The sequence below is a fragment of the Paraburkholderia sp. BL27I4N3 genome (assembly GCF_003386115.1).
In the GTDB taxonomy this organism is placed as follows: Bacteria; Pseudomonadota; Gammaproteobacteria; order Burkholderiales; family Burkholderiaceae; genus Paraburkholderia.
In genome coordinates this window covers 7,815,040-7,870,956 of sequence record NZ_QREJ01000001.1, presented here as the reverse complement: position 1 = coordinate 7,870,956, position 55,917 = coordinate 7,815,040, and the positions used below count along the sequence as shown (strand labels likewise).

General features: G+C 63.3%; 56 protein-coding genes (1 of these 56 only partly in view). 27 read left to right on the top strand and 29 right to left on the bottom strand.

What is annotated here, in order from left to right; all coding sequences use genetic code 11:
- The first annotated feature begins 301 nt into the window (after positions 1–301).
- A complete protein-coding gene (locus B0G71_RS35690; RefSeq protein ID WP_106282423.1) occupies positions 302–691 on the top strand; it encodes a DUF6232 family protein in 390 nt (129 codons plus the stop codon).
- 324 nt (positions 692–1,015) lie between these two features.
- Positions 1,016–2,104 (top strand): hypothetical protein, encoded by a 1,089-nt coding sequence (locus B0G71_RS35685; protein ID WP_116147868.1) that lies wholly within the window; start codon positions 1,016–1,018, stop codon positions 2,102–2,104.
- A 111-nt stretch (positions 2,105–2,215) separates the two neighbouring features.
- On the opposite strand, the gene B0G71_RS35680 is transcribed toward B0G71_RS35685, so the two are convergent.
- Positions 2,216–4,669: a glycogen/starch/alpha-glucan phosphorylase gene (locus B0G71_RS35680; RefSeq protein WP_106282425.1), complete on the bottom strand. Its 2,454-nt coding sequence runs from the start codon at positions 4,667–4,669 to the stop codon at positions 2,216–2,218.
- Between the two features lie 150 nt (positions 4,670–4,819).
- On the opposite strand from B0G71_RS35680, the gene B0G71_RS35675 reads away from it, so the two are divergent.
- Positions 4,820–5,116 (top strand): hypothetical protein, encoded by a 297-nt coding sequence (locus tag B0G71_RS35675; protein WP_116147867.1) that lies wholly within the window; start codon positions 4,820–4,822, stop codon positions 5,114–5,116.
- 289 nt (positions 5,117–5,405) lie between these two features.
- Complete coding sequence (locus B0G71_RS35670; RefSeq protein ID WP_116147865.1) at positions 5,406–6,773, top strand: MFS transporter; 1,368 nt, start codon at positions 5,406–5,408, stop codon at positions 6,771–6,773.
- A 115-nt stretch (positions 6,774–6,888) separates the two neighbouring features.
- Here B0G71_RS35670 and ltaE read toward each other — a convergent pair whose 3' ends face one another.
- The 3 genes from ltaE to B0G71_RS35655 form a co-directional block, all read right to left on the bottom strand.
- The gene (gene ltaE, locus B0G71_RS35665; RefSeq protein WP_116147864.1) at positions 6,889–7,896 is read right to left on the bottom strand and encodes a low-specificity L-threonine aldolase; all 1,008 of its coding nucleotides are present in this window, start codon (positions 7,894–7,896) and stop codon (positions 6,889–6,891) included.
- A 147-nt stretch (positions 7,897–8,043) separates the two neighbouring features.
- Positions 8,044–8,811 (bottom strand): peptidoglycan DD-metalloendopeptidase family protein, encoded by a 768-nt coding sequence (locus B0G71_RS35660; protein ID WP_116149170.1) that lies wholly within the window; start codon positions 8,809–8,811, stop codon positions 8,044–8,046.
- A 154-nt stretch (positions 8,812–8,965) separates the two neighbouring features.
- On the bottom strand, positions 8,966–9,277 hold the full coding sequence (locus B0G71_RS35655) for a cupin domain-containing protein (RefSeq protein WP_181916886.1): 312 nt from the start codon (positions 9,275–9,277) through the stop codon (positions 8,966–8,968).
- Between the two features lie 249 nt (positions 9,278–9,526).
- On the opposite strand from B0G71_RS35655, the gene B0G71_RS35650 reads away from it, so the two are divergent.
- Together B0G71_RS35650 and B0G71_RS35645 are read left to right on the top strand one after the other, a co-directional pair.
- Positions 9,527–9,847, top strand: coding sequence for a hypothetical protein (locus B0G71_RS35650; protein ID WP_106282429.1), 321 nt, complete (start codon positions 9,527–9,529; stop codon positions 9,845–9,847).
- A 176-nt stretch (positions 9,848–10,023) separates the two neighbouring features.
- Entirely contained in the window at positions 10,024–10,770 is a 747-nt protein-coding gene (locus B0G71_RS35645) for a DUF2968 domain-containing protein (RefSeq protein WP_116147861.1), read from the top strand.
- A 154-nt stretch (positions 10,771–10,924) separates the two neighbouring features.
- On the opposite strand, the gene B0G71_RS35640 is transcribed toward B0G71_RS35645, so the two are convergent.
- The 6 genes from B0G71_RS35640 to B0G71_RS35615 all read right to left on the bottom strand — a co-directional run bounded on the left by B0G71_RS35640 (position 10,925) and on the right by B0G71_RS35615 (position 15,790).
- Complete coding sequence (locus B0G71_RS35640) at positions 10,925–11,242, bottom strand: DUF4148 domain-containing protein (RefSeq protein ID WP_116121994.1); 318 nt, start codon at positions 11,240–11,242, stop codon at positions 10,925–10,927.
- Between the two features lie 264 nt (positions 11,243–11,506).
- Positions 11,507–12,916, bottom strand: a complete 1,410-nt coding sequence (gene gndA, locus B0G71_RS35635; protein ID WP_106282432.1) for an NADP-dependent phosphogluconate dehydrogenase — start codon at positions 12,914–12,916, stop codon at positions 11,507–11,509.
- Positions 12,917–13,104: 188 nt separating this feature from the next.
- Positions 13,105–13,737 (bottom strand): DUF938 domain-containing protein, encoded by a 633-nt coding sequence (locus tag B0G71_RS35630; RefSeq protein WP_116147859.1) that lies wholly within the window; start codon positions 13,735–13,737, stop codon positions 13,105–13,107.
- A 77-nt stretch (positions 13,738–13,814) separates the two neighbouring features.
- Entirely contained in the window at positions 13,815–14,681 is an 867-nt protein-coding gene (locus B0G71_RS35625; protein WP_116147857.1) for an NAD-dependent protein deacetylase, read from the bottom strand.
- A gap of 54 nt (positions 14,682–14,735) precedes the next feature.
- Positions 14,736–14,948 (bottom strand): oxidoreductase-like domain-containing protein, encoded by a 213-nt coding sequence (locus tag B0G71_RS35620; protein WP_116147856.1) that lies wholly within the window; start codon positions 14,946–14,948, stop codon positions 14,736–14,738.
- 77 nt (positions 14,949–15,025) lie between these two features.
- Positions 15,026–15,790 (bottom strand): SDR family oxidoreductase, encoded by a 765-nt coding sequence (locus tag B0G71_RS35615; protein WP_116147854.1) that lies wholly within the window; start codon positions 15,788–15,790, stop codon positions 15,026–15,028.
- 218 nt (positions 15,791–16,008) lie between these two features.
- Here B0G71_RS35615 and B0G71_RS35610 point away from each other — a divergent pair, with 218 nt between their 5' ends.
- A complete protein-coding gene (locus B0G71_RS35610; protein ID WP_116121999.1) occupies positions 16,009–16,866 on the top strand; it encodes a polysaccharide deacetylase family protein in 858 nt (285 codons plus the stop codon).
- Positions 16,867–16,967: 101 nt separating this feature from the next.
- Here B0G71_RS35610 and B0G71_RS35605 read toward each other — a convergent pair whose 3' ends face one another.
- Together B0G71_RS35605 and B0G71_RS35600 are read right to left on the bottom strand one after the other, a co-directional pair.
- Positions 16,968–18,380 carry a DUF2252 domain-containing protein gene (locus B0G71_RS35605; protein ID WP_116147853.1) on the bottom strand — a complete coding sequence of 471 codons (1,413 nt, stop codon included), beginning with the start codon at positions 18,378–18,380 and terminating at the stop codon, positions 16,968–16,970.
- Between the two features lie 89 nt (positions 18,381–18,469).
- Positions 18,470–19,483 carry a hypothetical protein gene (locus tag B0G71_RS35600; RefSeq protein WP_404935441.1) on the bottom strand — a complete coding sequence of 338 codons (1,014 nt, stop codon included), beginning with the start codon at positions 19,481–19,483 and terminating at the stop codon, positions 18,470–18,472.
- Positions 19,484–19,908: 425 nt separating this feature from the next.
- Between B0G71_RS35600 and motA the strand changes: the two genes are divergently transcribed.
- The 4 genes from motA (at position 19,909) to B0G71_RS35580 (ending at position 23,008) form a co-directional block, all read left to right on the top strand.
- Positions 19,909–20,778 (top strand): flagellar motor stator protein MotA, encoded by an 870-nt coding sequence (gene motA, locus B0G71_RS35595; RefSeq protein ID WP_116147851.1) that lies wholly within the window; start codon positions 19,909–19,911, stop codon positions 20,776–20,778.
- 14 nt (positions 20,779–20,792) lie between these two features.
- Positions 20,793–21,782 carry a flagellar motor protein MotB gene (gene motB / locus B0G71_RS35590; RefSeq protein ID WP_116147850.1) on the top strand — a complete coding sequence of 330 codons (990 nt, stop codon included), beginning with the start codon at positions 20,793–20,795 and terminating at the stop codon, positions 21,780–21,782.
- Between the two features lie 86 nt (positions 21,783–21,868).
- Positions 21,869–22,552, top strand: coding sequence for a Pr6Pr family membrane protein (locus B0G71_RS35585; RefSeq protein WP_116147848.1), 684 nt, complete (start codon positions 21,869–21,871; stop codon positions 22,550–22,552).
- A gap of 168 nt (positions 22,553–22,720) precedes the next feature.
- Positions 22,721–23,008 (top strand): CsbD family protein, encoded by a 288-nt coding sequence (locus B0G71_RS35580; RefSeq protein ID WP_106282441.1) that lies wholly within the window; start codon positions 22,721–22,723, stop codon positions 23,006–23,008.
- A 97-nt stretch (positions 23,009–23,105) separates the two neighbouring features.
- Here the strand turns inward: B0G71_RS35580 and B0G71_RS35575 are convergent, their stop codons facing one another.
- The 3 genes from B0G71_RS35575 to B0G71_RS35565 all read right to left on the bottom strand — a co-directional run bounded on the left by B0G71_RS35575 (position 23,106) and on the right by B0G71_RS35565 (position 26,370).
- Positions 23,106–23,918 carry an exodeoxyribonuclease III gene (locus tag B0G71_RS35575; protein ID WP_116147840.1) on the bottom strand — a complete coding sequence of 271 codons (813 nt, stop codon included), beginning with the start codon at positions 23,916–23,918 and terminating at the stop codon, positions 23,106–23,108.
- A gap of 24 nt (positions 23,919–23,942) precedes the next feature.
- Positions 23,943–24,161, bottom strand: a complete 219-nt coding sequence (locus B0G71_RS35570; RefSeq protein WP_116122004.1) for a hypothetical protein — start codon at positions 24,159–24,161, stop codon at positions 23,943–23,945.
- Positions 24,162–24,309: 148 nt separating this feature from the next.
- Positions 24,310–26,370 carry a D-(-)-3-hydroxybutyrate oligomer hydrolase gene (locus B0G71_RS35565; protein ID WP_116149166.1) on the bottom strand — a complete coding sequence of 687 codons (2,061 nt, stop codon included), beginning with the start codon at positions 26,368–26,370 and terminating at the stop codon, positions 24,310–24,312.
- Between the two features lie 208 nt (positions 26,371–26,578).
- Between B0G71_RS35565 and B0G71_RS35560 the strand changes: the two genes are divergently transcribed.
- From B0G71_RS35560 to B0G71_RS35540, 5 genes are all read left to right on the top strand, one after another.
- Positions 26,579–27,304, top strand: coding sequence for a 2Fe-2S iron-sulfur cluster-binding protein (locus B0G71_RS35560; protein ID WP_116147838.1), 726 nt, complete (start codon positions 26,579–26,581; stop codon positions 27,302–27,304).
- 12 nt (positions 27,305–27,316) lie between these two features.
- Entirely contained in the window at positions 27,317–28,318 is a 1,002-nt protein-coding gene (locus tag B0G71_RS35555) for a xanthine dehydrogenase family protein subunit M (protein WP_116147836.1), read from the top strand.
- A complete protein-coding gene (locus tag B0G71_RS35550; protein ID WP_116147830.1) occupies positions 28,315–30,537 on the top strand; it encodes a xanthine dehydrogenase family protein molybdopterin-binding subunit in 2,223 nt (740 codons plus the stop codon). Before B0G71_RS35555 ends, B0G71_RS35550 begins: the two co-directional genes overlap by 4 nt.
- Positions 30,538–30,660: 123 nt before the next feature.
- A complete protein-coding gene (locus tag B0G71_RS35545; RefSeq protein ID WP_116147828.1) occupies positions 30,661–31,248 on the top strand; it encodes an NTP transferase domain-containing protein in 588 nt (195 codons plus the stop codon).
- A gap of 176 nt (positions 31,249–31,424) precedes the next feature.
- Positions 31,425–32,948, top strand: a complete 1,524-nt coding sequence (locus B0G71_RS35540; protein WP_116147826.1) for a UdgX family uracil-DNA binding protein — start codon at positions 31,425–31,427, stop codon at positions 32,946–32,948.
- Positions 32,949–33,029: 81 nt separating this feature from the next.
- Here the strand turns inward: B0G71_RS35540 and B0G71_RS35535 are convergent, their stop codons facing one another.
- Together B0G71_RS35535 and B0G71_RS35530 are read right to left on the bottom strand one after the other, a co-directional pair.
- Entirely contained in the window at positions 33,030–34,331 is a 1,302-nt protein-coding gene (locus B0G71_RS35535) for a type II toxin-antitoxin system HipA family toxin (RefSeq protein WP_116147824.1), read from the bottom strand.
- Positions 34,328–34,705: a helix-turn-helix transcriptional regulator gene (locus tag B0G71_RS35530; protein ID WP_116147823.1), complete on the bottom strand. Its 378-nt coding sequence runs from the start codon at positions 34,703–34,705 to the stop codon at positions 34,328–34,330. The genes B0G71_RS35535 and B0G71_RS35530 overlap by 4 nt, the downstream gene beginning before the upstream one ends.
- A gap of 365 nt (positions 34,706–35,070) precedes the next feature.
- On the opposite strand from B0G71_RS35530, the gene B0G71_RS35525 reads away from it, so the two are divergent.
- Together B0G71_RS35525 and B0G71_RS41590 are read left to right on the top strand one after the other, a co-directional pair.
- Positions 35,071–35,775, top strand: coding sequence for a PIG-L deacetylase family protein (locus tag B0G71_RS35525; protein ID WP_116147821.1), 705 nt, complete (start codon positions 35,071–35,073; stop codon positions 35,773–35,775).
- A 100-nt stretch (positions 35,776–35,875) separates the two neighbouring features.
- Positions 35,876–36,028 (top strand): hypothetical protein, encoded by a 153-nt coding sequence (locus B0G71_RS41590; protein ID WP_165614491.1) that lies wholly within the window; start codon positions 35,876–35,878, stop codon positions 36,026–36,028.
- Between the two features lie 33 nt (positions 36,029–36,061).
- Here B0G71_RS41590 and B0G71_RS35520 read toward each other — a convergent pair whose 3' ends face one another.
- From B0G71_RS35520 to aepX, 3 genes are read right to left on the bottom strand one after another with little or no spacing between them, the layout of a single operon-like run.
- Positions 36,062–37,129 (bottom strand): 2-aminoethylphosphonate aminotransferase, encoded by a 1,068-nt coding sequence (locus tag B0G71_RS35520; RefSeq protein ID WP_116147819.1) that lies wholly within the window; start codon positions 37,127–37,129, stop codon positions 36,062–36,064.
- Between the two features lie 43 nt (positions 37,130–37,172).
- Complete coding sequence (aepY, locus tag B0G71_RS35515; protein WP_116147818.1) at positions 37,173–38,336, bottom strand: phosphonopyruvate decarboxylase; 1,164 nt, start codon at positions 38,334–38,336, stop codon at positions 37,173–37,175.
- Positions 38,333–40,066 (bottom strand): phosphoenolpyruvate mutase, encoded by a 1,734-nt coding sequence (gene aepX / locus B0G71_RS35510; protein ID WP_116147816.1) that lies wholly within the window; start codon positions 40,064–40,066, stop codon positions 38,333–38,335. Before aepX ends, aepY begins: the two co-directional genes overlap by 4 nt.
- 29 nt (positions 40,067–40,095) lie before the next feature.
- Between aepX and B0G71_RS41100 the strand changes: the two genes are divergently transcribed.
- The 4 genes from B0G71_RS41100 to B0G71_RS35495 all read left to right on the top strand — a co-directional run bounded on the left by B0G71_RS41100 (position 40,096) and on the right by B0G71_RS35495 (position 44,682).
- Positions 40,096–40,548, top strand: a complete 453-nt coding sequence (locus B0G71_RS41100; protein ID WP_147308740.1) for a hypothetical protein — start codon at positions 40,096–40,098, stop codon at positions 40,546–40,548.
- Positions 40,549–40,670: 122 nt separating this feature from the next.
- The gene (locus B0G71_RS35505; protein WP_116147814.1) at positions 40,671–42,212 is read left to right on the top strand and encodes a methyl-accepting chemotaxis protein; all 1,542 of its coding nucleotides are present in this window, start codon (positions 40,671–40,673) and stop codon (positions 42,210–42,212) included.
- A gap of 567 nt (positions 42,213–42,779) precedes the next feature.
- The gene (locus B0G71_RS42260; RefSeq protein WP_258875732.1) at positions 42,780–42,923 is read left to right on the top strand and encodes a hypothetical protein; all 144 of its coding nucleotides are present in this window, start codon (positions 42,780–42,782) and stop codon (positions 42,921–42,923) included.
- Between the two features lie 25 nt (positions 42,924–42,948).
- Positions 42,949–44,682, top strand: coding sequence for a penicillin-binding protein 2 (locus B0G71_RS35495; protein WP_116147811.1), 1,734 nt, complete (start codon positions 42,949–42,951; stop codon positions 44,680–44,682).
- A 57-nt stretch (positions 44,683–44,739) separates the two neighbouring features.
- Here the strand turns inward: B0G71_RS35495 and B0G71_RS35490 are convergent, their stop codons facing one another.
- Complete coding sequence (locus B0G71_RS35490) at positions 44,740–45,855, bottom strand: diguanylate cyclase (RefSeq protein ID WP_116147809.1); 1,116 nt, start codon at positions 45,853–45,855, stop codon at positions 44,740–44,742.
- A 273-nt stretch (positions 45,856–46,128) separates the two neighbouring features.
- Between B0G71_RS35490 and B0G71_RS35485 the strand changes: the two genes are divergently transcribed.
- Positions 46,129–46,386: a DUF2866 domain-containing protein gene (locus tag B0G71_RS35485; RefSeq protein ID WP_106282460.1), complete on the top strand. Its 258-nt coding sequence runs from the start codon at positions 46,129–46,131 to the stop codon at positions 46,384–46,386.
- A 38-nt stretch (positions 46,387–46,424) separates the two neighbouring features.
- Here the strand turns inward: B0G71_RS35485 and B0G71_RS35480 are convergent, their stop codons facing one another.
- The gene (locus B0G71_RS35480) at positions 46,425–47,063 is read right to left on the bottom strand and encodes a 2-hydroxychromene-2-carboxylate isomerase (protein ID WP_116147807.1); all 639 of its coding nucleotides are present in this window, start codon (positions 47,061–47,063) and stop codon (positions 46,425–46,427) included.
- A gap of 315 nt (positions 47,064–47,378) precedes the next feature.
- On the opposite strand from B0G71_RS35480, the gene B0G71_RS35475 reads away from it, so the two are divergent.
- The gene (locus tag B0G71_RS35475; RefSeq protein ID WP_116122021.1) at positions 47,379–47,747 is read left to right on the top strand and encodes a hypothetical protein; all 369 of its coding nucleotides are present in this window, start codon (positions 47,379–47,381) and stop codon (positions 47,745–47,747) included.
- Positions 47,748–47,798: 51 nt separating this feature from the next.
- Here B0G71_RS35475 and B0G71_RS35470 read toward each other — a convergent pair whose 3' ends face one another.
- Positions 47,799–48,425: a LysE family translocator gene (locus tag B0G71_RS35470; protein ID WP_116147805.1), complete on the bottom strand. Its 627-nt coding sequence runs from the start codon at positions 48,423–48,425 to the stop codon at positions 47,799–47,801.
- Positions 48,426–48,659: 234 nt separating this feature from the next.
- On the opposite strand from B0G71_RS35470, the gene B0G71_RS35465 reads away from it, so the two are divergent.
- The 3 genes from B0G71_RS35465 (at position 48,660) to B0G71_RS35455 (ending at position 50,803) form a co-directional block, all read left to right on the top strand.
- Positions 48,660–49,301 (top strand): YigZ family protein, encoded by a 642-nt coding sequence (locus tag B0G71_RS35465; protein WP_116147803.1) that lies wholly within the window; start codon positions 48,660–48,662, stop codon positions 49,299–49,301.
- 229 nt (positions 49,302–49,530) lie between these two features.
- The gene (locus B0G71_RS35460) at positions 49,531–50,070 is read left to right on the top strand and encodes a hypothetical protein (protein WP_106282557.1); all 540 of its coding nucleotides are present in this window, start codon (positions 49,531–49,533) and stop codon (positions 50,068–50,070) included.
- Between the two features lie 112 nt (positions 50,071–50,182).
- The gene (locus B0G71_RS35455; RefSeq protein WP_116147801.1) at positions 50,183–50,803 is read left to right on the top strand and encodes a LysE family translocator; all 621 of its coding nucleotides are present in this window, start codon (positions 50,183–50,185) and stop codon (positions 50,801–50,803) included.
- Between the two features lie 13 nt (positions 50,804–50,816).
- Here B0G71_RS35455 and B0G71_RS35450 read toward each other — a convergent pair whose 3' ends face one another.
- The 6 genes from B0G71_RS35450 to B0G71_RS35425 all read right to left on the bottom strand — a co-directional run.
- On the bottom strand, positions 50,817–51,236 hold the full coding sequence (locus B0G71_RS35450) for a serine O-acetyltransferase (protein WP_116147799.1): 420 nt from the start codon (positions 51,234–51,236) through the stop codon (positions 50,817–50,819).
- Positions 51,237–51,280: 44 nt separating this feature from the next.
- Entirely contained in the window at positions 51,281–52,015 is a 735-nt protein-coding gene (locus tag B0G71_RS35445) for a WecB/TagA/CpsF family glycosyltransferase (protein ID WP_181916883.1), read from the bottom strand.
- A gap of 60 nt (positions 52,016–52,075) precedes the next feature.
- Positions 52,076–52,777, bottom strand: a complete 702-nt coding sequence (locus tag B0G71_RS35440) for a heparin lyase I family protein (RefSeq protein WP_241974898.1) — start codon at positions 52,775–52,777, stop codon at positions 52,076–52,078.
- A 110-nt stretch (positions 52,778–52,887) separates the two neighbouring features.
- Positions 52,888–54,042 carry a glycosyltransferase family 4 protein gene (locus B0G71_RS35435; RefSeq protein ID WP_116147794.1) on the bottom strand — a complete coding sequence of 385 codons (1,155 nt, stop codon included), beginning with the start codon at positions 54,040–54,042 and terminating at the stop codon, positions 52,888–52,890.
- Positions 54,035–55,138, bottom strand: coding sequence for a hypothetical protein (locus B0G71_RS35430; RefSeq protein ID WP_404935437.1), 1,104 nt, complete (start codon positions 55,136–55,138; stop codon positions 54,035–54,037). The genes B0G71_RS35435 and B0G71_RS35430 overlap by 8 nt, the downstream gene beginning before the upstream one ends.
- Before the next feature lie 196 nt (positions 55,139–55,334).
- Positions 55,335–55,917, bottom strand: partial view of a glycosyltransferase family 25 protein gene (locus tag B0G71_RS35425; protein ID WP_258875797.1) — the 3' portion only. The gene runs 242 nt beyond the window's last position; the window shows 583 of its 825 coding nt (coding positions 243–825); its start codon lies off the right edge, out of view — the gene reads right to left on this strand; it ends in the stop codon at positions 55,335–55,337.

Below are 55,917 nucleotides of genomic sequence, written 5' to 3'. Positions count from 1 at the left end.
CCCTGCCGGATGCTTTGCACATCGGCGCATAAGATATGTGTCCAACCAGTCGCGCAAGTGCGCAAAGACTGGTTCCCACTATCATGGGGTCATGGCTATGAAACACAGGCTGCTGACGGCCAAGGCCGCCGATCGGGTTATTGTGGGAACCCCTCAGTCATCCGAAGCGTATGGCAAACGCTCGTATCCGCCGCGTGGGTCGATGCTTACCGGCACGGCTCGGCCGGCAGAAGGCGCCGTGACATCGGATGGCGAAAGTTCTGGTACGCTGCGCGCTTTGCCACCGCTTGCATTCGACTCGATGGAAACACCCTTCAATGATCGTGGCGTGTCGGTCACGCGCAACGCACTCTCGTCCGCCGGCCAGGTCTTTCCGCTGCGCGAGATCGTGGATGTGCGCGTTGTCACCGTGCCGAAGAACAAGGTCTTGCCGATCGCGATTTCGCTGCTTGGACTCGCCGGCGTTATTGCCGGCGCGATATTGCGCTCGCCGGTAGGCATGGTGTGCGGCACGATGCTGGCCGTGGTCGGCTGGCTCACCTGGCTGAGCCAGGACATCACGCATCGTCTGATGGTGCAGACGGCGAATGGCGAGCGTGAAGCGCTGTCGAGCGTCGATCGCGATTTTGTCGAACGCGTCGGCGTGGCCGTGAACGAAGCGAAGGCCACAGCCGCCGCACCGAAGGTTTGATGCCGCGCCACGCGGCTATTTGCCGCTATCGAGGGCGATAGCACGGCACGCGCCCCCGCGCGACTATTGATGTAGATCGACATTTGCACGGGCCGGTTGCCGGCCGCGCCCGCGCCTTCACACATCTTTGCAATCGCACCCGAGCGGCCATGTAGAGTCGCCGCTCCTGTTATCGCGTGTTCCCTCCCGCAGGTTTGCAAGCGACCCGGTTTTATCGATCACGCCGCGGCCAATCCAGCGCGATTGCTGTTCGCGCTGTCCGCCTCGCCGCTTGCAATGCCTCGCCTTCGTCAGGGACCCGCCCTCTTGCAAAGCGTGTGACCTATGTTCCTGTCGTTTCTCGATGCCGCGCGCCGGCATTCGCGCCTCAGCCGGCGTCGTCTCAGCGCGGCCGCGCTTGTCGTGACCGGTGCGCTCGTAATGAGCGGCTGCGCCGTGACCTTCCCCACGCCCACGCCGCCCGCGCCGGCCGCCTCCCTGATCAACGGCGGCCAGGACGGCCTGCTGATTCCGCTGCAAGTGGAGCATGTCGACACGGGTCACGCGCGCCTCGGCCTGCCGATCCAGCTCGACGGCAAGGCGGTATATGTCGCACTGGATACCGGCACGCAAGGCGTTCGCGTGCTGAAGTCGGTCCTGCCGGGCACGGACTATCCGAGCGCCGGTCCGCTGAGTTCGCTGCCGTTGGCGAACGGCGCGCAAGTCTCCGGCGCGGCCGTCAGACTGCCGATGAGCCTCGCGGGCACGAAGCCGGCGCAAATCGACGCGCAATCCGTCGAACTGGTGAACTGCCAGCCCAACGCCCGGCGTTGCGTGGGCATGGATGGCTACACCGGTGAATTCGGCTGGGCATTCTCGGGGCTGTTCGGCATCGGCGCGGCGCAACCTGACGACACCTGCTGCACGCAACCGCTGCGCGCGTTGCCCGGCAACATCGGCCAGCGCTACCTGGTGCACTCGAACTTTGCGAAACCTTACCTGGTGCTGAGTCCGTCGAGCGCGCTCACGAAGGACTACACGATGGTGCCGATGACCGTCCTGCAAGACGGCACGGCGCAATGGCCGAGAGGCTGCGTCAACGTCGGCGACAAGATGACCTTTTGCGCGCCGCTGGTGTTCGCCACGGCCAGCACCGACATGATCCGCGTTGAAATGGACAAGGCGCCGAACTGGACCGGCGACGACGAAGTCGGCAAGGTGCTCAATCAAGGCAACTACAACGCGGCGCTCGGCACAGGCAAATGGGTGCATCGCTATGAAGGCGCGCAAGTGACGATCGTCAAGGCGAAACCGGGCGCCGATCGCATCGTGATCGGCCTGATGGGCATGCAGAATATCGACGTGCTGTTCGACTTCCCGCACGGCCAGCTGGGCCTGCGCGCCGCGAGCGAGATCGAGCAGTTCGGGCAATGACCGCTGCGGTATCAGTTGCGGCATCGGTCAATGAAAAGGCCGTGCGATTCTGAACCAGCAATCGCACGGCCTTTCCACGTCCACGTCGAGCTGAGACGAAGCAACCGTCCGCTATTCGATATTCAGCGGATTCACATGCCAGATGTTGCGTGCATATTCGCCGATCGTGCGATCCGACGAAAACTGCCCCATGCCCGCCACATTCTCGATCGCGCTTTCCGTCCATGCGCGCTTGTCGACGAAGCGCGCGTCCACCTCGTCCTGAGCCTTGGCGAACGCGGCGAAATCGGCGAGCACCATGTAGTGATCGCCCCAATCGACCAGCGTGTGGAAAATATCCGAGAAGCGCAATGGATCGTCCGGCGAGAAGAAGCCCGTGCGAATCTGGTCGAGCGCCGTGCGCAGTTCCGCGTTGTCTTCGTAGATTTGCCGCGGCCGGTAGCCGGTGGCGCGCAGGCTGTCCACTTCGTCGGCGGTATGGCCGAAGATGAAGATGTTTTCGCGGCCCACCGCGTCGCAGATTTCGATATTCGCGCCGTCCATCGTGCCGATCGTCAACGCGCCGTTGAGCGCGAGTTTCATGTTGCCGGTGCCCGAAGCTTCCGTGCCGGCCATTGAAATCTGCTCCGACAGATCGGCGGCCGGAATGATCAGCTCCGCCACGCTCACGCCGTAGTTCGGCACGAACACCACTTTCAGACGGTCGCCGACCAGCGGATCGTGATTGACCTTTTCGCTGACGTCGCCGATCAGCTTGATGATGGTCTTCGCCATCCGATACGCGGACGCGGCCTTGCCGGCGAACATCACCACGCGCGGCACCCAGTCGAGTTCGGGATTCGCGCGAATCTGGTTGTAGCGCACGATCACATGCAGAATGTTAAGCAATTGCCGCTTGTATTCGTGAATGCGCTTGACCTGCAGATCGAACAGCGCGTCCGGATCGAAATGCAGTTTCGTGTGATGCGCGAGACGGTGCACGAGCCGCAGTTTGTTCTGCCGCTTTGCTTCACGGAAGGCTTCGATAAAGCCGCTATCCGTGCGCAGGTTGCGCAACTGCTCCAGTTCAAACAGATTGCTGCGCCAGTGTTTGCCGATCTGCTGATCGATCAGCGAGGACAGCGACGGGCTCGCCTGCGCGAGCCAGCGGCGCGGCGTGATGCCGTTGGTGACATTGGTGAAGCGGTCCGGATAGATGCTTGCGAAGTCGGCGAAGATATCGCGCGTCATCAACTGCGAGTGCAGCTTCGACACGCCGTTCACCTTGTGGCTCGCGACGATCGCCAGATACGCCATGCGCACACGGCGCTGCCCGTATTCGTCGACGAGCGAAATGCGGCGGATCATCTCGGCGTCATGCCCTGATTGCTCGCTCACGTGCTTGAGAAACTGCGCGTTGATCTCGAAGATGATCTCGAGATGGCGCGGCAACAGCCGCGCGAGCAACTCGACGTCCCACGTTTCGAGCGCCTCGGGCATCAGCGTGTGGTTCGTGTACGAGAAGATCTGCGTCACATGCTTCCACGCCTTGTCCCACTGCAGATGGTGGACGTCCACCAGCAAACGCATCAGCTCGGGAATTGCCAGCACGGGGTGCGTATCGTTCAGATGCACCGCCACCTTTTCGGAGAAGCGCCCGAACGTACTGTGCGTGCGCTGATAGCGGCGAATCAGATCCTGCATGGTCGCCGAGACGAAAAAGTATTCCTGCCGCAAGCGCAGCTCGCGGCCGGCCGGGGTCGAGTCGTCCGGGTACAGCAGGCGCGAGACGTTCTCCGACATGTTCTTCGTGTCGACCGCATTGCGGTAGTCGCCGCGATTGAACGCGCCGAGATCGAGCTCCTCGGCGGCGCGCGCCGACCATAGGCGCAGCGTGTTGGTCGCGTCGGTCGCGTAACCTGGAATGACGGTGTCGTACGCGGTGGCGTTCACGTGCTGGGTGTCGATCCATTCCACGTGTTCGCCGCGCTGTACCGTGCGGCCGCCGAAGTGAACCATGTACGTGACTTCGGGCCGCGGAAACTCCCACGGATTGCCCGCGCGCAGCCAGTAGTCCGGCGCTTCGACCTGCTCGCCGTTGACGATCTGCTGACGGAACATGCCGTATTCATATCGGATGCCATAGCCGAAGCCAGGAATGCCGAGCGTCGCCATCGAATCGAGAAAGCATGCCGCGAGCCGGCCGAGGCCGCCGTTGCCGAGCGCGGCGTCCGGCTCGATATCGGTCAGCGCGTCCATATCCACGCCCAGACTTGCCAGCGCTTCCTTCATCTGATCGTGGATGCCGAGGGCGAGCAAGGCGTTCGTAAAGGTCCGGCCGATCAGGAACTCCATCGACAGGTAGTAGACGCGTTTCACGTCCTGTTCGTATTGCAGGCGCGTGGTTTTCATCCAGCGCGCGACCAGCCGGTCGCGCACGGCGAGCGCCGCGGCGTGCAGCCAGTCATGCGGATGCGCGGTGACGGCGTCCTTGCCGACGCCATACATCATGCGATTGGAAATTGAGCGCCGTAGCGCGTCGACGGTACTGTTGAGCTGGTCGAATTCCAGATCGACGGCTGTCATCGAAGCCTCCGGGAAAAAAGACGCGACATACGCGAACCGCACAGATGACGGGCGGGAGGCGCGAGCCGGTCAGGCGGGTTAAGAAACAGAGTAGGTCATTTTACGACCACCGGACACCGGCGGGCACGAGCGCCTGGTTACGCACATGCCATGCCCGCCGACATCGGCCGGCGCGCCGCTTTTTCGCACGCGCGAGGTGCAAGCCACGTGTGTGTGGCACTGCGCGCGTGCATCGGTTCCGCAAAACTGGCAAACGATTGCGAAACGCCCAATGCGCACCGAGTGAAAGGCCACGCCATTATTTTTTCGCCGCGTGACGCGCGGATGAAAGAGTGGGTGGCTCGACGCGTGGTCAAATCGGAGCACCTCACCTGCAAGCCGGTTGTGCCGGAATGGCGTGTGACAACGCGGGCGCGCAGCAGCTCTGTAGACACCGGGCGGGCTTGACCGTTAGTTGCATCTACGCAGGCTTGATCCGCGCCCTGCTTCGCCCGAGTCCCAGCACGATTTCTGCGTCTCTGTAACAATCGCTACATTCGCCGCGCGGCTGCCTGAAATGCCTCGAACGCTGCATTCGGGTCACGCGCGTCGCACGTCCCGCAACCTCTGCCACTCGCGCGCCGCGCGCCTCGACTCGTCCGGCTGCACGCAGGCATGCTCAACCCGTCGAGTCACCGCCTTGTCCGACAAACCCAGCGCCGCCCACCCCGCCCCGCCTTTTCCCGCGGACGTCCCGATGTCCGCGGCCAACCGCCGCGCGATGGCCGCGATCATGCTCGCCGTCGCCCTCGCCACGCTCGACACCGCCATCGCCAACACCGCGCTGCCGGCCATCGCCGCCGACCTGCATGCTGCGCCGGCGGCGTCGGTGTGGATCATCAATGCGTATCAGCTGGCGATGGTCGCGACGCTGCTGCCGCTCGCCGCGCTCGGCGATATCGTCGGGCATCGGCGGATCTATATCGGCGGGATTGCGCTTTTTACACTCGCGTCGCTGGCGTGCTCGCTCGCCTCGACGCTGCCGCTGCTGGCTGCCGCGCGCGTGCTGCAAGGCCTCGGCGCGAGCGCGATCATGAGCGTCAACACCGCGCTGATCCGCTATCTGTATCCGCCGCACCGGCTCGGACGCGGTCTCGGCACCAACGCGCTGATTGTCGGCGTGTCGTTCGCGGTCGGGCCGACGGTGGCGTCGCTGATTCTGTCGATTGCCGCATGGCCGTGGCTGTTCGCGGTCAACGTGCCGCTCGGCCTGCTGGCTTTGGGCTTCGCCTGGCCGGCGTTGCCGCACACCGAGCGCGGCAAGCACAACTTCGATCCGGTCGCGGCGCTCCTGAACGTCATCACCTTCGCCGCGCTGATCTTCGCGCTCGGCGAGGCGGCCCAGCGCGCGTCGACACAACTGGTGGTGAGCGCGGCGGCGATTGCGCTGGTGTTCGGCTTCTTGCTGATCCGCCGCGAGGCGGGCCACCCTGCGCCGATGCTGCCCGTCGATCTGTTCAAGCGGCCGGTGTTCGCGTTGTCTGCGGTGACGGCCGTGTGTTCGTTCGCCGCGCAAGGGCTGGCGTTCGTCTCGCTGCCGTTCTACTTCGAAGACGTGCTGCATCGCAGCCAGGTCGAAACGGGCTTTCTGATGACGCCGTGGCCCGTGGTGGTCGCGCTGGCCGCGCCGCTGGCGGGCAACCTGTCCGACCGCTATCCGCCGGGACTGCTCGGCGCGATCGGTCTCGCGGTGATGTCGGCGGGAATGGCTTCGCTGGCACTTCTGCCCGTGCATCCGAACGTGCTCGACATCGGCATTCGCATGGCGATCTGCGGCGCGGGCTTCGGGTTTTTCCAGTCGCCGAATCTGAAGGCGTTGATGGCGAGCGCGCCGCCGGAGCGCAGCGGCGGCGCGAGCGGCATCGTCGCGACCGCGCGGCTGCTTGGGCAAACCACCGGCGCGGCGCTGGTCGCGTTGAGCTTTGGGATTGCCGGGCGGCATGGGCCGACGCTGGCGCTGGGCACCGGCGCTTTCTTTGCGGGAGCGGCGAGCCTCGCGAGCGGGCTCAGGTTGCTCGCGCCGTCGCATCGGTCAGGCGTGCATGCGAAGGCGTCGATGAAATGAAAAAAGCGGGCGCGCTGGAGTGACAGTGCGTCCGCTGTAGTTTGCTGGGTTGCAGCTTCGTTCTGCTGCTTTGCAGTGTTGCTCGCAGCCGGGTGGCGTTCGGCTTTATTCGGCTTTACCGCGCCGCGAAATACGCCTTCACTGCTGCGATAAACGTATCGACATCCCCGCGCGACACATCCTTATGCGTCACGAATCGGGACGCATACAGCATCTGCGTGAGAATGCCGCGCTCCTTGAGCCACGCTTCGAGCGGTGCGCAGTGCTGCTGCGGAAACTGCGCGAACACCATATTGGTCGCGACCGACTGCACCTTGACCTGATCGATCGCCTCCAGACCCGCTGCCAGATGCGCGGCGTGCGCGTGATCGTCGGCGAGGCGTTCGACGTTGTGATCCAGCGCGTACAGGCACGCCGCCGCCAGCACGCCGGCCTGCCGCATGCCGCCGCCCAGCACCTTGCGCCAGCGGTGCGCCACGTCGATCAGTGCGCGGCTGCCGACCAGCACCGAGCCGACCGGCGCGCCCAGTCCCTTCGAAAAACAGACCGAGACCGAATCGAACGGCTCGCACAATGCCGCGACCGGCTTATCCGACGCCACTGCCGCGTTATAAACGCGCGCGCCGTCGAGGTGAGCGGACAGGCCGTGCTGACGCGCAAGCTGCACCGCCTCGGCGACATACCCCGCCGGCAGCACCTTCCCGCCGATGGTGTTTTCCAGCGCCAGCAACCGCGTGCGCGCGAAATGGTTGTCGATGGGCTTGATCGCCGCAGCGATCTTCTCCAGCGGGATCGAGCCGTCCGCGGCATTTTCGAGCGGTTGCGGCTGGATGCTGCCGAGCACCGCCGCGCCGCCGCCTTCATATTTATAGGTATGCGCCAACTGGCCGACGATGTATTCGTCACCGCGCGCGCAATGCGCCATCAGCGCCGCCAGATTGCTTTGCGTGCCGCTGGGGAAGAACAGGCCTGCTTCCTTGCCGGTGCGTTCGGCCAAGGTGGCCTGCAAACGCAACACGGTGGGGTCGTCGCCCCAGACATCGTCGCCGACTTCGGCGGCCGACATGGCCGCGAGCATCGCCGGAGTCGGACGGGTTACGGTATCGCTGCGCAAATCGATCATTGTGTGTCCCTGTGCGTCTGTGAATGACAGCCTGTAGCAGCCGCTCGCCGTGGCGAACCGTCGCTATCGACGGGCGCCATGGCGGCGGCAGTTAGTCGCACAGTATATTCAATTAACGCTACGCTGAAATCGCGCTGGAAAGAAGCATCACCCGCCCGACTTGGGTAGCCATGCGAGCGGATCGACCGGCTGGCCGTTCTGGCGGACCTCGAACTGGATCGACGCCACCCCGCGGCTGTCCACTCCGACTTCGCCGATGGTTTGCCCTTGTGCGACTGCATCGCCTTCCTTCACGAGCAGTGTGCTGTTCTGTCCGTAGGCGGTGATCAGCGAGTCGTCGTGCTTGATGATGATGAGCGGTCCGTACGCCTCGATACCCGTGCCGGCATACACCACGCGGCCGGTGGCGGCCGCCTTGACCGGATCGCCGGCCCGCCCGCCGATCACGATGCCGTTCGATTTACCGGGCGCGAAGGCTCTCAGCACCGGCCCACGCACCGGCCATTGCAATACGCCCTGCTGCGGTCCGGCGGCTGCCATCGGCGCGCCGGGCGTGGCGGAACCGCTCGGCGCGACGGCGACCGGCGGCGTCACGACGCTGCCCGAGGCCATCGGCGGAGACACCCGCAGCACTTGCCCCGGTGTGACGGCGGCGTTGACCGGGAGGCCATTCCACGCCGCGATCTCCTGCGGCTTGTGGCCATACGCCGACGCAATGCCGTCGATGGTGTCGCCCGGATTGACCCGGTAGAAACCGGCGGGAACCGGCACCGTGCTGAGCGTGGTCGGGCGGGAAGGTGTAGTGCTGTAAAACGGCGTGCTCTCCCACGGCATGGTCGTACAGCCGCTGAATATCAAGCCGAGCGCGGCCGCTGCCAGCAACCGGGTCCCCGTCAATTGCCATGATCTTGTCATTTGATTTTCCTCGACATTTTTTCGATCGATCAGATTCAATCGATGCCCAAGCATTTGCCATGCCGCTCCTCTCGCGGGCGCGGCGGCGCTTATCCATTATGCCGCCACGCGCGGTGAGAACCGCGCTGGCATGGCACCGGGCGGCCGCCAGAATTCAGACGCTGCCTTCTGCCTCGACCACCAGAATGCGCGCGACACCGATAGGATGCGCCACATGTTCGGTGCCGACCGATGCGTAGAACACGTCGCCCGTCTCCAGAATGGCCGACTGTTCGACGCCGCCCTCGCGATAACGCATCTCGACGCGGCCATCGAGCACGGCGAACACTTCTTCGCCGTCGTTGACATGCCATTTGTACGGGTGATCGGTCCAATGCAGGCGCGTCGTGATGCCGCGCATGTTGGCGATATCGAGCGCTCCCCAAGGGCGCGCCGCGATGAAATTCTTGCTGCGAATGATCTTCATGGTCACGAGGCAGTTGGAAAAAACGGCGCCGGCATGGCGTTCGATGCATCGGGCACGGCGGGCCGCCGGAACTGGCGCAGACTGGTTTCCGGCTGGCCCCATTATAGGTGTGCTGGACGGCAGGCTTACGCCAGCGGACGGTGCCGCGATTCGTGTGAGCATTGAATCCGCGGGGCGCTCGCCTATACTCGTTCTTGCTGCCCCGACGCGCCGAAAGTAAAACGTTTGAATTCTGCGAGGGAGTTGAGAATGAACAAAGCCACCTTTCTGGCCGTACAACTCCACGTCGACGATGTCGCGGCGTCGCCCGGGCTGGTCGAGTTGCTAAACACACACCTGGTTTTCGCCGCCGACGTGGCCGAGGCCGCCGACGCCCTCGTCCAGTTGGCCAGTATCGCGGGATTGTCGAGCGGCGTGGAGGCGAGCGTCGAGATTCCGGCAGTGGCGATCGAGCGGTTGCGCGAGGCGCTCGACAACCTGAGCGGCTACGACGAATCCTGGCTGCTCGCCCTCGAACCCAGCCGCGCATTATTCGATGAAATAAGCCGCCGGCATCGCACGCTGCACTAGAGCCGCGCTGGCGGATTGCATCCGGGTGCATCCGCCGCACCGCGCACCTTCGGCGTCCACTGAGCGGCGTCGCCGGTCCGCCACGTTTTGCTCACCGCTCGGCCTGGCTGATTCGCCGGCATGCTTCACCGCCGGTGCCGTCTGCAGATTTCGGGCGACTCAACCGGAGGACCGCCGTGAAAAGTCTCCTGAACCGCCGCAACGTACTGGCAGGCCCATCACATCTCGTGCAGAACGCGCGAGAGAGTGCCTCCGATCCCGCCTCACCCGACAGCAGCGAGCACGCAACCTTGGCGGCGGCGTCCGACGGCTCGCCGGCCGGTCCCGCGTTGCCGCGGCCGGTTCGTCCGGTAAGCGCCTTGCGGCCCGTGCCGGTGGTGCCGGCGCAGGTCGGCGTGCGCGGCGTGCAGATCGCCGACGTCGCCGAAGTGGAATGGCTCGCGGAAGAGGAAGCGCTGGCGCCGTTTCGCGTCTTCCGCAGCTTCGACTATTCGGTCAGCCTGCTGTTTCACGCGAAGGAACTGGCGTACTACGTCGCGCTCTATGAGGACGGCTTGCTGTGGCGCGCGCTGAAGGCCGCCGATCTCGACGCCGCGGAAACCGCTTTTCATCATTTCGAGGAACAGGCGACGCGGCTCGCGGACGGCGAAACCCGGCGCGCCCAACTGGAGGCGCAGAACGAACAGTTGGCGCGCATGATCGCGCGCTCCGAGGCTCAGGCCGAACGGCTGCGCAGCGATCTGCAAAGGCGCGGCACGCACGAGCAGGCGGTGACGGCCCGCCAGCACCAGGTACGCAAGGAAGTATCGCAACTGGAAGCGCAGCGCGTGGCCGCGCAGGCTCATCTGAACAAGGCGCATCGGCAGATTCACCAGCTCAATCTGACGAGCAACGAAGCGATCCCACATTTGCCGAATCGATGAGCACCGCGCGCCGACGAGCGCGCACCGGCATCGCGTCGAACACCGGCGCCCTGGCCGCGCCGTAAACGACAAACGCCGCCCGGCAATCCGGACGGCGTTTCCATTTGCTTGCCGCCTTGCGATCAGGCGGCGCTTCCATCAGCTTCAGCGCAGATTAGTTGCCGAAGTAGACCGAATTACGGTCGTTGCTGCTCACCGGACGGCCCGCTTGCGAGCTGCCGGCGATCGGTGCGCCATAGCCGCTGTTCACAGCCTGAGCGGTGCCGTTTTGCGCATCGACGCGTGCTTGCGCTGCCTGGATGTTAGCCGGGTAGTTGATCTGATCGCCGACCGGGTTGTAACCGGCCTTTTCGAGTTGAACCAGTTCAGCGCGAACTTGAGCGCGCGTAACCGGCTGATTCGATTGAGCAAAGGAAGCGACAGGAGCGGCCAGAGCGGCGGCGACTACGACTGCAGAGATAAGAGCCTTCATGATGTAAACCTCCAGAACTTGTTTTTAATTCGCCGCGGTTTGTATTCCGTAGCGCTTAAGTAGAAGTTTAAGAAGGTCGACACTTAGGGGAAACCCCTAAAACAATGAAACTCTATTTCGAATTTAGCAACAGTAGCGGACCGCTGGCCTGGGAGGCCTGTCTTGGTCCTGGCTTTCAGCAATAATTCATCATCTTGCATTTGCAGCGTGTTTGCGGCCGGTCGCGCCCTGCTCCAAGGGCGCGACCGGCCGCGATTCAAACGCTCAGCTCCAGTTCGCGTGGAAGCTGCCCGGCTTGTCGATGCGCTCGAACGTATGCGCGCCGAAGAAGTCGCGCTGCGCCTGCACCAGGTTCGCCGGCAAACGCTCCGAACGATACGCATCGAAATACGCAATCGCCGACGCGAAAGCCGGCACCGGCACGCCCGCGTTGACCGCGGCCACCACGACCTCGCGCAAGGCTGCCTGGTAATTTTTGGCGATGTCGCGGAAATACGGATCGAGCAGCAGATTGGCGATCGCCTTGTCCTTCGTATAAGCGTCCGTGATCTTTTGCAGGAAGCGGGCGCGGATGATACAGCCGGCGCGGAAAATCTTGGCGATCGTGCCGTAATCCAGATCCCACTTGTACTCTTCCGACGCTGCGCGTAGCTGCGCGAAGCCCTGCGCGTACGAAATGACCTTGCTGAAGTACAGCGCGCGGCGTACCGATTCGATGAAGGCGTCGCGCTCGGCGCCGAGCGGCTTGGCCGCCGGTCCCTCCAGCACTTTGCTCGCGGCCACGCGCTGGGTTTTCAGCGAGGACAGCACGCGCGCGAACACGGCTTCCGTGATCAGCGGCAGCGGCGCGCCGAGGTCGAGCGCGTTCTGGCTAGTCCACTTGCCGGTGCCCTTCTGCGCGGCGCGATCGAGAATCACGTCGACCAGGTCCTTGCCGGTCTCGTCGTCTTTCTTGCTGAAAATCTTCGAGGTGATTTCGATCAGATAGCTGTCGAGCTCGCCCTGATTCCACTCGGTATAGACCTTGCCGAGTTCTTCGTTCGACAGACCCACCACCTGTTTGAGCACCGCGTAGCTTTCCGCGATCAGCTGCATGTCGCCGTACTCGATGCCGTTGTGCACCATCTTCACGAAGTGGCCCGCGCCGTCCGGTCCCATGTAGGCGACGCACGGTTCGCCGTCCGGCGCCTTCGCGGCGATCTCGGTGAGGATCGGCGCCACCAGATCGTACGCGTCGCGCTGGCCGCCCGGCATGATGGACGGACCCTTCAGCGCGCCTTCCTCGCCGCCCGACACGCCCGTGCCGATGAAGTGCAGCCCGGACTTCGCGAGGTCCTGATTGCGGCGGATGGTGTCGGTGAAATGCGTGTTGCCGCCGTCGATCAGGATGTCGCCCTTGTCCAGCAGCGGCTTCAACTGATTGATCGTGGCGTCGGTGCCTTCACCTGCCTTGACCATCAGCAGAATGCGGCGCGGTTTTTCCAGCGACTCCACGAATTCTTCCAGCGTGAAAGCCGGCACCAGCTTCTTGTCCGGATATTCGGCGATGAGTTCGTCGGTTTTCTCGCGGCTACGGTTGTACACCGACACCGCGTGGCCGCGGCTCTCGATGTTGAGCGCCAGATTGCGGCCCATGACCGCTAGCCCCACCACGCCGATTGCCTGTTTGCCCATGTGAATTCTCCAGAGTCCAAAAAATGTCGTGACGCCGCGCCGGAAAAAACGTCGGCGGGACGTCGAGGGTGAAAGAATAAAAGAAATGCCAGCTTGCCGCTCGTTGGTGGACAACGGGCAGCGTTTTCCACCGCGTCGAATCTGCGGTGGACCCGCGCTTGACCGCGTTCAATCGCGTTTGACGCGCGTCAGACTCGCGTCGCGTCCGCGCGTTTCCTGAACACCAGACTGAAATTGTTGGCGGGCATCGCGATCGGCTCATCGCACACCAGTCCGACCGACGCGCCCAACGCCACGACCTTCTCCATGTCGCGTACGCCCCATTCCGGATCGCGGCCGCGCAACTGCTGATCGAAGGCATCGTTGCTCGGAGAAGTATGCGCTCCGCCGCGTTTATATGGGCCGTACAGGTACAGCACACCGCCGTCGACGAGACGGCGGCCCGCACCCGCGAACAGCGCCTGCGCCGCGCTCCACGGCGAGATGTGAATCATGTTGATGCAGACCACGGCGTCGAGCGTGTCCACGCCCCAGTCCGGCTGATGCACGTCGAGCGCGAGCGGCGCGTGCACGTTCGTGAGCCCTTCGTGCGCGACCCACGCGCCAATCGAAGCACGCGCGTCGGCATCGGCGTCGCTCGGTTGCCAGTCGAGTCCGGGCATCGCGCGGGCGAACCAGATCGCGTGCTGGCCGGTGCCGCTCGCGATTTCAAGCACGCGGCCGTTGGCCGGCAGCACGGCGCGCAACAACGCGAGGATGGGTTCGCGGTTGCGTTCAGCGGATGGCGAATGTTGCCGCAGCGCCGGTTGGAAATCGGTCATGTTCAGCTTCGGTTCTGCTTCAGTTTCAGTTTCAGTCTCAGTACAAGGTCACACGCACGAGTTCGGCGAGTTCGCGATCATAGCGCCAGCCGGCCGGCCAGTGCAGTCAACGTCTGCGCGCACGGCGCGGTGATTTTCAACGACAGCAAAGGATCGGCGCGCGTGCGTCCCAGGTTGATGGCGACGACCGGCTTGCCCCGCTTTTGCGCCCACACGCAAAAGCGATAGCCGGAATAAACCATTAGCGACGAGCCGACCACCAGCACGGCGTCCGCCGTGTCGAGCGCGCGCGAGGCCGCCTCCACGCGCTCCTTAGGCACGCTTTCGCCAAAGAACACCACGGCGGGCTTGAGCAAACCGCCGCAATTCGAACAGGACGGAATGCGGAACCCTCCGAGATCGTGCCATTCGAGATGCGCGTCGCCATCGGCGGCGGTTTCGGCGGTCACGTCGACGAGCGCGGGATTGTCCGCTTCAAGCGTCTGCTGGATCAACGCGCGCGAGTGCTGCATGCCGCAGTCCAGGCACGTTACACCGTCTATGCCGCCATGCAGTTCGATCACCTCGCGGCTGCCCGCCCGCTGATGCAGGCCGTCGACATTCTGCGTTACCAGCGTCGGCACGTGGCCGGCCGCTTCGAGCCGGGCCAGCGCGGTATGCGCGGCGTTGGGCTGCGCGTGTGCGACCACCGGCCAGCCGACCATGCTGCGCGCCCAATAACGCTGGCGCATGGCGAGCGTGCCGAGAAACTCCTGCACCGTGATGGGCGGCGAGCGTTTCCATTCGCCGTTGTCGTCGCGATAGCCGGGAATACCGGAGTCGGTGCTGATGCCCGCGCCGGTCAGCACGAACAGCCGCGGATAACGCTGCACGAAGCGATGCAGGTCGTCCAGCGTGTGCGAGTCGTTCAGGGGTTCGAGAGGCGCGGACTGAAGGTCGGTCATGACGAGGCGTGGTGAAGGGCGGTGGCGGTCCCGAGGCAACATCCCATGTTCCGCTCAGCGGTGCGAACGCGGCTTGCCGCGCCGCGTTTCCGGCTTGCGCGGGGCTTGCCGCGCCTGCCACTCAATGAGCGCGCTTCGATAACGTTCCAGCGCTTCGTCGTAGAGATCGAACACACATGGATTGCAGCCGCTATGACAACAGTCGTCGAGATCGGGCTGCACGGGCGGCACAGGCTGCGGGTCGTCCTTCGGTGTGGCTCGGGGCACGGCAAGTTGCGTTCCATCAAGGCGGGAAGCGGACAGTATAAGTTGATCCCGCGCCGCTTGCTGCTCGTGCGAAGCCGTCAGCCCCGGCCGACGAACGGCATCTTGCTCGCCATGATCGTCATGAATTGCACGTTCGTCGAGAGCGGCAGTTCGGCCATGTGCAGCACCGCGTCCGCGACGTGCTGAACGTCCATCAGCGGCTCGACCGCGATCTCGCCGTTCGCCTGCGGCACGCCGCGCGCCATGCGTTCGGCCATTTCCGTCGCCGCATTGCCGATGTCGATCTGGCCGCACACGATGTCGTATTTGCGGCCGTCGAGCGACACGGCTTTCGTGAGCCCGGTGATAGCGTGCTTGGTAGCGGTATAGGCGATGCTGTTCGGCCGCGGCGCATGCGCCGAGATGGAACCGTTATTGATGATGCGTCCGCCGCGCGGATTCTGCGTTTTCATCAGACCGAAGGCCGCGCGCGTGCACAGGAACACGCCGGTCAGGTTGGTATCGACTATTGAGCGCCACTCGTCGATCTCGAGTTCGTCGATATCGACGGGCGAGCCGTTGCGGCCCGCGTTGTTGAACAGCACGTCGAGCCGGCCGCGGCGCGTGCGGATCGTCTCGAACAACGCGGCGACGCTATCGGCGCTGGTGACGTCGCACGCCACCGCGAGCGCGTCACCGCCGAGTTGCTGCGCTTCGCGAACGACGGCGTCGAGCGGCGCTTGACGGCGGCCGGCCAGCACGACGCTATAACCGTGCTCCAGCAGCTTGAGCGCACACGCGCGGCCGATCCCGCTGCCCGCGCCCGTCACCAGCGCGACTTTCTTGATTCCCGTATCCGTCACGTCACGTCTCCTCGTAGTTCAGTGGATCCAGAGTGCAGACAGTCTGCCCGCGAACCGGCCGTAGTGGGCACAACGTCTTTCGGCGCGCTTTCATTATTTGCCGTTCCTGTCGACGGGCGCGTCGGGATGCGCATCAATGGTATCGTTTGCCGTTGCGCGCCGCGCACGCAATTCAGCGCCTTCCCAGGAAGGAGGAAGGAAGACAGGAAGCACGCTTTATGAAAGAACTCTCCACGCCGCCGTCTGGCGTCCACGACGCGCCGTCGCGCCGCTGGCCGCAAACCGGTTATCCCGCGATGCTCACCGCCACCGCCGCATGGCATGTCATCGTGCTGGCGGGATGGCTGATCGCACCTGCCGCGTGGCCCTGGTGGCTCGCCGCGATTTTTGTGAATCATGCCATTTTCACGGTAGCCGGCCTGTTGCCGCGCACCTCGCTGCTCGGTCCGAACTGGACCCGCCTGCCGGCCCATGCACGCAACGCCGACGCGATCGCGCTGACCATCGACGACGGTCCCGATCCGGCCGTCACGCCGCACGTGCTGGACCTGCTCGACGCCTTCGGCGTGCGCGCCACGTTCTTCTGCATCGGCGCGAAGGCGCAGCGTTACCCGGAACTCGCACGCGAGATCGTCGCCCGCGGCCATGCGCTCGAAAACCATTCGCAGGTTCACGTCCACACGTTTTCCGTGACGTTGCCGGGCGCGCTCACGCGCGAAATCGACGCGGCACAACGCACGCTCGAAGCCTTGAGCGGCGAACGGCCGATGTTCTTCCGCGCGCCGGCCGGCTTGCGCAACATCTTTCTCGAACCGGTCTTGCGCAAGCTCGATCTGCGGCTCGCGGCATGGACGCGGCGCGGCTACGACACCCGTGAGCGCGATCCGCGGGTGGTTACGCGACGGCTGCTCGATGGCCTCGCGCCACGCGACATTCTGCTGCTGCACGACGGCAACGCCGCCCTCACCGCTGAAGGCACGCCGTTGATCCTCGCCGTGCTGCCGCGTGTGATCGACGCGGCGCGGCAACGGCATCTGCGTTTCGTCACGCTGCGCGACGCGCGCGTGAACGACTGAAGCGCGGTAACGCATATGGGCGCAGGCCACTCGGCTCATGCGCGTTGCAGGTTACGCGGCTTGCACGCAGTTCATCGCGCAGCGCAGCGCGATCACCGCCGCTACATGCGGAAATCCGCCGCCATGTCTTCGTCGGTGCGCGCCTCGAGCTGGCCGCTGCGGCACGCTTTCAGGAACACGTCGTAATCGCGCTCCACCTGGTCCGCGTAGGCGGCCGCATAACCGGTGAGCGCTTCCGCGAACTGGTCGCCACGGCCGATATACGCGCTGACTTCAATCGCCTGCCCGCTCGCCTTGGCATGCGCGCGCGCCATGATCCAGCCGCATAGCCGCGCATAGCCTCCCAGCAGTTCGATATCGAACAGCTCGATGTTCGCCGAGAGCTTCATATCGCGTAGCTGCCGGAAATAGAAATGCCGCCCGAGCGGCCCCGTCGCCCAACCGAGAAAGATATCGCTCGCGGCCTGCAGCATGCGCTGTCCCTGCACGACGCGCTCGCCCTCGTGCTTGTGGGCTGGCGACTTGTAGAACCGCGCGATCACCGAAGGCCGCGCCTCCTTCATTTGCAGGAACAGCGGCTTACCCATGTGATCGGCCAACAGCACCACCATGCAGCGCGTGCCGACGCTACCCACGCCCACCACCTTGAACACGATATCCTGCACGGTGAAATGACTGAGCAGTTCGCGCCGGTCATGCGACATCGTCTTCAGGTACTCGGCCCACATGCGTTCGAGCATCTTGCGCGAGTTCCCGGTTCTGTACGCTTCGGTTTCTTCCTCGGTGAACAGCGTGTTCGCACCGAGCACATGGAACAGCGCCGGCGGCGCGTCGCGAATCGTCCAGCGTTCGCCGTCGCGCTCCGCCATTTTCTCGAGCAGATTTTCGTGCGTCCGGCTCGCGGCTTTTTCCATGCCGCGCCGCACGGCGCGGCGGGCTTCCGGCGTCAGCGCGGTTTCCGCCATGCGGTCGAAGGTGATGCGGTCGTACCAGAGTTCGAGCGCGCCGCATTGCGCATACTGCGACATGCGATCGCGGTATTCGGTGACCGCCGTCATCACGAGATTTTCCGCCGCGCCCCGACTCAAACGCATATGACGCGCGGCGACGACGAGGCTCGCGGTCAAACGCTTGAGGTCCCACTCGAACGGTCCGACCGATACCTCGTCGAAGTCGTTCAGATCGAAGATGAGTTGCCGCTCCGGCGTAGCGAAACCGCCGAAATTCATCAGATGGCCGTCGCCGCAGATTGGCATGGTCAGACCGGAGTCACGCACCTGGCTAAGGTCGTGCGCCTGCAGAAGCGCGGTGCCGCGAAAAAACGTGAAAGGCGAGGCGGCCATGCGTCCATAGCGCAGCGGCACGAGGTTGTGCACGCGATCCTCGCTGCTTTGCCTGAGCAACTCGATCGGGTTGCGATGCAGTTCGCCTACCGCCTTATGGCTCGAACGTTTCGAATGCTCGCGAGCGGCACGGCCCCGGGCCTCCCGTTCGGCGATGGTGCTGGCTTTCATGCTGTTCTCCGTTTTTCCGGTTCTTGACTAGCGGTTCGAGAGACTGCTTCTGCTGGCACGACGACATCCGGCGACTGACGCATGAGCCCTCACCAACGATAGCCCACACCGCCGAAAATCACATCCGAATCGCGATCATAACGGGTCACGACGCGGTTCCATTCGAGCCGCGCGTTCCAGTGCCCGGTCAGCCGATAGGAGCCCGCAATCGTGACGAGGCCGGAGAACTTGCCGGCGCCCGGCCCGGGGGTCGCGCTGTTTTCGTTCTCGTTGATCGCATAGTAAGCGCCGAGGCCGACCGCCAGCGAAACCTTGTCGTCGAGAAACGCGCGCGTGGCCCACAACTGGCTCGTCAGGCCATCGCGCCGCGCCACCTTGCTGCTGCCTTCGTGAAGATAGCCGACCGTCACGTCGAGATACTTCGCGAGGCCGCGCCGGTACTCGACTGCGCCGCCCAGCGCAGTCGGCGAACTGGTCGAGTTGACGATGGTTTTGCCGAGATACACCGCTACTTCGTTATTGGTGACCTTGTGCGCGCTGCCGCTCGCCCAGTCGCGCGGACCGGGCGAGCCCGGGGCGTCGAGCTGATAGCCGACGCCGAACATCACGCCGCTCGAATCCGGTCCGCGCTGAACGTGCACGCGATTCAACTGAAGCTGCGTAATCCACCGGTTCGACGCGTAGTACGCGGCGCGGACGCTGTACACCACACCCCAGCCGTGCGTGTTGGAATAGCTGCCGCCCTGCTCCGCGGTGGTCGTATCGAAACAGCGATAGGGGCCGACACCGGCTTGCAGCACGAATTGCGGACTGCCCACGGGAATGCGCGCCCACAACTGGACCATCTGGCCGTCGCGGTGATGGTTGGGAATATGTCCTTCGTTGAGCCAGGTGAAGCTCGCGGCGAAATATTGCCCGAGGCCTTCCTGATAGTTGAAGGCCCACGTATAGGTGTTGATACTGCTCGCGCGCGAGCCGCCACCGAATAGCGAAAATTCCTGGGCGTTACTGAGCGTGGGAATGAACAGCAGGCCGGCGCCCGTGAGGCAGGCGGCGGCCTTGTGACCCAGCCAACGTTGAGCAGCAGATGTCGAGGCTCGCAAAGGGGATTCCTCTCCGGTTGAGTGCTGGCGCTGCCGGGGTTCGTGATCGGCGGGGCACGGTTACGCGGCAAGGCTCGCACATGAGTGGCCGGCGATGCAAATTGCACGTCATGCTAGCAGACCGGTCGGTATAAAGGTTACGTATCCTCTTTGCATCAGCGGGGCATAGTGACTCGGGTTATACCGGGATCGGCCAATACAGGTTGCAATGGCAACGATCGCGAAACGCGGACAAATTTACCGGCGCTTTTTCGAAAACTAACTGATTAGTGAATTTTCGGCGTTTCACGCGGACGAGCACTTCAGCAACGGCGAATTCAGCCGTTTACCCATACATGCAAAAACTTTTGTGACGCACCAGAAAAGTCCTCGAAACAGGACCTGCTCTGATCGAGCATGCGCCGCGCAAGATAATCGGAGAGAGTATGTTTGTTGCAATCGGGTGGCTTCTGGTGATCGGTTCTGTGATCGGTAGCTTTATCGGCGTGGGCGGGCACTTGCCGGCGCTGCTTCAGCCCTTCGAATTACTGTGTATTTTCGGTGCGGCAATCGGCGCGTTTGTCGTGAGCAATCCGACTTCCACGCTGCGCAAAACCATCAAGGCGATTCCGTCATGTTTCAAAGGTGGCGGCTACACCAAGGAAAAATATCTGGAACTGATCGCGCTGCTTTATGAACTGCTTCAGAAGGCGCGCAAAGAGGGCATGATGTCGCTCGAAGCCGAGGTCGGTGCGCCGGAAGAAAGCGTGATTTTCCAGAAGTATTCGCACGTGCTGGAAGATCATCATCTGCTCGACTTCATTGTCGATTATCTGCGCATGATGTCCGGCGGTAATGTGAACGTGCTCGAAGTGCAGGACCTGATGGATGAGGAACTGGCCACGCATCACGCGGAAGCATCGGTCGCGGCCAACGCGATTCAGAAGATGGCCGATGGCCTGCCCGCCTTCGGCATCGTCGCCGCGGTCATGGGCGTCGTTCACACCATGGGTTCGGTGGGCGCACCGCCCGCCGTGCTCGGCGAGATGATCGCCGGCGCGCTGGTCGGCACATTCCTCGGCATTCTGCTCGCATATGGCTTCATCGGCCCCATGGCCGATCTGCTCAACGCAAAGGGCCGCGCCGAAGCCAAGCCGTACCAGTGCGTGAAGGCGGTGCTGCTCGCGTCGCTCTCCGGCTATGCGCCGCCGATCGCAGTCGAGTTCGGCCGCAAGGTGCTGTTCACCGCCGACCGTCCGAGCTTCCAGGAACTCGACGACGCCGTGCGCGCCACCAAGATGCCGAAGTCGGCCTGACGCGGAGCGGCATGATGAGCGAAAGAAGATCGCGCGCCTCGCAGGAGGAGCGGGCGCCGGCGCCGGTGATCGTGCGCCGTTCGAAAAAAGCCGCCGACCATGGCGGCAATCACGGCGGCGCATGGAAGATCGCCTACGCCGATTTTGTCACCGCGATGATGGCGTTCTTCCTGCTGATGTGGCTGCTCGGCTCCACGTCGAAGTTTGACAAGCAGGGTATCGAGGATTATTTCAACACGCCGCTGTCGAGCCTGCTCGGTGGCAATGAAGGCACAGCCGCCGCGCGTCCGAGCGTGGTGCAAGGCGGCGGCCGCGACATCTCCGATACGACGCCTGCAGTCGGCAGGAAAAGCCAGGCCGAACCGACGCCGCCCTCCGCGGCCACGCCGTCGGTGACGCCGTCCGATGCGGCGCGTCTCGAGCAACTGAAGGCGAAGCTCACCGCCTTGATCGAGCAAAGCCCCACTTTGAAGGCGTTCAAAGATCAGATCCGCATCTCGATCACGAACGAAGGATTGCGTATCGAGATCGTCGATTCGCAGAACCGGCCGATGTTCCCTTCCGGCAGTTCGAAGCTTCAGCCGTATGCGGTGACGATCCTCACGCAGATCGGCGCAGCGCTGAACGACGTCGACAACCGCGTTTCGATCGCCGGCCATACCGATGCGGTGCCATACACCGCGGGCCCGGAAGGTTATTCGAACTGGGAGCTGTCGTCGGAACGCGCGAACGCCGCGCGCCGCGCGCTGGTCGCCGGCGGCATGCATGGCGAAAAGCTGCTGCAGGTGCGCGGACTGGCCGACGTATTGCCGCTGAACAACCATGTCGCCGACGAACCGACCAACCGGCGCATCAGCATTCTGGTGTTGAACAAGGCCGCGGAACTCGCCTTCTTTCACGACGGCGGACGCACCGCGATCGACGAAGCCACGCCGGCAAGTTCAGCCATCCCCGCAGTGGTCGCACGCTTGCAGCCCGTGACCGGTTCGCATAGCACGCCGTAGCATTTTCCGGCCGCGCGTCCGATAGATTTGGCGGGTGCGCTCGATAACGCACATTGATCAGCACCTGTGTGTATAAAATCGAACCCATGCGCCCCGCCCTTTCCGAGCAACGGGAGCCCGAACTTCCGCTGCATACGCCCAGTGTGTCGTCGGTGACACTCGCCGCGATCATCGCCCTCATTGCGTGGATTTCGATCGTCGCGCAAGCCGAGGTCACGATCGATCGCACGCTCGCCCGCGGGCTCACCGTGCTCGACGGCCTCGCCCGCATGAGCAGTTACCTCACCAATCTCACGGCGCTCGCCTGCGCGATCTGTTTTACCTGTGTGGCCTTGCGTAGGCACAGATCGGCGCCCGCGCGCTTTTTCCGGCAGCCTACCGTCGTCACCGCCGTGGTGGTGTACATGGCATTCGTGGGGATCGCCTACAACCTGCTGTTGCGCGGTTACTGGACGCCCACGGCATTGCGGATGCTGCTCAACGAATCGCTCCACAGCGTCTTGCCCATGCTCTCCGCGCTTTACTGGGTGCTGTTCGTGCCGCGCTTTCATCTCAAGCTGCGGCATTGTCTGTGGTGGCTGGTGTATCCGCTGACCTACCTCGGCGTGACATTCTGGCGCGGGCGTTTGTCCGATTTCTACCCTTATCCGTTCATCAATGTCGACAGGCTCGGGTTCACGCACGCGGCGGTGAATTCGGCGCTGCTGTTCGGCGGCTTCCTGATGCTGATGGCCATCTTCGTGGGGATCAATTCCCGGCGGCGCCACTGAGCGCCCGTCCGGCGCCGCCTGTTTGCCTTTTTCGCTCGGGCGCGCTTCTTGCGCCCTGTCTGGTGAACGTAAGTCGCGCTTTCCGGCGCGGCGTACGTGAGACCTTGGTGTGACAGCGTTGCGATCGCAATGGCTCACACGTAAATTTGACAATGGGAGCAAAACCGTATGGACACCAATTCGGCAGCCAATTCAGCGGAAGGCACGGTCAAGGAAGTCGCGGGCAAGGTACAGGGCGCCGTCGGCGACGTGCTGGGCGATACCGGCACGCAACTGGCCGGCAAGGCGAAAGAGCTCAGCGGCAAAGCCCAGCAACTGGCCGCGAGCACGACGAGTCTCGTGCGTGAGACCACGGCGGAAAGCCCGTTTACCGCGATCGCGGTGGTGGCGCTCGCCGGTTTTGTGGCCGGCGCGCTGTGGGCGCACGGTGCGGCGGGACGCGACTATCGCCGTTGATTTTTGACGGGGTTGACCCACCGGGCGATCTGCTTCAGGCGATCGCCCGTCTCATGTTCGTACACCGCCGTTTGTACAGCGCCGGTTTTGCACGGTTTTACGCGTCGCCTTTCTTGCGGCGCCCCGCGTCCATCTCCAATTCGACCCACGTAGGCGCATGATCGCTCGCGTGCGGCTCGCCCCGCACCCAGCGGTCGACGCCCGCATCGCGCATGCGCGGCGCGAGGTCGGCGCTCAGCAGCAGATGGTCGATGCGCAAGCCTGAGTTCGTGTCCCAATGCCGGCGGAAATAGTCCCAGAAGGTGTAGACCCGCTCGTCGCCGAAATGCGTTCGCAGCGCGTCGGTCCAGCCTTGCGCGAGCAGCCGCTGGTAACGCTCGCGGCTCTCAGGTTGCAGCAGCGCGTCCTTCAGCCAGGAGCGCGGGTTGTAGATGTCTTCGTCGGTGGGCACCACGTTGAAGTCGCCAGCCAGCACGACCGGATGAGCGCTTTTGTACAGCTTCGCCGCGTGCCTGATGAAATGGTCGAACCACGCCAGCTTATAGTCGAACTTGGGGCCCGGTTGCGGATTGCCGTTCGGTAGGTAGAGGCACGCCACCAGCACGCCGCCCACTGCGGCTTCGAGATAGCGGCTGTGCGTGTCGTCCTCGAAACCGGGCAGGCCACGGCGGCTCTCCAGCGGCGCTTCGCCTTTCGACAGAATCGCCACGCCGTTCCATGCGCTTTGCCCTTGCCAGATCGCGCCGTAGCCCGCGTCGCGCAGTTGCTCCACGGGAAACGCGCTGTCCACCGCTTTGAGTTCCTGCAAACAGACGATGTCGGGCGCCTCGCGCTCGAGCCACTGCAGAAGCGCCGGCAGGCGCGAGCGGATCCCGTTGATGTTGAAGGTCGCGATTCGAAGCCTGGCCACGGCATGTCCTCCCTGCAATGCGTGCTATTGCGCCGCTGCGTCGCACCACTCGATCGCCCATGACCTCGCGCATGAAATGGCATCCGCCTGGTCCGAAAAGGCGTCGATGTCGCCGGAATCGTGCGACTGGACGTGCTCGTTTTTGCGCGGCGCGCGAGTGATCTTCGCTCTCGCGTAGTAGAGGCCGTCGTCGTCATGGCGGGCGCGGCAATCGATATGAAAATGCCGGTAGTCGAACTGCATTCGCTCTCCTTTGAACGCGCTTCACTGCATCTGCCGTAGCATCGCTTATACCCGGGCAGTTGTCTTCACAGCACGACGGCAATCGCACGCGCCGACCTCGCGCGCGTGATTGCCGTCGTTGTGAGGCCGCGCGTGCAGTCGGCGCGAGTCAGTTCGGCACGTTCACGGCGCCGTTGGTCACGGTGATCGCATTGATGCCCGGACTCGCCGCGATCGCCGGCAGATTGGCCGTGGTCAGCGCGGGGGCGGCGCCGGCCGTGCCGCCACGGGGCACCGTGTGAATCACCTGCGACGGCGGCAGCGGCGTACCGCTCTTCAGATGACTCCACATCAGATTGAGCGCCTGAAGATTGTAGTAATGCAGCGGCACGAAGCGCGAGTCGAACCCCGCCACGCCGAGGAACGCATCGAAATGCTGGGCGTTCGTCACTTCGTAGAACGAGAGCTTGCTCGCCCCGCCTTCGCTCAATTGATTCAGGCCGAGATACGGCCGCGACGCATGGTTGATCGGCACCAACGCATCCGCGCGGCCCTGCACGATGATGGCAGGCTTGCCATGCAGATTCGCGTTCACGCGAATGGCCTCGACGCTGTTGGCCAGCGTGCCGTTCGTCCACAGCGTACGCAGGCAGGAGGCGCCCGAGTAACTGCCGTCGGGGGTCGCCAGCCGGTGGTCCGCCGCTCCGCCGCCCGAGTTGAAGACGAGGTTGATGCCGTTGGTCGGCGGCACCCCGTTGCCATTGCCGAACACCGTCAGCATCGGTGACACGGCCGGTGTCACGCCGGCTGTTCCCGTCGCGCTCGTCGTGCCGAAGCTGAAGTCGCAAAGGTTGGCGGTGACACTCGCTTTCGCGTACGCATTTGCGTAAGTCACTGCAACAGCCGGCACCGCTTGCGAGTCCCACATCGGCGCTTGCAGCAGATCGGAGTCGGTCTGATAGCCGTTTTGATGCAGCAGCGCCAGCGCGTTGATCGCCTGGGTCGTCACGTCCCCACCCGCGATCACGCCGGCGCTAGCGAGAGACGCGCATCGTGCGGTACGAATCGCCGTGGTCGTGGCGAGCGGCAGTGCCGTCAGATACGGTGCGCCGGCCGCGGCGGGCGCGAGCGCCGCGCACGGTTGCAACTGGTTGGCGAGCGTCATGTAGTCGGCGAGCGGCTTGCCGAATGCACCGACGGGCACGCCGCCCTGAGCCACCGACACCTGCGCGGGCAAGCGCAAATTGATCTGCGGTTCGCCGACGACAACCGCGGTGATCCAACCAGTCGTGTCCTGTTCCGCCGCCGCGAGCGACGCGCCGCCGCCATTGCTCACCGAAGCCGCAATCGTCGTGATGCTGCCGCCCGCGTAACGCACGGTACGGGTCGAACCGTTGAGCGCACCATACGAATCGTTGAGCGCCCAGTACGCGAACTGGATCGCCTCCAACGTATCGTTGCCCCAATCCTTCTCGGGATTCTGCTGCGAGTGCGCATGCTTGAACGCGTAGCGATTCGGAAACTGGCTGTTGAAAGTTGCGAGATCGGTGTTGCCCAGGTTGGCCGTGAAGAGGCTGGCCTTGCCCGCGGCGGTGGCATCCTGCAAGGTGCCGTCGATCAATGTGACCCGATTGGACGACAGTTCGTGCGCACCGTTGCCACTGCCTTTGTCGGTGTACGCCACCGCGCAACCTCGCTTGAGCCCCCACTCGCCGGCGGCGGAAATCGCGCCGTACACGCCGCGCGAACCGGATGACGTCGCCGTGACTATGCACGGCTGATCAGGATTAAAGCTCGCTGGAATCTGCACCAGCATGGTGACGTTCTGCGTGCCGCTGCCGTCGTCGGCGTAAGCGAGATATTCCTTGCCGGCGATCTTGCCTTCGCCGAGCGTGTCGTTGCCGTTCAGATCGACATTCGGCCCCCAGAAGCGTCCGTAGCCGCCGTTCGCCGTCATGTCGACGAGCGCGCGATAGTTCGACCAGATGGCGAGGCGGCGGAGTTCGGCGGCGGTAGGTTGCGCAGCGTTGGCAATGGCCGGCGCCGCAGCCGATCCGAGGCCGGTTTTGCCGAGGCCCGCGGTAAGCAGGTCATCGGTATTGCCGTCGTAGGATTGGCTCTTGACCGATGCTGCGGTGATAAAGCTGGGCAGCGTATTGGCTTGCGGTGGCGGGTTGCTTTCGCTACCGCCGCTGTGGCATGCAGTCAGCACGACTGCCACCGCCAACATGATCGCCAGGGTTCGCACCACCGGGACCGGCCGTTGCGTGGGCTCGACTCTGAGATTGGACTTCACGTTTTTCGTCTCCGATATTTGCTAATACCGTTGTGAATGCAACGGCACCGAAATTGCCGCGTACTGTCCAATGGATCGCGACGCTTCGGATACCGACGCATCGCTAGCCTGCATTGACCTTTCAATGGAGTCAATAGACGTCATGTCTTCGCATAACGAAAGTCAGGATCCGGGCGACGTCCAAGCCGCCATCCCAACACAACCTTCACGCCGCCGCTTTCTTCAATCTGCTGCCGCTGCCGCCACAGTCGGCGCTGCGCCGCATCTGCGCGCGCAGACCCAAACCCCGACCGCGCCGCCGGCTCAGGTTCAGCAAGTGGTGCCGCCGCGTCCGGTCACGCTGACCGTGAATGGCCGCGCGTACACGCTGCAACTCGAGCCGCGCGTGACCTTGCTCGATGCATTAAGGGAATACGCGGGCCTGATGGGCACGAAGAAGGGCTGCGATCGCGGACAGTGCGGTGCATGCACGGTGCTCGCCGATGGACGCCGTATCAACTCCTGCCTGACGCTCGCCGTGATGCATGAAGGCGAGAACATCACGACGGTCGAAGGGCTTGCCGCCAACGGCGTATTGAGTCCGATACAGCGCGCCTTCATCGAACACGATGCCTTTCAATGCGGTTACTGTACGCCCGGGCAGTTGTGTTCCGCGACCGCCCTTCTGAACGAATTCCGCAACGGCACCGCCAGCACCGTCACGGCCGATGTCCGCAGCCGCCCCGCCCAACTCTCCGACGACGAAATCCGCGAACGCATGAGCGGCAACATTTGCCGCTGCGGTGCCTACGCGAATATCGTGGCCGCCGTACGCGCGGTGCACGAAGGTGGCGGCCAGAACAGCGGCACCAACACCCCCAACGCCTGACGGAGCGACAGCATGGATGCGATCTCATACGAACGCGCCGGCGATATCGCCGGCGCAGTGCGGGCAGCGCAGCAGCCGGGGGCGGTGTTCATCGGCGGCGGCACGAATCTGCTCGATCTGATGAAGGGCGGCGTAGCGCGGCCGATGCGGCTGATCGATATCACGCATATCGGCGGACTCGATACGGTCACCACACTGCCGGACGGCGGCATCCGGCTCGGCGCGCTGGTGCGCAATAGCGATGCCGCCAACCACGCGCTGGTGCGCGAGCAATACCCGTTGCTCTCGCAAGCATTTCTGGCGGGCGCGTCGTCGCAATTGCGCAATATGGCGACCGTCGGCGGCAATCTGCTGCAACGCACGCGTTGCGGCTACTTCTACGACACGGCCTTCACGCAGTGCAACAAGCGCGTGCCGGGCAGCGGCTGCGCGGCGCTCGACGGCGACAATCGCACCCATGCGATTCTCGGCGCGAGTCCGCAATGCATCGCGGTGAATCCGTCGGATATGAGCGTGGCGCTTGCCGCGCTCGATGCCGTGGTGCGCGTGAGCGGCCCGGCCGGCGAGCGAACCATTGCGTTCACCGACTTTCACCGGCTTCCCGGCGACCGGCCCGATGTCGACACCACGTTGCAGCCGGGCGAGCTGATTACCGCCGTCGACCTGCCGCCGCCGCTCTTCAACGCGAACTCGCATTATCTGAAAGTGCGTGACCGCGCCAGTTACGCATTCGCGCTGATCTCGGTCGCCGCCGCCTTGCAGATGGACGGCGTTCGCGTGAAGACCGCGCGCATCGCGTTGGGCGGCGTCGCGCACAAACCGTGGCGCGCGAGTGTCGCGGAACAGATGCTCAACGGCCAGCCGCTCACGCAGGCAACGCTAAATAACGCCGCCTCGGCCGCATTACGCGAAGCGCGGCCGCAGCGCGAGAATCGCTTCAAGGTGGAGCTCGCGCAGCGTGCGATCGTGCGCGCCGTGAACCAGGCCGCCGGGCACGCGGGAGGTGTCGCATGAATCTCATCGGCCAACCCGTCGACCGGATCGACGGTCTGCTCAAAGTCACCGGCGAAGCGCGTTACGCCGCCGAATTTCCCGAAGCGCGTCTCGCGCATGCGGTGCTCGTCACCAGCACGATCGCGCGCGGCACCATTGCCTCGATCGATGCGAGCCGCGCGCAGTCACTGCCCGGCGTGCTGCTCGTGATGACGTATCAGAACGCGCCGCGTCTGCCCAACGGCGGCAAGGCTGCATTGGCGCCGCCCGCGGGACGCCGCCTTTCGCTGCTGCAGGACAATCAGATTCACTACAGCAACGAACCGGTCGCCGTGGTGGTGGCCGACACGCTTGAACACGCCACCGACGCCGCGCATCAATTGCGCATCACGTATCAGAGCGGCGCAGCGACGCTGGACTTCGCGCAGGCCAAGCCAAACGCGCACACGCCGGACAAGCCGCAAGGCCGGCAAACCGACACGCGACGCGGCAGCTTCGACGACGGCCTGCAAAGCGGTGCGGTACGCGTGGACGCGACGTACACCACGCCGATCGAACATCACAACCCGATGGAGCCGCACGCCACCATGGCGCGTTGGGACGGACCGCAACTCACGCTCTACGATTCGACGCAAGGCGTCAGCAGCGCGACGCAGGCAATCGCCAGAACGCTCGGCGTTTCGCCCGGCGATGTGCGCGTGATTTCGCCATTCGTGGGCGGCGGCTTCGGTTGCAAAGGCTCGTCGTGGTCGCATGTGTCCTTGTGCGCGATGGCGGCGAAACAGACCGGGCGCCCCGTGCGGCTCGTACTCGAACGGCCGCAGATGTTCGGGCCGGTCGGCGCGCGTCCGCGCACCGAACAGCATTTCGTGCTCGCCGCTCGCCACGACGGCACGCTGACCGCGATGCGCCACGACAGCATCTCGAACACCTCGGTGATCGAAGACTGGACGGAGACCTGCTGCATGGTCACGCGCATGCTGTACGCGGTGCCGAACCAGGTGACCACGCACCGCATCGTGCCGCTCAATCTCGGCACGCCGACCTTCATGCGCGCGCCGGGTGAGACGACCGGTTCGTTCGCGCTCGAATCGGCCATGGACGAACTCGCGGCGGCCTTGAAGATGGACCCGCTCGCGCTTCGCATCAAGAATTACGCCGAGGCCGATCCGCAGGAAAACAAGCCGTGGTCGGGCAAATCCTTGCGCGAGTGCTATCAGACCGGCGCGGAGAAATTCGGCTGGTCGCGCCGCTCGCCGGCGCCTCGCTCGATGCGCAACGGCAGCACGCTGATCGGCATGGGCATGGCGACCGCCACCTATCCGGCCAATCGCAGCGAAGCCAGCGCCGTTGCGCGGATCTTGCCGGACGGCACCGCGATGGTCGCCTCCGGTACGCAGGATATCGGCACCGGCACCTACACCGTGATGACCCAGGTGGCCGCCGACGCACTCGGCTTCGCGCCGGAGAACATCCACTTCGCGCTCGGCGATTCGTCGCTGCCCAGAGCGCCGGTGTCGGGCGGATCGCAGTCGGCCGCGAGCGTATCGCCGGCCGTGCGCGACGCGGCGAGCCAGGCGCGCAGCCGGTTGATCGCGCTCGCGCTTGCCGATCAGGCTTCGCCCGTGTACGGCATCGCGCTCGACGACATCACCGTGGAAAACGGCTGGGTGATGAGCCGCTCGCAACCGGGCAAGCGCGATCCGGCGGCGGCGATCATCGCGCGCTCAGGCGGCAAGCCGATCGAGGCGAGTGCGACCGTCAAGCCGGGCGACGAAAAGCAGAAGTACTCGTTCCACTCGTTCGGCGCGGTGTTCGCGGAGGTGCACGTCGATGCCGATCTCGGCACGATCCGCGTGGCACGCGTGGTCGGCGTGTACGACGTGGGCCGCGTTCTCAACCTGAAGACGGCGCGCAGCCAGTTGATGGGCGGCATCGTGTGGGGCATTGGGGCGGCGCTACAGGAAGAGACCTCGCTCGATACGCGCTATGGCCGCTTCACCAATGCAAATCTCGCCGAATATCACGTGCCTGTGAATGCCGATATCGGCTCGCTCGACATTACCTTTATCGACCGGCCGGATCCGTATATCAACTCGCTCGGGGTACGAGGAATCGGCGAGATCGGCATTACGGGCGTACCGGCGGCAATTGCGAACGCGGTGTATCACGCCACCGGCGTGCGCGTGCGCGATTTGCCCGTCACGCTCGATAAGGTCATGGGCGCGATGCAGGTTTGATGGGCGCGCTTTTGCGGTCGCGGCGTAAATCGGGGCGGTGAGCGCCGCGCATTGATATTCGCGCTTGCCTGTGGCCGCGTTGCATCGCACAATCGACCTCATTCCTTCTACCGGTGCCCGCCCATGGCCTACGCTTCGCTCGCCACTGGCGTGTTGCTCGCCGCCGGTTTCGGCTCGCGCTTCGACCCGGAAGGCCTCCACAGTAAACTGCTGGCACGCATGCCCGATGGCACGCTGGTGGCGCATGAAGCCGCGCATCGGCTGCTGCGGGTCGTGACGCAGGTGGTGGCCGTGGTGCGGCCAGGTTCGGACGCGCTCGCGCGGCTGCTCAACGACGCCGGCTGCGACGTCGTGTTCGCGGCGGACGCCGAGCGCGGCATGGGCGCAAGCCTCGCCGCCGGTGTCGGGGCAAGCGCGGAGGCCGAAGGCTGGATCGTCGCGCTTGCGGACATGCCGCGCATCGCCACTACCACGATCGAAGCCGTGGCGCGCGCCCTGGACGGCGGCGCTTCGCTGGTCGCGCCGTTTTACCAGGGACAGCGCGGGCATCCGGTCGGCTTCGGCATCGAGCATCGCGACGCGCTGCTGGCGCTCGACGGCGATATGGGCGCGAGATCCCTCTTCATGTCGCAGCAGGTGACGCGCCTTGATGTGGACGATGCGGGTATCTTGCGCGACGTCGATACGCCTGAGGACTTGCGCAAGCTGTAGTTGTCCGCTTGGTACAGCTGGGCGTTACCGGTAGACACACTATCGTCGGCGCAATCGGCCGCGACTGCTGACACGCTTGATCTGGACCGGCATTCAGGCGCATACTGTATATCCATACAGTATTTCAACCCACGCGGTTTAATGCGTTTAGTCACGCACAGCCGCGGCGCGTCCGCATGAAACGTATTTCTATCGAACCGTCTTTTGCCGCCTGGCGCCATGCGGCGCGGGAACTGTTACGGCAAGGCGTCGAACCGGAGCGAATCGAGTGGGTTGAACGCGATTCGTGTGATCCGGCCGGCTCGCATAACGGCAACGCAAGCGCTCAACAAGGTTCCGCCACCGCTCCGGCCGCCCCTACGCCCGCCATTCCTCGCGAACTGCTCGCCTGGCTGAAAACGGCGGCGTGCGTTTACGCGCCGGACCGCTGGTCCCTGCTCTATCGCATCCTGTGGCGTTGGACACACGGCGAACGCCACGTGCTCGATCCGCAAGACGCCGACGGCGCGCTGCTCGATCAGCGCATCCAGTCGGTCGACCACGAAACCGGCGATCTGGTGGCGCTCACCCTGTTCAGGCGACGCAATCCGTCCATGGGGCCGCCGGAATTCGTCGGTTGGTACGAGCCGCATCATGATTTGCTGGCGCAGGCCGCCGAGCGTTTTGCCGAGCGCATGGGCGATTCCACGTGGATGCTGGCGACGCCGCAGGGCGCTGCGTTCTGGAACGGCATGTTGCTGCAAATCAGCCGGCCGGCAACGGAAGAAAACGGACACGTCACGCACGCTTTGCCGGTCGGCCAGTTGAACGAGCCAGCCACGCCAGTATTACCACCGAGCCAGCCGAACGGCCCGACCACGCCGACATTGCCGCCCGCCGCCATGGCCGGCGAAGCCACGACCAGCGAACCCACCGAGGCGCTTTGGCTCGCCTACTACGCCAACGTATTCAATGGCGCGTCGGCGCCCATGCCACTGCGTTACTGGAGAACGCCGCCCGCTGGTCCGCCGCTGCCCGCGCAACTCGCGCGCAAGCGCAGCCGTCTCGGCGCGCAGAGCGGCACCGTCACCGTTCCGGAGATGCCGCCGCTCGAATATTCGGCGGTGACACCACCCTTGCGCGAGCCCACCGGCCCGCTAGCCACCTGCCGGCGCTGCGCGTTGTGGCGCAACGCAAAGCAGGCCGTCGCGGGCGCCGGCCCGGCTCACGCCGCGCTCATGGTGGTCGGCGAACAACCCGGCGAGCATGAGAACCAGCATGGCGTGCCCTTCATGGGCCCCGCCGGTCAACTGCTCGACACGGTGCTTGCGCGCGCCGGCCTCGATCGCGGGGCGCTCTTTCTGACCTATGCCGTCAAGCATTACAAATGGGAAACGCTGGAGCAGCAGCGCGTCCACCGAACGCCCGCGCGACGCGAGGTCGAGGCTTGCCAGTACTGGCTGGACCACGAACTCGCGCAGATCGCGCCGCGCGTGGTTGTGACACTCGGCGCGACGGCGCTGAAGGCGTTGACCGGCGCGCACGTCAATCTGTCGGAATATCTGGGGCAAACCATCGATCACGGCGGCCGGCTGATCGTGCCGACGTGGCATCCGTCTTATGCGCTGAAAATGGCCGACAGCCGGTTGCGCGAGGATATCGTCGCGGGCATGGTGACGGCGTTCAGTCACGCGGCGGCGTTGGCGGCGGAAGGGGTGTAGCTTTTTTACCGCTGGATTTGCGCTGCTCGCGCACGCGTCGGCTTCATTGATTGACTATCGAATGCCTCTGCTTATCCAAAATCATTGCAGGGCCGTTGCCACCTTGACCTGCTCGTTTTCGAACGCGGGCTGGAAGGCATCAAGGTCCTCGTCAGTCATGCCGACCGGTGCCGACTTCGCGACGCGTTTCCAGTCTCTGACCGCGTTGCGAACTTCATTGAGAATGCGTTTTGCCTCGTCGGCGGAGAGCCTGAAGTAAGGCGCTTCATTCATCACGGCCTCGATCGAGTCGACCGGCCCGTAGTCTTCATTGAGCCATAACTTCAACTCGGGGTCCTTATCCGGGAAAGGGTTGATGTCGAACGCCGGCGCGAGCCGCCACTGCCCATGCTCGACGTGCAGGAAACCGTGGTTCTGCACATGGTCGTCGACATTGGTAATCAGCAGATTGAACACGAGTCGCCGCCACAACTCCTCGAGGTCGCGCTTCGGGTCCACGCAACGCGCGATGACGCAATCAGCTATCTGGGTGTAGGCGTGCTCTTCCTGCCGTGACGCTTGCAGCATGGAGCCAGCCGAGAGGTACGGGATCCGGCCGCCGTTCGCGACACGATCAAAGCGGCGCACGAGCGCAACCGGGATGTCTTCCGACATGACAATGCGCGACTGCGCCACCGTAATGCCGGCGGCTGCGGCCAGATGAAGAGCGAGCACTTCCCCACGCGTGACGCTGCGGTCGTCGTTGACGCTGGGAAATTTGCCGATGGCCAGTTGCCCGTCCTCATCGAGAATCGTGCACTTGGGGCGCATACCGCCAAGCGACGTCCCGCGCCCGCGCAAATACTTCAGGTCGGCCGCGGTTTCCCTGTTCATCTCGACCGCGCGAGTGGCGCCGATCAAATGACCCAATTCGAGCAAGGGCGGCGTGCCACGCCCTCCGTCTTCAATGCTGCGCAAATAGTTGCCCGCTTCGTCCACGAATCGCAACGCACCGATCCGGCTCATATCGTCGACGCCCAGCAGGTAGTCCATCTCCGTGAGCCCGGCGCGCGGCACCTCCAATCCCTTCTCCTGCGCCGACTTGCGACGCCTTGCGTGGTCACGCGCGATCACCCGGCATCCCCATCCGTCGGGCTCGGTATCCGCAAATGCGAAGTGAAAAATCGAATCGTCTCTGCTGGGCGCCTTACGAAACTGCTGACCGTACACCAGCTGCAAATCGGGCGAAATCTCGAACCGGTCGGTGGATTGCAGCCACGCTTCGTGATAAGCAAAGCTTGAGTTTTCGCGTGCGCCGTCCTTGTTGAAAGTCAGGGCGCCAACGGGAAGCGCCGCTTGCCCAAGCGCCACCCGGACGATCTGCTGCGACACAGGCCGCTTCATAGCGCCCCCGATTCTGGCGTGACACGTTTATTGCGAACCCGCTGCGGCAGTTGCTGGTTCATTAAGGTCAGCCCGATGGTGTCGCCAGCGGAATCCATTAGTCCGTCGATTTTGTCCAGCTCACCCAGAACGAGAAACGCCTGCGCGATCGTGCCGATAGAGATACGTTCGTCGCCGTGTTCCATGCGACGCAGCGTAGCGACGGACGTCTGAATGCGCTCGGCCATTGACGCCTGGGTCAACCGGCGTCGACGGCGCGCCAGCGCAAGGTCGGCTCCGAGTTTCTTCAAGGCACGCACGACCGGCAGAGGGATCGGATCTCTTTTTCTTTTAACGCTCACATGTGAGCGCTTATGTGGCTTTGTGGTTTCCATATGAGCGGTAATTCAGGATACGGGTTTCCTATTGTCCGCGCCCATTGTTCCTGGGTCAAGGAAATCGACTTAATCGCTCACAGATGATCTTTTATCAACATATAGCGATCATATGTGAGCGATTAACAGGAACGGAAAGTCGTGCGGATGGCGGCACACGCGTAGCCAAAAGGGACATTCCGGGATTCACCCACCACCCGTCGAGCCCTCAGGCACGCGCCTTGCGGATCACAAACCCGCCGCGCAAGCCGCAACGATTCCGCCTAAGCTGATGTGACGCCGCATTTTCCCAAGCACCGGCGCGACATTTGAGCCTCTACCCGTTTCGTTCCCGGCCCGCGCGTCGCGAACCCATCACACGCCCCATGAGCGAAACCAGCCCGCGCCTTTTCATTGTCTCGCCCCATTTCGACGACGCCGTCTTCAGTTGCGGCGCATTGCTCGCCGCCCATCCCGACGCCGCCGTCTGCACGGTATTCGCCGCGCCGCCCGAGCAGCCGATGCACACCGAATGGGATGAAAAGTCAGGCTTCACGGACGCCCATCAGGCCATCCACGAACGCACGCTGGAGGACAACCGCGCACTCGAAGTGCTCGACGCGATTCCGCTGCGCATGCCATTTCGCGACAGCCAGTATTCGGACTCGCCGTCGATCAGCAAGATGGCGGCGGCGCTCGAAGAAACCATCTACCGCACCACCGCCAACACCTTGCTGATGCCGCTCGGCCTGTATCACGACGATCACGTGCGAGTGTTCGAAGCCTGCTGTGAAATCCTGCCGCGCCTGTCGCATCTAACCTGGTTCGGCTACGAGGAAGCGATTCACCGGCGCACGCCCGGCGTGGTGCAGGCGCGGCTCGCCGATCTCGCGCAGCGCGGCATCGTCGCGACGCCGGCCAGTCCAAGCGCCGGCCACACCATCGACGCGCAGCGCCGCGCGCAACTCAAACGCGAGGCGGTCTATGCTTATGAGAGCCAGTTGCGCGCGTTTGGCGCAGGCAATTACGACGACGTCTTCGCGACCGAGCGCTACTGGCAGCTCAGCGTGGGTCGTCGCGTGAAAAAGTAGCAGACGCGGCGCGCCGGAAAGGCCTACGCTTGAAGAGAACGGCCGGCGAGAGTTCGACGCCCTCGCCGCACCGGCTTCTTCTCCACTCAAAGGTGCTGCCATGAGCTACGACATGCATACCAGTCCGATTCCCGACCCCAACGCCGATCCGAACCGCGACCCGGAAGCCGATCCGCTGGTGCCGCCGTCGCCTGGCCATCACACAGAGGAGCCGCAGCGGCCCGATGGGCCGCCGGACAAAGACCCGGTGTGACCGCGTTGCGCGGCCAGCCACCGCAAGCGCGAATCAGCGCATCAGTTCGGTAAAGCCTTGCAACAGACGGTCGATGTCGGCCGCGTGAATGTTGCCCATCGTCGAGATGCGGAACAGTTCGGCCGACAAGCCGCCTTGCCCTGCATAGATGACGAAGCCGCGCGCCTTCAGCGCGTCGTGCAGGTGCGGATACGCGACGCCTTGCGGCAAACGGTACGCGCGCAGCACCACCGACGACTCTTCCGGCGGCAACACGCTGCCGATGCCGCGCTCGGCGAGGCCCGCCCGCGCGTGTTCAGCCAGCGCCGCATAGCGGGCGTGACGCGCGCGCCAGCCGCCTTCGTCGGCGAGTTCGCGCAGCGCTTCGACCAGTGCGTAGTACGCGTGCACCGACGGCGTGAACGGCGTGTTGCGCTGATCCTGCAACTTCGCGAGACGGCCGAGATCCAGGTAATACGCGCGGCTCGCCGCTTGGGCGAGCGCCGCGCGGCGCACCAGCACGAACGAGGCGCCCGGCACGCCATGCAGACATTTGTTCGCGGTGGCGGCGACCGCGTCGAGACTGGTGTCGGCGAAATCGATCGTCTCCGCGCCGAAGCTGCTCACGCCGTCCACCAGCAGACGCAGTCCGTGTTCGCGGCACAATGCGCCGAGCGCAACCAGATCGTTCAGACGGCCCGTGGTGGTTTCATGATGGATCACGGCGACGTGCGTGAACGCCTTGTCCGCGTCGAGGCGTTCGGCGATCCCGGCGAGATCGGGCGCCTGCATCCAGTCGTGCTTCAGCGATTCGTGCGCGATGCCATATTGCGCCGCGATCTGCGAAATACGCTCGCCATACACGCCGTTTTCCACCACGAGCAGTTTGCCGTTCTGCGGCACCAGCGCGGCAGTCATGCTTTCGACGGCCGCCGTGCCGGAGCCTGTCATCAGCACCGCCTGCCATTCGCTCGCGTCGAGACCGTAGAGATCGACGAGGCGCGTGCGGGCCTCTTCCTGCAAATCGAAAAATTCGCTTTCGCGATGGCACAGATCCGTCTGCAACAGGCTGTTGCGAACGCGTTCGGTGAGCGTCACCGGGCCGGGATTGAGCAGCAGCATGAGCGTTCCCTGACGTTGAATCGAGTTTGACTCGAGGTTGACTTCAAGCGGCGCCGATGTGGCGCATCAGACGCGTCTTCACATCGGGCGGCGTGATGGTGGGACGCGGCAGCCCGTCGGGTGTGCCGCGGCGAATGGCCAGACGCACGAAGCGCGGGCCGTCGAGCGGCGCGGCTTCGAACAGGTCGTCGAGCACATTCACGTCGTCGCTTTCGACCGCGGACGCATAGCCGCACGCCGCCGCCACGCCCGCAAACGAAACTTGCGACGAGACCGTCGCCTGGCCGCCGGTCGAATCGTGCGCGCCGTTATCGAGCAGCACGTGCGTGAGATTCGACGGGCCGTACGCGCCGATGGTGGCGAACGCGCCCATGCGCATCAGCGCGGCGCCGTCGCCGTCGAGCGCGACCACGTGCAGGTCGGGACGCGACAACGCAAGACCCAGCGCGAACGGCGTCACGCAACCCATTGAGCCGACCATGTACAACTGGTTCGCACGGTCGTCGATCGCATAGAGCTCGCGCCCGCAAAAGCCGGTCGACGCGAGCACCACCGTCGATTCGAGCGGCGTGTGCGCGATCACCTTACTCAGCGCGTCGTGACGCGAAGCCAGTTCGCTCGCCGGCACATTCGTGAACCGCGATTGCGGCGTGACAGGCGCGCGGCGCTCGCTCGCACCGTTGTCCTTCAATTCGTACGGCGCCACGCTGCCCTTCTGCATCACAAGCGCGTACGGGCGGCCGGTTTCATCCATATGCGCGATGGCGCGATCGAGCGCCGGGCCGATTGCGTCGGCTTCCGTCGGGAAGGTTTCCCAGGGAATCTCCATCGTCTCGAGCATCGCGGGTGTAACCGGACCCATCAGCGCGTGCTGCGGTTCGTCGGCGACACCGGGCTGGCCGCGCCACGTGACGATCAGCAATTGCGGCAGACGGAAGGTCCACGTGAGCGAGGTCAACGGGCTCACGGCGTTGCCGAGCCCGGAGTTCTGCATCATGGTGATGCCGCGCCGGCCGCTTTGCGCGCCGAGCGTGACGCCCGCGATCAACGCGACGGCGTCGCCTTCATTGGCCGCCGACACGTAATGCAACGATTCGTCCTGCAACACGTAGTTGATGAACGGCGTCAGATACGAGCACGGCACGCCCGCATACCAGTCGAAGCCGCGCTCGCGCGCCGCCTCGACGAACTGTGCTGCCTCGATCATTGCGCGGCTCCGCTGGCTGCGTCCGTCGCATCTTTGCCGGCTGCGCCAACCGCGGTCGCGAACGGCGCCTGCGCGTGCGCGAAATCGCCCGCACGGCGGAAGTCTTCGAGGTCGTTCACGCCGCGCCAGTGGCCGTGCACGTATTGCACTTCAATCGACTCGCCCGCTTCGATCAGCGCGTTCAGCAACGCCGGCATGTCGAGCGACGCGAAATCCGCGCGCGCCTGTAACTGGCTCATCACCGCCTGCAAACGCTCGCGGCCTTCACCGCGCACATTCAGCAAACCAACCCAGCGGCCATGCGGTGTTTGCGACGCGATCGCCGAGGATGCATCCTGCCCGCTCGACACGTGACGCAGCACGACCTTGTTGCCGAACAAACCGCGATCGTCGGCGGCCGAACACCAGGCGAAGTCACGCACGCTGGCGTTTTCCGCGTCGGTCAGCGACGAATCGACCACCACGCTGAACGCCGCTTCGCTCTCCACGAGATCGCGCAAGATGTAGCTGCGGAACAGCAGATCGCCGTACGAGACCACCGTGTCGCCCGCGAGTTTATCGATCGCGCAGGCGAGCGACGCGAGTTCGCCGGTTTGCGCGTGTTGTTCATTGACGACGAGCTTGATGCCCGCCGTGTCGATCGCATCGGCGCGATAACCGCCGACCACGGTAATGTTGTTCACGCCCTGCTTTTTGAACGCATCGACGAGCCAGCGCAAGAGCGGCTTGCCGGCGATCGGCAGCATCACTTTCGGACGGTCTTCGGTCACGGCTTCGAGGCCCTTGCCGCGGCTCGCCGCGAGCACAACCGCGGAACCGGCGGCACGGCCGCTCGACAGGTAGCGATCCTCGGCTTCCGAGTATTCGTCGGCGTCTTGCAGGCGGAAGATTTCGTTGACGGCGGCAATGCTGTCTTCCACATTGACGAGCGTTTCGCTCGAATGGATTTCCTTGGCGACGGCCTGCATGGCCGATGTCGCCGCGCGAATCAGATGGTTCGCCCAGATCACCGTGCTGATGCCGGCTTCGCGGAACACTTCGGTCGGCGTGCTGTAGTACTTGGTCGGCACGATCACGAGCGGACCGCGGCCAGCCCATTCGCGCGCGAATTCGAGAATTTCGTCGGGACGCGACAGCTTGCTGTGAATCAGGATCGCGTCCGCGCCGGCCCGACGATACGCTTCCGCGCGACGCAGCGCTTCATCCATGCCCCAGCCGGCAATCAGCGCTTCCACCCGCGCGACGATCGAAAAATTCTCATCGGACTGCGAGTCTTTACCCGCCTTGATCTTGCCGCAGAACTCGTCCATATCGGCGAGCGGCTGCGCTTCGCCGTTGATGAAGCTGTTGGTCTTGGGGAATTGCTTGTCTTCGATACACACACCGGCAATGCCGCGCTGTTCGAGCTTGCGCACGAGGCGGCGCACATTGTTGAAGTTGCCGTAGCCGGTATCGCCGTCGAGCAGGATCGGCAGATCGCTGGCGTCGGCCATGAATTCGAGCGTGTCGACCACTTGCGTCCAGCTTGCTTCGTTGTTGTCGCGCACGCCGTATTGCGCGGAGATCGCGAGGCCCGAACCCCAGATGGCCTTGAAGCCGGCTTCGCGAACAATGCGGGCGGACAGGCCGTTATGGGCCTCCATCATGAATTCGAGTTCGTTGCTGACGAGCATCTGGCGCAGGCGCGCGCTACGGGAAACAGACACGAAAGCGGGTTCGCGGGCGTTCATTTTATGTACTCCTGGTGGCGGGCTTATCAATGCTCTTCTATTGCCCGGCTGGCGTCTGGAAAACGGCGACTATAGCGGAATTTTTATTTATTCGTCTTTTCCGTGACTGCGGTTTTCTTCATTTGCGGATAAGTGGAAAAATGTGTCGTTTTTTGCAATCCGCAAATGCGAGAAGTTGCTTGGATTTTATTGGCGTTTTGTGGAATTCTGCCCCAACCGCACGACCACGCTTCGACGGACGGCGTGTCCGTTCGTTTTTGTCATCACGCGGTTGTGGCGATACCGAGGTTTTAGTATCCGTATTTTATTTACGGAAGGTTTTAACTCTTATTATCGATTCGCCAACACTGCCATTTTCCCACCCGCAATGGTGGGGAAACCCGATTGAGTCGGCATCAAATAAATCAGCCAGTGCAATGCAGCATAAAGCCGCCCTCGCGATGATAAAAAGTCCTTTTAGTCAGACGAATAAAAATACCTGACAGCGGGTTTCCCCTGCCCTGCGCAGCTTCTGTCGCCGCGCCGTAAACACAGTCAGCGACAAGCCACTCGCCGCAAGCGAATCCAATCCCTGACCGACCACTGTGCGAAAGCAGAAACCGCTATGACCCTGAACAAAAAACTGACCTCGATGATCGCCGTCCTCTGGATCGGCCTGATCCTGATCGGCGGCTTCGGCGCATGGCAAAACCGTGCCTCCATGATCGCCGACCGCCGCGATCAGTTGAAATCGCTGATCGACCAGGCCGACCACATCGTCGAGCGCTACTACACGCTCGCGCAGCAGCACACCATCACGGACGAGGAAGCCAGAAAGCAGGCGCTCGATTCCCTAAAGGCGATGCGTTACGGCACGGACGGCTACATCTCCGTCAACAATTCGCAGCCCGTCATGCTGATGCATCCGTTCAAGCCGCAGATGGTCGGCAAGGACCTGACGCAATTCACCGATCCGGCGGGCAACCATCTGTTCGTCGATATCGTCAATGCGGGCAATCGCGACGGCGGCGGCTTCGTCGACTACCTGTGGGCCAAGCCGGGCAGCGACAAACCCGTGGCCAAGACCAGCTTCTCGCGGCACTTCGCGCCGTGGGACTGGTATATCGTCACCGGCATGTACATGGACGACGTGCAACGCGCGTTCTACGCGAATCTGCTGCGCTGGCTCGTCATTACCGTCGCGCTCGGCGCGATCGCCACCGTCGTCATGTTGCTGGTGCTGCGCAGTATTCGCCGCATGCTCGGCGGCGACCTCGAAGTGGCCGTCGAACACGCGCAGTTGATGGCGCGCGGCGATCTGGCCACGCGCGTGCCGGTTCAGTCGGACAACACCGGCAGCCTGTTGCACGCGCTCCAGACGATGCAGGCCGGTCTCGTCGAAACGGTGTCGCGCGTGCGTCTCGGCACGGAGAACATCAATATCGGCGCGACCGAAATCGCCGCCGGCAACACGGACCTGTCGCAGCGCACGGAAGAACAGGCCGCCGCGCTCGTCGAGACGGCGTCGAGCATGGACCAGATGACGGTCAACGTGAAGCAGAACGCGGACAGCGCGCTGCAGGCCGCGCACCTCGCCGGCCAGGCCGCGGACGTCGCCACGCGCGGCAGCCGCGTGGTCGACGACGTGGTGCGCACGATGGGCGAGATCACCACCAGCTCGCGGCAGATCGGCGACATCATTGGCGTGATCGACGGCATCGCTTTCCAGACCAACATCCTGGCCCTCAACGCCGCCGTCGAAGCGGCCCGCGCGGGCGAACAGGGACGCGGCTTCGCGGTGGTCGCCGCCGAAGTGCGCAGCCTCGCGCAACGTTCGGCCACGGCGGCGAAGGAAATCAAGGCGTTGATCGAAACGTCGACGACTACCGTGGAATCCGGCGCGTCGCTGGTCGCCAACGCCGGGTCGACGATGGGCGAGATCGTGCAGTCGGTGCGCCGCGTGAACGAGATTCTCGAGGAGATCAGCAACGCCTCGCGCGAACAGAGCGCGGGCATCGAGCAGGTCAATCGCGCGGTCGGCGAAATGGATCAGGTCACGCAGCAGAACGCGGCGCTGGTCGAAGAGGCCGCCGCTGCGGCGCATTCCTTGAAGGATCAGGTGGGTGTGCTGCGCGAAGCGATTTCGAGCTTCGCGCTGCCGGCCTGAGCGTTTTTTGCACCGCCTGACACGAGCAGCGGAAACAGCAGGAGCAGCAAAAAAAGAAGGCGCTCGACAGGCAGGGAGCGCCTCTTTAACACGCCGCGTCGGAGTCGACGCATTAATCGAACGAAACAGCCGCGCGGATTTTTCAAGTCCGCGCGGTTTTTTTATGGCCGCGCGCGCCCCAGTCTAGCGTCGGTTTGCGCCTGGTCGGCACTGTCACCGCGCTCGGCGGCGGCACGGTGCGCGACGTTCGGCTCGGTCACTATCCTCTTGCGTGGATCTCGCATCCAGATTACGTTCTCATTACAATCGGAGCGGCGTCGATAGCCGCGGCGTGCGCGAGGTGGCTGCGCAACTGGCAAAGGCTCTTCGTCACGGTCGACACGATCGGCGCGATCGGCGCGATCGGCTGCGACGTGGCCGCCGCGTTGGACGCAAGCCCCGCCATTGTCGTGCTGGCCGGCGCGACCGCCGGCGTGTGTGCTGCGCGACGTGCTGTGCAACCAGATGCCGCTGGTGTTTTGCGTCAGGAGTTGTACGCGAGCATCGCCCAGCGCCGGCGTCGTGTATGTGACTTTGCAAGCCTGCGGCGTGGCGCCGGAACCGGTGTCGCTCGTGGTGCTAGCAAGCGGTTTCACGATGCGCATGCCAGCCGCGCGTTTCCGCTGGCAACTCAAGGTATTCACCGCCGCCGATTCGGGCGGCGCAAGTTAATCGAGCTGTTCGTTATGCGCATCCAATGATCCAGAAGAAGAAATCGCAGTCGCACGATCCCTACGCGCCCGTCGCGAAGCACCCGCTGCTGGCCGCGCGCCTGCCGATGTGGCGTTCGAAATTCATCGTCCTGCTGGTGTTCGGCGCGTTCGCCTCGCTCGCGGGACGCGCGTTCTGGGTGCAGGTGGTGAACCAGGACTTCTACGTCGATCAAGGGCAAAAGCGCTACCAGCGCACCATCGAACTCGACGCGACGCGCGGGCGAATTGTCGACCGCAATGGCTCGATGCTCGCCGTCAGCCTCGCAACCTACGAGATCTGGGCTTCGCCTAAGCTGATCGACGAAGCGGCTGTCGCGCCGCTCTCGAAGCTGCTCGATCTGCCGCTCGCGGAACTGCGCCGGCGTCTGAACGGCGACAAGACCTTCGTGCTGCTCAAGCGTCAGGTGGATGCCGAGACCGCCGGACATCTGTCGAAATTGGGCCTCGCCGGCATCACGCAGATCGCCGATTCGAAGCGCTTTTATCCCGAAGGCGAATCGGCGGCGCACGTGGTCGGTTTCACGGACATCGAGGACAACGGCCAGGAAGGCGTCGAACTCGCCGCCAACGAACAACTGCTCGGCGTGCCCGGCCAGCGCGAAGTGATCCGCGACCGGCTGGGGCGCGTGGTGTCCGAGACGCGGCCGCTCGTGCCCGCGCAGAACGGCGATACCATCCACCTGACGATCGACCGACGGATCCAGCAACTCGCTTATGCGCAACTCAAGGAAGCGATTGCCAAACATCACGCCGAAGCCGGCAGCGTGGTGGTGCTCGACGCGCGCAACGGCGAGATCCTCGCGCTCGCCAACTATCCGAGCTTCGATCCGAACGACCGCGCCCGCCTGACCGGCCGCCAGTTACGTAACCGCGCGGTGGTCGATACCTTCGAGCCGGGTTCGACGATCAAGCCGGTGGTCGTCGCGCTCTCGATCGACGAGGGCAAGGTGCGGCCGCAGAGTATGATCGATACCGCGCCAGGCTGGTACAAGATCGGGCCGGCCGTGATCCACGACACCTCGAATCATGGCGTGATGACCGTCGCCGAAGCCGTGCAGAAGTCGAGCAACATCGCGCTCGCCAAGCTCGCGTTGAATCTGCCGGCCGAAAAGATCTGGACCAAGTATCAGGAATACGGGCTCGGTTTGCGCCCGGAACTGACGTTTCCGGGCGTGGCATCCGGCAAGGTGCGTCCATACAAACGCTGGCGTCCGATCGAACAGGCGACCATGGCGTATGGCTACGGGCTGTCCACCTCGCTGCTGCAAATGGCGCAGGTGTACACGGCCTATGCCGGCGACGGCACCATGCATCGCGCAAGTCTGTTGCGCAACGGAGCGGGCGCGGCCGCGCCATCCGACGACAAGGGCCACGCGGTCACGACGCCGGCCACCGCGCGCGCCATCCGCTCGATGCTGGAAATGGCAACCGGTGTGGGTGGCACAGGCCGCGCGGCGACCGTGGAGGGCTACCGGATCGGCGGCAAGACCGGCACGGCGCGCAAACAGGTCGGCGCGACTTACGCGAAAAACCGCTATCGCGCGCTGTTCGTCGGCATGGCGCCGATGAGCGACCCGCGGCTGATCGTTGCGGTGATGATCGACGATCCGGCGGGCAAGGCGTTTTATGGCGGGACGGTGGCCGGCCCGGTGTTCAGCGGCGTAACGGGCGGAGCGCTGCAGTTGCTGGGTGTGCCGCCGGATGCGCCGGGTACTTGAACGAGAGCTTCGGCGGCATGCGGGGAACGACGGAGGCGCGAGCGTCAGCGCCTCAGATCAACGTGCCATCTGCGCATCGCCCGCTGCTGCCAGCGCCTCGATGCGATTGCGGCCGTTGCGTTTGGCCTGATACATCGCGCGATCGGCATCTTCTATCATCGTGCCGCCCAGTTTGGCCGCGTCGGTCGGCGTGCCGCTGATCGTGCGCGCCGCCACACCGATCGACACCGTCAGGACGATGCGCTCGCCATGATCGTCCTGCAAAGCCAGCCGTTCGACCGCCAGCCGCACACGCTCGGCGACGGTAAGCGCGTCGGCCCGGTCGCCTTGCAGCAGCGCGGTGAATTCTTCGCCGCCATAACGCGCCACGGTATCGCCGAGGCGCACCTGTTGCCGTACACAGGCCGCCACAGCCGCCAGCGCGCGGTCGCCGGTCTGGTGGCCATAGGTGTCGTTGATGCGCTTGAAACTGTCGATATCGATGAACAGACACGCCACCGGCACGCCGTAGCGACAGGCGCGCATGATCTCCTCGCGCATCCGCTCGTCGAAATAGCGGCGATTGGCGAGGCCCGTCAATGAATCGGTCATGCCCAGTTGCTTGAGCCGCTCGCGATGCGCGACGTTGTCGAGGCTCGCTGTCACGATGCTCGCGAAGCGCTCCAGAATGTCGGTGGCCATGCCTTCGGCGAAACGCGCCGGGTCGTCGCTGCCGAGACAGAGATAGCCGCTCGCGGCATCGCCCACGGCAAGCGGCAAAACGATTGCGCTCGCGGGGACCGCGCCGTCGCCGAAGAATGCACGCCGCGCCGAATCGCCCATGCCGTGCAGCTTGCCGAGCCACGGCCGGCCCGCTTCGCACAAACCTTGCGCGGCAAGGCCACCTTCGCGCGAGACCAGCAGCTTCGACTGATCGAGTGCGCGCAAGGCGGCCGGCTCGAGCAGTTCGCGCAGCATGGGCGCGCGGTCGTCGAGCCAGAGCGTCACGCCCGCCAGCGAAAATTCCCGCGGCAATTGAGTGAACAGCGTGTCGAGAAACGATGCGAAATCCTGAGCACCGATCAAACGCAGTTCGACGTTCTGGAAGCGCCGCAACGTGCGCTCGTTGTGCTGCACGGTATCGACGAGCGAACGAAGGCGCTCGGAAAGCGGCGTTTGGGCAAGGTTCGTCACGTTATCTGGGGCGGCCCCGAAGGCGAAGCGGGGTTGGCGACCCCAATCGCTGTAATAACGGCGGATCTTGCCGGGTCTTGAGGGTCCGATCGCGCGACTACGCTTTTACGCGGTCCGCTTTTTGCCTTCTTAAGTCTGGCTTAATTCTTTGCTGCAACCATGAGGCACAACATCCCCTGTTGAAGCCGCCAGAGCACCGGCGGCGCTTTTTCCCCGGGGTGTCGACGACGCGCCAGAAGATGGGCTGCAGGCCCGCGAAGAAGGAGTCAGACCATGGTTGAAGACACGGTATTCGAGCATCTGCGCGCCATGCCCGGCAACGACTGGGTCAGCCAGATTCACTCATGCAAGGTCTCGGACCCGCTGCAGCATCCTTGGGGTCGCTCATACCGGCTCGTCGAATGGACCATGAAGCACACGCCCGAATCAAGCCACCGCGTGGTGCCCGCCGAGAGTACGCCGCTCGAGATCGCTCAAGCTGTTGTCTCGCACGTGCCGGGCCGCCGTTTTTGCCAGGACGGCAACGAATAACCAGCAGCGCGCCGATCACGCGCGGCGCATTCGACGCCCTAGCCGCGCGCGGCGATCGATGCGCAGTGGTCCAACGCATCCTCCAGCCGGTCGTTGCCCCAGAACATTTCATCGCCGACAAAAAACGTCGGCGCGCCAAAAATGCCACGAGCCGCGGCCGCCGCGGTTTGTTCACGCAAGCGTAGTTTGTTCGCGTCGCTTTGCGCTTCGGCGATGATCTCCGCCGCCGGCAAACCCAGTTCATCGAGCGCTTCGCTCACCACTTCCATCGAACCGATATCGCGGTCATACGCGAAGTTCAGTTGCATGATCTTGCGGCAGTAAGTGGCGATCCATTCGCGCTGCGCGCCGAGCAGCGCCACGCGCATTGCAAGAAGCGCGGCGCGCGGGAACGTGGAGGGACGCTTCAGGGCGATGCCGTATTTGCGGCATTGCCGTTCCATGTCCTTCCACACATACGCACCCTTTTCCTTCTGAAGCACGAACGGCGAATTGTCGAAACCGAGATCGCGAAACACCGGCCCCAACAGGAACGGACGCCAGCGAATCCGCACGCCTCGCGCAGCGGCCTCCGCTTCGATGCGCATGACGCTGAGGTAGCTGTAGTTGCTGCCGAAGTCGAACCAGAAATCGATTTCCGGTACTTGCGTGGGCACGCGCGTTGCTGATTCGTTCATCTTTTGCCCTCCAGTCATTCGTAACCGGACCGCGCTCATGTCTTGCAAAGCTTAACAGTCGGACAGAGCGCGTGTCCCTATGATGGCCCTTCACACCGCAACGTCAGATGCTCATAACATGATGAAGTACCCCTACGACATTCTCACCGCCGCGTGTCTTTTCATCATCGTGGTTTCCACGTCAATCATGCTCGCGCTGTCCTGAGCGATTCGCACCCTCTTCCGCAGCAACGGTAAACCTAGGTACGCGCGCTACGCGTTTCCGTAAAAAGACGGGATATACTGTACATATATACAGTACTTTTCTTCTGAGCAATGCGCCTTCCACCCTTTGAACCTCCCACGCTCGCCGAACTGCGCGCCTGGTGGCGCACGCGCGACGAGCAGGCCGTCCAGCGGCTCATCCTCGAAATCCAGCGGCAGCGGCTCACGCTGCTGGAACTGCGCAATCTGATCGACGGCGGCGTCCAGCAGGCGCGCGCCGCGGACCGCACGCTGGTCGAGCGTGGCGAACCGTTGATGACACTGCGTATCAGGATCGCCCAGGAAGTGCTCCGGGTCGGCGAGATCGACGACACGCGGCAAATGAGCCGCGCCGAACAGGAAAGGCTTGCGGTTCGCACCGAAGGCCAGATGGACTACGCGCGCGAAGGCCGTCTCAGGCGACAGCGCCGCAATATCTAGTGCAAACGCGACCTCGCTGCCGCGGCGGTTAAGCGAAGCCGCGCCGTTCGATCAGCGCGTTTGGGTGGCCACGCGCAGGCCGAGCGAAATGAACAGCACGCCGATGATCTTGTTCTGCCAGCGCGTCAGCCACTTCAGACGCTTGACGAATTTGCCCAGCGGACGAATTGTCAACACGATCAACGTCGTATAGAGCGCGCTCATGCCGACAAAAATCAGCCCGAGCGTGGTGAACTGCACAAACGTGGAACCGTGTTCGGGACGAACGAACTGCGGCAGAAACGCGAGAAAAAACAGCGCGGTCTTGGGATTCAATACTTCGGCGGGAATGGCCTGAAAGAAGGCTTTCGCGGCCGACACCGGCGCGACGGCCGGCATATGAGCGCTTGCCTGTTTTTCGCGCAATGCGCGAACGCCCAGATACACCAGGTAGGCGGCGCCGACGAACTTAACCGCGTTGAAGGCCAGCGCCGAAGTCATTAGCAGCGCCGACAGGCCGACCGATGCGCCCAGCGTATGAATGAAATCGCCAACCGCAATACCGAGGCCGGTGAGAATGCCGGCCTTGCGGCCGCCATGCACGGTGCGCGTCAACACCAGCAGCACAGCCGGACCGGGAATCAGAAAGAGCCCGAGTACAACGGCAACGAAAGTCCCTAGCGTGGATAGATCAAGCATGTCGTCTCCCTGGTGTCGCGCCGGTTGCAGCGAACAGGCGCGCGTTCAGCGGAAGATTGTAGACGAACGGGTGATTTCTGATACGCGCGCGCCGTGCCTGCCGTCCGGTGCATTGCTATCACTTACACGACAAACGCGCGGCGAGCGGCCGGCACAATGCACGCCGCAAACGGGCGCACGGGTCTTGCAGAGTCGTCCCCGAGATAGTCCGTCAGTGGAGGCTGGTCCGTTACCATGGCAGGCGCGACGCCGCGTGCGGCCCGTATTTTTTTATCTAACGAACTCCTTGCCTTGCCCACTTACACCCTGCCCGCGGCGTTGAGCGCGGAACTCGATATACGCAAAAGCCGATTTATTGCGTACGCGATACCGGTTGCCGACCGCGACGCCGCGATGGCCGAATTGCGGCGCCTGCGCGACGAGCATCCTGCCGCGACGCATGTCTGCTGGGCGCTGCTGGCTGGCGGCCAGTCCGGCATGTCCGACGACGGCGAGCCCTCCGGCACCGCCGGCCGGCCGATTCTCGAAGTGCTGCGACATCACGACCTGGACGGCGTGCTGGCCGCCGTCGTGCGCTACTACGGCGGCGTGAAGCTCGGCGCAGGCGGTCTCGTGCGAGCGTATACCGATGCGATCGCTTCGGCGCTGCTGGATGCGCCGCGTGTCGAGCGTATTGCGCAGGTTTTGCTGACCGTCGAGGTCAGTTACGCCGACGAGGCGAAAGTGCGTCGATGGATCGACGCCGAAGGCTACGCGCTCGTGGACAGCGCCTACGCGATGCTGGTGAAAATGACGATTCGTTTGCCCATCAACGCGGTGGATGATGCGCAGCGAGCGTTGGTGGATATGACTCAGGGAAAAGCCGGCTTCTTCTGACGGCGCGGTGTGCCTCGTCCTTAAGGGAGGCCGAGCGCGCCCCGATTAAGAGATGCCAGAGTGCAAGCCGCTGTTACCATGTTGTTTCTTCCCCGGAACGACTCAATTTAATAGGGTAACTCCTCTGACCTCGACCGCCGCTTTTTCCAGCATAGCGCCTGAGTCGCCGCATCGGAGCGCGTCTGTGCCGCAGTCGCTCGATGCCACGCGTTCACCGTTGACTTCGACCGTGCTCAAGGGATGCGGCACGCTCGCGCTGCCGTTGATGCTCTCCGCCTGCTCGTGGTCGTGGTTCGGCCTGAATACCTCGGCACGCGCGGTGGCGCATCCGACCGGCTGGCTCAGCGTCGCGCCCGCAAGTGACTTCGCCTACGTGCCCGCTCGCGACGGACAAGTTTCGCCGAACCGCATCGAAAACACGGCGATGACGGGCATCGTGCTCAAGAACGACATCAATGAAACCGTGCGCAATGGCATTGTAAAGAGCCTGCGGATCGCCGGTTTTCATCTCGACGGGGGCAAGCGGGTCCTCAGCGGCAGCATCGAGAAATTCACGGTGGACGACACGCGCTCGCCAGCGTTCTGGACATTGAAAATGCGCTACGTGGTGACCGACGCCGCAACCCAGAAGGTTGTGTTCTCAACCACCAAGACGGTCAAGCAAAAATCGCCGAAGTTTACCAGCAGCACCATCGCCATTGAAGACACGGTCAAGCTGAGCGTCGACGCATTGATCGACGATCCGGGGTTTGTCAAAGCGGTGAATTAAGCGCACCCTCGACATCGGCCTCACCAGCTTCGCTACAATCGCACAAGGGTGTCGCGCGCGCCGTCTCGCGCGCGGCCCGTCGCAACTGCGTTCTTTCTACGTGCGAGCCGTCATGTCCGTCACCGCCTGGCTGTTCTTTCTGCCCGCCTGCTTCGCGATCAATCTCGCGCCCGGGCCTAATAATCTGCTGTCCATCAACGTGGCGGCGCGTCATGGATTCATGACCGCGTTTGTCGGCGGCACGGGGCGTCTGGTTGCATTCGTGGTGATGCTCGCGCTCGCCGCAACCGGTCTCGCCGTCGTGTTGCACGCGTCGGAGTGGTTCTTCCTCGCGATCAAACTGGCGGGCGCTGGTTATCTGATCTGGTTGGCCATTCAATTGTGGCGCAGCGATGCGCCCACCATCGACACGACGCCGCAGGAAGATGCCTCGCTTAAGCGGGTCGCACGCAGAGAGTTCCTCGTCGCTGCCGGAAATCCGAAGGCTATTCTGGTGTTCACCGCGTTCTTGCCGCAGTTTGTCGATATTGCCAAGCCGATGTTGCCGCAGTTTGCAGTGCTAGGAGCGAGTTTTCTGGTGTTGGAGTGGTTCGCTATCGCGCTGTATTCGTGGGCGGGAATGTATCTCGGGAAGTGGTTAGTGCGTGCGAGAGTAAGGCGGTGGTTTAATCGGTGCTGCGGGGGTTTTCTGGCGGCGATTGGGGTGGGGTTTTTGATGGTGAGGCGGGGGTGAGGGACTCCGAAATTCAGACGCTTCGCCGCGGCTGGACGATTCGCGCGGGCACGCCCACTACGGTTACGTCTGGCGGCACATCGAACGTGACCACGGCATTTGCACCGATCTTCACGTTGCGCCCAATCGTCACCGGCCCCAGTATGCACGCGCCCGCGCCGATCAAAACGTTGTCGCCGATCACGGGCGCACCGGGCTGGCCACGGCCCCCAATCACAACGTTCGGCGAGATCACAATATTGTCACCGAGCACGGCTTGCCGGTGCACGACGATACCAAGCCCCTGATAACCGAAAACCACGTTGCGCCCAACTGTCACCGACGGCGGCAGCGATACGGAAAACACCACTCGGTTAAAAACCTTCAGCGCCCATGGCAGAAAGGGCACGCGCAATCGATGAAGCAAATGCGCGATGCGATAGATGTACAACATGAAGAACTTCCTTCTTATACAGCCGGTGCGGTCGGCCGTCCCTGCTAACGTGGAACGAACAGCGCCTTACCCAACATAAGCGCGAACTTGCTGTTCGTGACCAGATAGCGGCGCCACATACGACGCGGTTCTTGCAGAACACGAAAGAACCACTCCAAACCTGCCGTTTGCATCCAGCGAGGCGCACGGCTGACTTTCCCGGCTACCACGTCGAAGGTCCCGCCAACGCCCATCACGAAGTCGACGCCGAGCGATTCTCGCCAGCGGTTAATAAAATTTTCTTTGGTGGGTGATGTGATGGCTACGAACAGCAACCGTGCACCGGACTCGCGGATCCGGTCGACCACGGGTTGGTGATCGTCGCCGAAATAACCGTGGTGGTAGCCCGCGATTCTTAGACCGGGATACGTGTCTGCGCATAGCACGGCCACGCGTTCCACGACTTCGTCGGTTGCTCCTAGCAGATAGACGGGAAACTTTAGTCTCGCCGCTTCCGCTAGCAGCTTGTCGAATAGATCGACACCCGCGACGCGTTCCGGTACGGCATGACCCAGCACCCGGGCAGCCCACACGACGCCCATTCCATCAATGCTGATCATGTCGCAGCAACGGACCGACCTCGCAAGTTCCGTGTCTGCCTGCATGTGCACAAGCTTTGCGACATTGACCGCAACGTGCTGAGTGAACTGCTTCGCAGCAATGCGAGTTGAAATCTCGGCGACCGTTTCATCCATTGTCGCCGCGTCCATTGGACATCCGAATACTTCAATACGCTTCATACCAACCATTCTCTATGTTCGTTCGCATCCGCCCGCGAATCGCTCGCCGCAGATGTGCCTTCATTTCTTCGATACGGAAACCGATCCAAAGAACAAGGTAATGTCGCTGACGTCGGAAGCAGAACTCTTCCACCCCGACTTGTACAGTCCCATCTTCAGGTAGGCATCCTGAACACCGGGATAGGCATTCGGTATTCCCTGCGATGCAAACACCGAATGCCCGTCTTTCCACAATTGAGTCGAAGCATGGTGACCGGAATCGTCGGCGATGTAGCGCAGCGACCAGTTCACCCACTTGCCCCGGTCCGCGTCGGCGCAGCACAGCCATTTGCCCGCGGAAACGGTCGAAGTATTCGCCCCGCCGCGCTCGGAGATGGCATACCGATTGCCCTGCAGACTCAAAGCGATTGTCGGACCGCCCGTCCGTTCGCCCTGGTGCACCTGAGTAACAATGACCGCCTGTTTGTTATCGAAGGCGAATCCGGCGGGTATGAACGTACTCCACCTCAGCAGATAGTCAGGTCCCTGCGCAAAGTTCACCGCCTTGGGAAAAATCAGCTCTGCTCGGGGAACACCGTTCGCGATCTTTGAAAAGTCTTCGGCTCGGCTCATGTGAACACGTACGGCTTTTCGTCCGGCTATTACTGGATCATCGACCACCGCGATATCACCCGGATTCGCCTGCACGCCGATGCCCGCATCAATACCGCCGCTCCACTCTGTCGAGAACAGCTTGTCGTACGTGCTCGCGAGCGCAGTCATTTGTGGATCGGTCCAGCTAACGTTCGTATCTTGCGCGACGGCAATACTAGATAGGGTTCCTAAAATGCAAGTCAGCGTCCAGCGACGTATCGGGCTACACTTCATATCACTCAACCTCCTTTGGATTCGCTCACATTTCTATAGCAGTGAACATACTGCCTGACGACTGCCTCGACGGAATAGCGACTCAAGGCTCTTGCGACGCCATGCCGCCCCATCGTGTGCGCGAGTTCGGGACTTTCCACGAGGCGCCGGATTCTTTCCGCGAGCTCGGCCACGTCCCCGCATGGGACAAGATAACCAGTCACGCCCTCCTCCACCAGGTCCAGAAAACCGCCAATGCGCGTGCCGACTACAGGTCGACCGATAAACATTGCCTCGAGCGTGGAAATCCCGAATGCTTCGAAATGGCTCGGCATGCAAAACAATGCGGCATCGCGATAGAATGCGAGCTTGGCGTCACCCTGCAGCCACCCGACAAAGCTGACCTGGTCGCGCACGCCATATTCGATCGCTGCGCGCGTCCATCTATCCGTATTGCCAGCTCCGGCCAGTCTCAGTTGTATCGTCAGGCCTTGCCGTTTGAGCAGCGCCGCCGCACGCAGCAATTCGTCGAGCCCCTTGCCCTCTGTGAATCTGCCTGCAAACGCGATATATGGATTCTTGTCTGCGGCCTTCGCGTCGGGAGCCTCGCGCAAAGCCGCAGCTACCGCCGCTTCGGCGCTATATGCCGTGTTGCCGATCACATAAAGATTTCTCGCAATGCCTTGACCGCCTCGAAGTCCTGCCGCGACTGCCGAAGAAACAGCCACCGCGGCGTCCGCTCCGCGCACGAAGCCACACACCGCCTTGCGAGTCAGCGACCCACCGCCGGCGTAGAAATTCTGGAAGTTACCCGCATGAAGATGAAAAATCGTTTTCTTACGCAAAAGCCGTGCGAGAAGATACAGCGTGAACTTTCGATAGAACGATCCGCGAACCGACACATGGAAATGAATCAGGTCGGTACCCATGAACAGCGCGAATAGAAAGCGCGGAATATCGAACAGCGGAAAGCACAACAGCGATTTCGCGCTCTGGAAACCATGCGTTTCGAAGATGGCTACCGCTACACCCGCGCGCTGGAAACTCGCACGTTGTGCAGCAAGTTCCGCGAGAACGGACGCAATGCCGCCTCGCTGACCTTGTCCCGGCCCCACGTGCAGTACGCGTAACGGCGGTGCGTCGTGAGCTGCTTGCGACTCTTTGCTTCCGCGCTTACTCATCGTGTGCCCCTTCTATAAGAGCGCGATTGTCCGCAGCACGCTTGATAAGCACGGCGATCATGGCCAGATACGGACTCACAATTGCTGAGACGAGGATGTGCCCCGCCGTGCACGCGGTCGCCATGAGAACGACAAAGAACCACTTGCCAAAGCGCGACTCAGCCCCACCTTCACCGCAGACAAACGCCTTCTTTATGTCCCACAGGTAAAAGACACAAACGGGTAATCCCATTGCCAACACAAGATCGGGCACGTCAATTTCGACCAGATATCGCACCACCGGATAGCCACCGGTGAGCAGTGGAAGATAGCCATCCTTCGCGACTTCGTCCCACACGTTGGAAAACTTGACATCCCGCCCGGACAAGACCATCGTGAGTGCCCCACCACTGTTCACGTGGTCATGCTGATACATGAAATATTGAAAGCTGAGATCGACGGCGCTTTGCACGCCCGGCAATGACAGATAGGCAGCCGCCGCCAAGCCGGCCAGCAGCCCAAGAAGGGCCAACGCACGCACGGTGGCTTGCGGCACGTTATGCCGGCAATAGAAGTACGAGCAGATCATCGCAACGGTTCCGGCCATTGCGGCTTTCGTACCGACAAGGCACGAAGCCAGCACGATGCTTCCTACCAGTACGCCGTTCCATGCCGACCAGCCGAATTTCAACACCCTCATCAGTCCATAAGCCAGGCCCACGATCATGAGTGCGGACGCTTCGTTCTGCGCGTACACGATACCTTTGTAGCCAGACCGGATCTGCGTATCGGCCCAGTAGCTGCGAAACAGGTCGATCGAAAATACCGCGCCAGCCACGATCGCCGCCGCATATGCCAATAGCGTGAGCCGTATGATTGGTTCGAGTTTCTCAAGCTGCCTGTCGCTCATTCCCGATAGGACCGCGAGACAAACAAAGAAGGAGAACACCTTCAGGACGAAAACCGCCTGCTGCGCGAACTCCGCACTCGACATATCGCCAAACGCATATGTCGCGGCCGAGGCGGTGATCGCCACCATCGCCAGAAGCGCCGTGCGCCAACTCGACAGCCGGATCCGTCCACTCGCCAATAGAAGCAACAGCAGTCCGGCTACCATGGTTCCGCGCACGAGCAGCGAGTAACGAGCGTTCCCACCCGCAGCGTCGAATCCATGCGCGGCCCTGACCGACAGGAAATCCGCAAAAGGCGACAGCGCGAGACCGCCGGCGAATATCGCCCAGGTGATTGAGGTTGAACACTGACGCGCCGACTTCTGCGCTGTCGAATCGCTCATCCGCCTCGCAACTGCGGTTTTACTCATGACGTGCTCTCACCACATCGCTCCCAGATGAAAGCCGCTGCAATGCAACCAGGCTCCAGCGAACCGTTGTGCGCAGGAGACGAAGAGGCCAGAGCGCTGCGATGTGCAACGACGCACGCGGCTTTATACGCGCCTTACGTTCCTGCTCGATACTGCTCGATAGCCGCTCGAAGTCTTCCCACACAGCATAGGGGCGCAATTCCGCGACGCGAGCGCCGCCCTCGTCCCGATGCCACGGCCAGTCGTCGAGCAATGCTCCGAGTGGGCCTTCACTGTAGGTAAGCGCCTGCCGAGCAGCCTGCGCGGATATCCAGTAGCCCACAGACCCAGATGTCCATTGTTTGAACGGAAAGCCGACCCGCAGTCCGCCAACGCTCGCGCGCCACCTGAGCGGTTCATTAAAGTAGGTCCAGGATGACGCGGCGCGACGCAGCTTCGATCGTCCCAGCAGCACAATGTCGGCGACAGCCGACAACTCGGACTCGTCGGCATGCAACACACGTTCAAAAAAAGCCGGTTCGAGAATCGCGTCGTCTTCGAGAATCACGGCGGCGCGGCCGGTGTCCACGACCTTT

Coding starts and splice junctions, on each gene's coding strand:
- B0G71_RS35690 (WP_106282423.1), top strand. CDS start 302: ATGGAAACACCCTTCAATGATCGTGGCGTGTCGGTCACGCGCAACGCA.
- B0G71_RS35685 (WP_116147868.1), top strand. CDS start 1,016: ATGTTCCTGTCGTTTCTCGATGCCGCGCGCCGGCATTCGCGCCTCAGC.
- B0G71_RS35680 (WP_106282425.1), bottom strand. CDS start 4,669: ATGACAGCCGTCGATCTGGAATTCGACCAGCTCAACAGTACCGTCGAC.
- B0G71_RS35675 (WP_116147867.1), top strand. CDS start 4,820: ATGCCCGCCGACATCGGCCGGCGCGCCGCTTTTTCGCACGCGCGAGGT.
- B0G71_RS35670 (WP_116147865.1), top strand. CDS start 5,406: ATGTCCGCGGCCAACCGCCGCGCGATGGCCGCGATCATGCTCGCCGTC.
- ltaE (WP_116147864.1), bottom strand. CDS start 7,896: ATGATCGATTTGCGCAGCGATACCGTAACCCGTCCGACTCCGGCGATG.
- B0G71_RS35660 (WP_116149170.1), bottom strand. CDS start 8,811: ATGACAAGATCATGGCAATTGACGGGGACCCGGTTGCTGGCAGCGGCC.
- B0G71_RS35655 (WP_181916886.1), bottom strand. CDS start 9,277: ATGAAGATCATTCGCAGCAAGAATTTCATCGCGGCGCGCCCTTGGGGA.
- B0G71_RS35650 (WP_106282429.1), top strand. CDS start 9,527: ATGAACAAAGCCACCTTTCTGGCCGTACAACTCCACGTCGACGATGTC.
- B0G71_RS35640 (WP_116121994.1), bottom strand. CDS start 11,242: ATGAAGGCTCTTATCTCTGCAGTCGTAGTCGCCGCCGCTCTGGCCGCT.
- gndA (WP_106282432.1), bottom strand. CDS start 12,916: ATGGGCAAACAGGCAATCGGCGTGGTGGGGCTAGCGGTCATGGGCCGC.
- B0G71_RS35630 (WP_116147859.1), bottom strand. CDS start 13,737: ATGACCGATTTCCAACCGGCGCTGCGGCAACATTCGCCATCCGCTGAA.
- B0G71_RS35625 (WP_116147857.1), bottom strand. CDS start 14,681: ATGACCGACCTTCAGTCCGCGCCTCTCGAACCCCTGAACGACTCGCAC.
- B0G71_RS35610 (WP_116121999.1), top strand. CDS start 16,009: ATGAAAGAACTCTCCACGCCGCCGTCTGGCGTCCACGACGCGCCGTCG.
- B0G71_RS35605 (WP_116147853.1), bottom strand. CDS start 18,380: ATGAAAGCCAGCACCATCGCCGAACGGGAGGCCCGGGGCCGTGCCGCT.
- motA (WP_116147851.1), top strand. CDS start 19,909: ATGTTTGTTGCAATCGGGTGGCTTCTGGTGATCGGTTCTGTGATCGGT.
- motB (WP_116147850.1), top strand. CDS start 20,793: ATGAGCGAAAGAAGATCGCGCGCCTCGCAGGAGGAGCGGGCGCCGGCG.
- B0G71_RS35585 (WP_116147848.1), top strand. CDS start 21,869: ATGCGCCCCGCCCTTTCCGAGCAACGGGAGCCCGAACTTCCGCTGCAT.
- B0G71_RS35580 (WP_106282441.1), top strand. CDS start 22,721: ATGGACACCAATTCGGCAGCCAATTCAGCGGAAGGCACGGTCAAGGAA.
- B0G71_RS35570 (WP_116122004.1), bottom strand. CDS start 24,161: ATGCAGTTCGACTACCGGCATTTTCATATCGATTGCCGCGCCCGCCAT.
- B0G71_RS35565 (WP_116149166.1), bottom strand. CDS start 26,370: ATGTTGGCGGTGGCAGTCGTGCTGACTGCATGCCACAGCGGCGGTAGC.
- B0G71_RS35560 (WP_116147838.1), top strand. CDS start 26,579: ATGTCTTCGCATAACGAAAGTCAGGATCCGGGCGACGTCCAAGCCGCC.
- B0G71_RS35555 (WP_116147836.1), top strand. CDS start 27,317: ATGGATGCGATCTCATACGAACGCGCCGGCGATATCGCCGGCGCAGTG.
- B0G71_RS35550 (WP_116147830.1), top strand. CDS start 28,315: ATGAATCTCATCGGCCAACCCGTCGACCGGATCGACGGTCTGCTCAAA.
- B0G71_RS35545 (WP_116147828.1), top strand. CDS start 30,661: ATGGCCTACGCTTCGCTCGCCACTGGCGTGTTGCTCGCCGCCGGTTTC.
- B0G71_RS35540 (WP_116147826.1), top strand. CDS start 31,425: ATGAAACGTATTTCTATCGAACCGTCTTTTGCCGCCTGGCGCCATGCG.
- B0G71_RS35535 (WP_116147824.1), bottom strand. CDS start 34,331: ATGAAGCGGCCTGTGTCGCAGCAGATCGTCCGGGTGGCGCTTGGGCAA.
- B0G71_RS35530 (WP_116147823.1), bottom strand. CDS start 34,705: ATGGAAACCACAAAGCCACATAAGCGCTCACATGTGAGCGTTAAAAGA.
- B0G71_RS35525 (WP_116147821.1), top strand. CDS start 35,071: ATGAGCGAAACCAGCCCGCGCCTTTTCATTGTCTCGCCCCATTTCGAC.
- B0G71_RS41590 (WP_165614491.1), top strand. CDS start 35,876: ATGAGCTACGACATGCATACCAGTCCGATTCCCGACCCCAACGCCGAT.
- B0G71_RS35520 (WP_116147819.1), bottom strand. CDS start 37,129: ATGCTGCTGCTCAATCCCGGCCCGGTGACGCTCACCGAACGCGTTCGC.
- aepY (WP_116147818.1), bottom strand. CDS start 38,336: ATGATCGAGGCAGCACAGTTCGTCGAGGCGGCGCGCGAGCGCGGCTTC.
- aepX (WP_116147816.1), bottom strand. CDS start 40,066: ATGAACGCCCGCGAACCCGCTTTCGTGTCTGTTTCCCGTAGCGCGCGC.
- B0G71_RS41100 (WP_147308740.1), top strand. CDS start 40,096: ATGCTCTTCTATTGCCCGGCTGGCGTCTGGAAAACGGCGACTATAGCG.
- B0G71_RS35505 (WP_116147814.1), top strand. CDS start 40,671: ATGACCCTGAACAAAAAACTGACCTCGATGATCGCCGTCCTCTGGATC.
- B0G71_RS35495 (WP_116147811.1), top strand. CDS start 42,949: ATGATCCAGAAGAAGAAATCGCAGTCGCACGATCCCTACGCGCCCGTC.
- B0G71_RS35485 (WP_106282460.1), top strand. CDS start 46,129: ATGGTTGAAGACACGGTATTCGAGCATCTGCGCGCCATGCCCGGCAAC.
- B0G71_RS35480 (WP_116147807.1), bottom strand. CDS start 47,063: ATGAACGAATCAGCAACGCGCGTGCCCACGCAAGTACCGGAAATCGAT.
- B0G71_RS35475 (WP_116122021.1), top strand. CDS start 47,379: ATGCGCCTTCCACCCTTTGAACCTCCCACGCTCGCCGAACTGCGCGCC.
- B0G71_RS35470 (WP_116147805.1), bottom strand. CDS start 48,425: ATGCTTGATCTATCCACGCTAGGGACTTTCGTTGCCGTTGTACTCGGG.
- B0G71_RS35465 (WP_116147803.1), top strand. CDS start 48,660: ATGGCAGGCGCGACGCCGCGTGCGGCCCGTATTTTTTTATCTAACGAA.
- B0G71_RS35455 (WP_116147801.1), top strand. CDS start 50,183: ATGTCCGTCACCGCCTGGCTGTTCTTTCTGCCCGCCTGCTTCGCGATC.
- B0G71_RS35450 (WP_116147799.1), bottom strand. CDS start 51,236: ATGTTGTACATCTATCGCATCGCGCATTTGCTTCATCGATTGCGCGTG.
- B0G71_RS35445 (WP_181916883.1), bottom strand. CDS start 52,015: ATGAAGCGTATTGAAGTATTCGGATGTCCAATGGACGCGGCGACAATG.
- B0G71_RS35440 (WP_241974898.1), bottom strand. CDS start 52,777: ATGACTGCGCTCGCGAGCACGTACGACAAGCTGTTCTCGACAGAGTGG.
- B0G71_RS35435 (WP_116147794.1), bottom strand. CDS start 54,042: ATGAGTAAGCGCGGAAGCAAAGAGTCGCAAGCAGCTCACGACGCACCG.
- B0G71_RS35430 (WP_404935437.1), bottom strand. CDS start 55,138: ATGGTAGCCGGACTGCTGTTGCTTCTATTGGCGAGTGGACGGATCCGG.